Origin of the sequence: Hyphomonas sp. L-53-1-40 (assembly GCF_000682775.1) — a bacterium.
Classification (GTDB): domain Bacteria; phylum Pseudomonadota; class Alphaproteobacteria; order Caulobacterales; family Hyphomonadaceae; genus Hyphomonas.
The window spans coordinates 112,307-153,410 of record NZ_AWFI01000019.1 but is presented as its reverse complement, the minus strand read 5'-3'; the positions used below and the strand labels follow the sequence as shown (position 1 = coordinate 153,410).

49 protein-coding genes and 1 pseudogene (1 of these 50 only partly in view) are annotated in these 41,104 nt (G+C 58.8%); 17 read left to right on the top strand and 33 right to left on the bottom strand.

Features of this window, described 5'->3' with window-relative positions:
* The coding region (locus L53_RS14890) for a caspase family protein (RefSeq protein ID WP_156947947.1) at positions 1-1,924 on the top strand (1,924 nt) is incomplete at its 5' end.
* 72 nt (positions 1,925-1,996) lie between these two features.
* Here the strand turns inward: L53_RS14890 and L53_RS14885 are convergent.
* Positions 1,997-2,611, bottom strand: coding sequence for a hypothetical protein (locus tag L53_RS14885; protein WP_034817129.1), 615 nt, complete (start codon positions 2,609-2,611; stop codon positions 1,997-1,999).
* Positions 2,612-2,702: 91 nt separating this feature from the next.
* The gene (locus L53_RS14880; protein ID WP_034817128.1) at positions 2,703-3,539 is read right to left on the bottom strand and encodes an ABC transporter permease; all 837 of its coding nucleotides are present in this window, start codon (positions 3,537-3,539) and stop codon (positions 2,703-2,705) included.
* 275 nt (positions 3,540-3,814) lie between these two features.
* On the opposite strand from L53_RS14880, the gene L53_RS14875 reads away from it, so the two are divergent.
* From L53_RS14875 to L53_RS17060, 3 genes are all read left to right on the top strand, one after another.
* Positions 3,815-4,339, top strand: coding sequence for a GcrA family cell cycle regulator (locus L53_RS14875; protein ID WP_034817126.1), 525 nt, complete (start codon positions 3,815-3,817; stop codon positions 4,337-4,339).
* Positions 4,340-4,455: 116 nt separating this feature from the next.
* On the top strand, positions 4,456-5,796 hold the full coding sequence (locus L53_RS14870) for an ATP-dependent RecD-like DNA helicase (RefSeq protein WP_034817124.1): 1,341 nt from the start codon (positions 4,456-4,458) through the stop codon (positions 5,794-5,796).
* Between the two features lie 85 nt (positions 5,797-5,881).
* On the top strand, positions 5,882-6,019 hold the full coding sequence (locus L53_RS17060) for a hypothetical protein (protein WP_156947946.1): 138 nt from the start codon (positions 5,882-5,884) through the stop codon (positions 6,017-6,019).
* Here the strand turns inward: L53_RS17060 and L53_RS14865 are convergent.
* From L53_RS14865 to L53_RS14845, 5 genes are all read right to left on the bottom strand, one after another.
* A complete protein-coding gene (locus L53_RS14865) occupies positions 6,016-6,246 on the bottom strand; it encodes a hypothetical protein (protein WP_034817122.1) in 231 nt (76 codons plus the stop codon). The two genes, L53_RS17060 and L53_RS14865, sit on opposite strands and share 4 nt — an antisense overlap.
* 98 nt (positions 6,247-6,344) lie before the next feature.
* On the bottom strand, positions 6,345-6,536 hold the full coding sequence (locus L53_RS14860) for a hypothetical protein (RefSeq protein WP_034817120.1): 192 nt from the start codon (positions 6,534-6,536) through the stop codon (positions 6,345-6,347).
* A 162-nt stretch (positions 6,537-6,698) separates the two neighbouring features.
* Entirely contained in the window at positions 6,699-7,154 is a 456-nt protein-coding gene (gene dut, locus L53_RS14855) for a dUTP diphosphatase (RefSeq protein ID WP_034817119.1), read from the bottom strand.
* Between the two features lie 56 nt (positions 7,155-7,210).
* Entirely contained in the window at positions 7,211-8,746 is a 1,536-nt protein-coding gene (locus tag L53_RS17175; RefSeq protein ID WP_051608021.1) for a hypothetical protein, read from the bottom strand.
* 68 nt (positions 8,747-8,814) lie between these two features.
* Positions 8,815-9,693 (bottom strand): branched-chain amino acid aminotransferase, encoded by an 879-nt coding sequence (locus L53_RS14845; protein WP_034817117.1) that lies wholly within the window; start codon positions 9,691-9,693, stop codon positions 8,815-8,817.
* A 163-nt stretch (positions 9,694-9,856) separates the two neighbouring features.
* Between L53_RS14845 and L53_RS14840 the strand changes: the two genes are divergently transcribed.
* Genes L53_RS14840 through L53_RS14825 form a run of 4 tightly spaced genes read left to right on the top strand, consistent with a single transcriptional unit; the run spans position 9,857 to position 13,774 of the window.
* Positions 9,857-10,216 carry a MarR family winged helix-turn-helix transcriptional regulator gene (locus L53_RS14840; RefSeq protein ID WP_198019827.1) on the top strand — a complete coding sequence of 120 codons (360 nt, stop codon included), beginning with the start codon at positions 9,857-9,859 and terminating at the stop codon, positions 10,214-10,216.
* Entirely contained in the window at positions 10,213-10,896 is a 684-nt protein-coding gene (locus L53_RS14835) for a response regulator (RefSeq protein ID WP_034817113.1), read from the top strand. Before L53_RS14840 ends, L53_RS14835 begins: the two co-directional genes overlap by 4 nt.
* A gap of 4 nt (positions 10,897-10,900) precedes the next feature.
* Positions 10,901-12,196: an ATP-binding protein gene (locus L53_RS14830; protein ID WP_051608020.1), complete on the top strand. Its 1,296-nt coding sequence runs from the start codon at positions 10,901-10,903 to the stop codon at positions 12,194-12,196.
* Between the two features lie 30 nt (positions 12,197-12,226).
* On the top strand, positions 12,227-13,774 hold the full coding sequence (locus L53_RS14825) for a bifunctional GNAT family N-acetyltransferase/carbon-nitrogen hydrolase family protein (RefSeq protein WP_034817111.1): 1,548 nt from the start codon (positions 12,227-12,229) through the stop codon (positions 13,772-13,774).
* On the opposite strand, the gene L53_RS14820 is transcribed toward L53_RS14825, so the two are convergent.
* Both L53_RS14820 and L53_RS14815 read right to left on the bottom strand, forming a co-directional pair.
* A complete protein-coding gene (locus L53_RS14820; protein ID WP_034817109.1) occupies positions 13,771-14,460 on the bottom strand; it encodes an SOS response-associated peptidase in 690 nt (229 codons plus the stop codon). The two genes, L53_RS14825 and L53_RS14820, sit on opposite strands and share 4 nt — an antisense overlap.
* 43 nt (positions 14,461-14,503) lie before the next feature.
* Entirely contained in the window at positions 14,504-15,406 is a 903-nt protein-coding gene (locus L53_RS14815; protein WP_034817106.1) for a GNAT family N-acetyltransferase, read from the bottom strand.
* Between the two features lie 241 nt (positions 15,407-15,647).
* On the opposite strand from L53_RS14815, the gene L53_RS14810 reads away from it, so the two are divergent.
* From L53_RS14810 to zapE, 3 genes are all read left to right on the top strand, one after another.
* Positions 15,648-16,082, top strand: coding sequence for a response regulator transcription factor (locus L53_RS14810; protein ID WP_034817104.1), 435 nt, complete (start codon positions 15,648-15,650; stop codon positions 16,080-16,082).
* 104 nt (positions 16,083-16,186) lie between these two features.
* The gene (locus L53_RS14805; protein WP_034817102.1) at positions 16,187-16,792 is read left to right on the top strand and encodes a rhomboid family intramembrane serine protease; all 606 of its coding nucleotides are present in this window, start codon (positions 16,187-16,189) and stop codon (positions 16,790-16,792) included.
* 5 nt (positions 16,793-16,797) lie between these two features.
* The gene (gene zapE / locus L53_RS14800) at positions 16,798-17,925 is read left to right on the top strand and encodes a cell division protein ZapE (protein WP_034817101.1); all 1,128 of its coding nucleotides are present in this window, start codon (positions 16,798-16,800) and stop codon (positions 17,923-17,925) included.
* On the opposite strand, the gene L53_RS14795 is transcribed toward zapE, so the two are convergent.
* From L53_RS14795 to gntA, 6 genes are all read right to left on the bottom strand, one after another.
* Positions 17,879-19,021, bottom strand: coding sequence for an acyltransferase (locus tag L53_RS14795; RefSeq protein ID WP_156947945.1), 1,143 nt, complete (start codon positions 19,019-19,021; stop codon positions 17,879-17,881). The two genes, zapE and L53_RS14795, sit on opposite strands and share 47 nt — an antisense overlap.
* A gap of 186 nt (positions 19,022-19,207) precedes the next feature.
* Entirely contained in the window at positions 19,208-19,573 is a 366-nt protein-coding gene (locus tag L53_RS14790) for a hypothetical protein (protein WP_034817099.1), read from the bottom strand.
* A gap of 124 nt (positions 19,574-19,697) precedes the next feature.
* Positions 19,698-21,419 carry an EAL domain-containing protein gene (locus L53_RS14785; RefSeq protein ID WP_084333511.1) on the bottom strand — a complete coding sequence of 574 codons (1,722 nt, stop codon included), beginning with the start codon at positions 21,417-21,419 and terminating at the stop codon, positions 19,698-19,700.
* 133 nt (positions 21,420-21,552) lie between these two features.
* A complete protein-coding gene (locus L53_RS14780; RefSeq protein ID WP_034817097.1) occupies positions 21,553-22,095 on the bottom strand; it encodes a DUF421 domain-containing protein in 543 nt (180 codons plus the stop codon).
* Positions 22,095-22,688, bottom strand: a complete 594-nt coding sequence (locus L53_RS14775) for a DUF1989 domain-containing protein (protein ID WP_034817096.1) — start codon at positions 22,686-22,688, stop codon at positions 22,095-22,097. Before L53_RS14775 ends, L53_RS14780 begins: the two co-directional genes overlap by 1 nt.
* Positions 22,685-23,359, bottom strand: coding sequence for a guanitoxin biosynthesis heme-dependent pre-guanitoxin N-hydroxylase GntA (gene gntA, locus L53_RS14770; protein ID WP_034817095.1), 675 nt, complete (start codon positions 23,357-23,359; stop codon positions 22,685-22,687). The genes L53_RS14775 and gntA overlap by 4 nt, the downstream gene beginning before the upstream one ends.
* Before the next feature lie 318 nt (positions 23,360-23,677).
* Between gntA and rpoH the strand changes: the two genes are divergently transcribed.
* Entirely contained in the window at positions 23,678-24,586 is a 909-nt protein-coding gene (gene rpoH / locus L53_RS14765; protein ID WP_034817094.1) for an RNA polymerase sigma factor RpoH, read from the top strand.
* On the opposite strand, the gene L53_RS14760 is transcribed toward rpoH, so the two are convergent.
* Entirely contained in the window at positions 24,583-25,176 is a 594-nt protein-coding gene (locus tag L53_RS14760; RefSeq protein WP_034817093.1) for a hypothetical protein, read from the bottom strand. The two genes, rpoH and L53_RS14760, sit on opposite strands and share 4 nt — an antisense overlap.
* 286 nt (positions 25,177-25,462) lie before the next feature.
* Between L53_RS14760 and L53_RS14755 the strand changes: the two genes are divergently transcribed.
* Both L53_RS14755 and L53_RS17425 read left to right on the top strand, forming a co-directional pair.
* The gene (locus tag L53_RS14755) at positions 25,463-26,017 is read left to right on the top strand and encodes an RNA methyltransferase (RefSeq protein WP_233347869.1); all 555 of its coding nucleotides are present in this window, start codon (positions 25,463-25,465) and stop codon (positions 26,015-26,017) included.
* Positions 26,011-26,265 carry a TrmH family RNA methyltransferase gene (locus tag L53_RS17425; protein WP_233347868.1) on the top strand — a complete coding sequence of 85 codons (255 nt, stop codon included), beginning with the start codon at positions 26,011-26,013 and terminating at the stop codon, positions 26,263-26,265. The genes L53_RS14755 and L53_RS17425 overlap by 7 nt, the downstream gene beginning before the upstream one ends.
* Here the strand turns inward: L53_RS17425 and L53_RS14750 are convergent.
* The 6 genes from L53_RS14750 to cysG are packed head-to-tail and all read right to left on the bottom strand — an operon-like array spanning position 26,262 to position 31,481.
* Positions 26,262-27,005: a phosphoadenylyl-sulfate reductase gene (locus L53_RS14750; RefSeq protein ID WP_034817092.1), complete on the bottom strand. Its 744-nt coding sequence runs from the start codon at positions 27,003-27,005 to the stop codon at positions 26,262-26,264. The two genes, L53_RS17425 and L53_RS14750, sit on opposite strands and share 4 nt — an antisense overlap.
* 5 nt (positions 27,006-27,010) lie before the next feature.
* The gene (locus L53_RS14745; protein WP_034817089.1) at positions 27,011-27,499 is read right to left on the bottom strand and encodes a DUF934 domain-containing protein; all 489 of its coding nucleotides are present in this window, start codon (positions 27,497-27,499) and stop codon (positions 27,011-27,013) included.
* Positions 27,486-29,144 (bottom strand): nitrite/sulfite reductase, encoded by a 1,659-nt coding sequence (locus L53_RS14740; RefSeq protein WP_034817087.1) that lies wholly within the window; start codon positions 29,142-29,144, stop codon positions 27,486-27,488. The genes L53_RS14745 and L53_RS14740 overlap by 14 nt, the downstream gene beginning before the upstream one ends.
* Positions 29,144-29,773, bottom strand: coding sequence for a glutathione S-transferase family protein (locus L53_RS14735; protein ID WP_034817085.1), 630 nt, complete (start codon positions 29,771-29,773; stop codon positions 29,144-29,146). Before L53_RS14735 ends, L53_RS14740 begins: the two co-directional genes overlap by 1 nt.
* Complete coding sequence (locus L53_RS14730) at positions 29,773-30,078, bottom strand: DUF2849 domain-containing protein (protein ID WP_034817083.1); 306 nt, start codon at positions 30,076-30,078, stop codon at positions 29,773-29,775. Before L53_RS14730 ends, L53_RS14735 begins: the two co-directional genes overlap by 1 nt.
* A complete protein-coding gene (cysG, locus tag L53_RS14725) occupies positions 30,075-31,481 on the bottom strand; it encodes a siroheme synthase CysG (RefSeq protein WP_034817081.1) in 1,407 nt (468 codons plus the stop codon). The genes L53_RS14730 and cysG overlap by 4 nt, the downstream gene beginning before the upstream one ends.
* 108 nt (positions 31,482-31,589) lie before the next feature.
* On the opposite strand from cysG, the pseudogene gcvA reads away from it, so the two are divergent.
* Positions 31,590-32,496 (top strand): annotated as a pseudogene (gene gcvA / locus L53_RS14720) (transcriptional regulator GcvA).
* On the opposite strand, the gene L53_RS14715 reads toward gcvA, so the two are convergent.
* The 4 genes from L53_RS14715 to L53_RS14700 form a co-directional block, all read right to left on the bottom strand.
* Complete coding sequence (locus L53_RS14715; protein ID WP_034817079.1) at positions 32,493-32,942, bottom strand: YcgN family cysteine cluster protein; 450 nt, start codon at positions 32,940-32,942, stop codon at positions 32,493-32,495. The pseudogene gcvA and the gene L53_RS14715 sit on opposite strands and share 4 nt — an antisense overlap.
* The gene (locus tag L53_RS14710) at positions 32,939-33,220 is read right to left on the bottom strand and encodes a GNAT family N-acetyltransferase (protein WP_034817077.1); all 282 of its coding nucleotides are present in this window, start codon (positions 33,218-33,220) and stop codon (positions 32,939-32,941) included. The genes L53_RS14715 and L53_RS14710 overlap by 4 nt, the downstream gene beginning before the upstream one ends.
* Positions 33,217-33,504: a GNAT family N-acetyltransferase gene (locus tag L53_RS14705; RefSeq protein WP_034817075.1), complete on the bottom strand. Its 288-nt coding sequence runs from the start codon at positions 33,502-33,504 to the stop codon at positions 33,217-33,219. The genes L53_RS14710 and L53_RS14705 overlap by 4 nt, the downstream gene beginning before the upstream one ends.
* A 106-nt stretch (positions 33,505-33,610) precedes the next feature.
* Positions 33,611-33,781 carry a CsbD family protein gene (locus tag L53_RS14700; protein WP_084333513.1) on the bottom strand — a complete coding sequence of 57 codons (171 nt, stop codon included), beginning with the start codon at positions 33,779-33,781 and terminating at the stop codon, positions 33,611-33,613.
* A 153-nt stretch (positions 33,782-33,934) separates the two neighbouring features.
* On the opposite strand from L53_RS14700, the gene mnmC reads away from it, so the two are divergent.
* The gene (mnmC, locus tag L53_RS14695; protein ID WP_034817063.1) at positions 33,935-35,785 is read left to right on the top strand and encodes an FAD-dependent 5-carboxymethylaminomethyl-2-thiouridine(34) oxidoreductase MnmC; all 1,851 of its coding nucleotides are present in this window, start codon (positions 33,935-33,937) and stop codon (positions 35,783-35,785) included.
* On the opposite strand, the gene L53_RS14690 is transcribed toward mnmC, so the two are convergent.
* The 5 genes from L53_RS14690 to L53_RS17625 all read right to left on the bottom strand — a co-directional run bounded on the left by L53_RS14690 (position 35,765) and on the right by L53_RS17625 (position 37,701).
* The gene (locus L53_RS14690; protein ID WP_034817061.1) at positions 35,765-35,974 is read right to left on the bottom strand and encodes a hypothetical protein; all 210 of its coding nucleotides are present in this window, start codon (positions 35,972-35,974) and stop codon (positions 35,765-35,767) included. The two genes, mnmC and L53_RS14690, sit on opposite strands and share 21 nt — an antisense overlap.
* A 45-nt stretch (positions 35,975-36,019) precedes the next feature.
* Positions 36,020-36,466 (bottom strand): envelope stress response membrane protein PspC, encoded by a 447-nt coding sequence (gene pspC, locus L53_RS14685; RefSeq protein WP_034817059.1) that lies wholly within the window; start codon positions 36,464-36,466, stop codon positions 36,020-36,022.
* 12 nt (positions 36,467-36,478) lie between these two features.
* Complete coding sequence (gene pspB / locus L53_RS14680) at positions 36,479-36,733, bottom strand: envelope stress response membrane protein PspB (RefSeq protein ID WP_034817057.1); 255 nt, start codon at positions 36,731-36,733, stop codon at positions 36,479-36,481.
* A 113-nt stretch (positions 36,734-36,846) separates the two neighbouring features.
* Positions 36,847-37,539, bottom strand: a complete 693-nt coding sequence (gene pspA, locus L53_RS14675; protein WP_034817055.1) for a phage shock protein PspA — start codon at positions 37,537-37,539, stop codon at positions 36,847-36,849.
* Positions 37,540-37,569: 30 nt separating this feature from the next.
* Positions 37,570-37,701, bottom strand: coding sequence for a hypothetical protein (locus L53_RS17625; RefSeq protein ID WP_255342029.1), 132 nt, complete (start codon positions 37,699-37,701; stop codon positions 37,570-37,572).
* Positions 37,702-37,912: 211 nt separating this feature from the next.
* Here L53_RS17625 and pspF point away from each other — a divergent pair, with 211 nt between their 5' ends.
* Positions 37,913-39,001 carry a phage shock protein operon transcriptional activator gene (gene pspF, locus L53_RS14670; RefSeq protein WP_034817054.1) on the top strand — a complete coding sequence of 363 codons (1,089 nt, stop codon included), beginning with the start codon at positions 37,913-37,915 and terminating at the stop codon, positions 38,999-39,001.
* 8 nt (positions 39,002-39,009) lie between these two features.
* Here the strand turns inward: pspF and L53_RS14665 are convergent, their stop codons facing one another.
* Together L53_RS14665 and L53_RS14660 are read right to left on the bottom strand one after the other, a co-directional pair.
* Entirely contained in the window at positions 39,010-39,360 is a 351-nt protein-coding gene (locus L53_RS14665) for a response regulator (RefSeq protein WP_034817052.1), read from the bottom strand.
* A 7-nt stretch (positions 39,361-39,367) separates the two neighbouring features.
* Positions 39,368-41,104: the 3' portion of a PAS domain S-box protein gene (locus L53_RS14660; protein WP_034817050.1), read on the bottom strand. The gene runs 48 nt beyond the window's last position; only the last 1,737 of its 1,785 coding nucleotides appear in the window; its start codon lies off the right edge, out of view; the stop codon is at positions 39,368-39,370.

Here is a 41,104-nt window from a genome sequence, read left to right as displayed (position 1 = left end):
TCCGCCACCTCCGCCACCTCCGCCACCGGCGATGGTCGAAGACGAGCCCGACTGGTCAACAGGATATGGCGAATATGGAGATGCCGGATCCGAGTGGGGCTATTCCGACGAAGAAGACGCCTACGAAAATGAAGCCTCGGCACCGGCTGATGAAATCGACGATATGCGAGAGCTTTACGCAGATGATCCCCCCATACTTGAGTTGCTCGCAGCCCTTGAGGAAGGAGATTTCTCGGATCTTGAAGCCACCGCGGCGGGTCCGGGCTATTCCGAAACCTGCCAAGCGGAGATTTCCGCACCCCGGACCTTGCTCGTTACCTGTACGGATATGAATGCCGAGACGTTTACGCAGGCCACCCATCGCATCGATGGCGACCTCGTTACCACGCTGGATGCGCTCGCCATTGATCTTGCAGGAGACGGTTATGAAGTCGGCATCGTCGAAAAGCCGCTTTGTTTCTGGAGCGAGACCGTGACGCTGGACGACGCCCAACTCATACGGCCGTGCCCGGAATGGGACTATCGATATTCAGAACTCGCAGCCGAAGCGGCGAACGATTTCGACAGTGGCCGCATCGCCCACCATGCGCCGGAACAGATGGTGCTCGGCCAGCCCTATTTCCTCGAAGTTGCCATCCAGCCTCTTCAGCGCAACACGAGTGAAGCCGAAGTGGATGAATCGCTACGTGGCATTCTGGGCACGGGCCTTGCGCCAGGCAGCTCAGAAAGTGCCATGTCGCTCCGCTTTGACACCGTCCGCGCAAGCCAGGTGATGACGGCCTCGGCTTCCGGCGAGGGTTACGACTTCGTCGCCACCACACCTTCTGAGCAGCCTGTCTTGCCTGGGTCGCCAACGCTCTGGCAGTGGCAGGTCACGCCACGCCAGGCTGGAACGCCCAATCTGACCTTCACCGTGTCGGAAACTGTCGACGTGAATGGCGAACGGTTTGCCCGCGCCGTGAAAACCATACCACTCTCAATCAAGGTCACATCGATTGAAGAATTGCTGGTCGATCCGGGGCTGGTTGCTGAAGCAACCTCGGTCGCAAGTCGCTCCCCTGCGCCTGAAGCTGACATGGCCTCCACCCTCAGCGGCGCAAATACACTGTTGGCGCCCACCAACGCATCAAACCCGTCAACGCTTTCCAGCCCCGCCGATATTGCCAACGCGGCGACCGGCCTGTTGCCCGACACCGAGATCGCAGGCTGCACATGGGTCGCCGGCCCGAATGCGGACCGTCAGGCAATGGTGCTCAGCAATCTGGCCTATACGCCCCCTGTCAGTCGCCTGACTGTGACCCATGACGATGGCGACCGGATCACCGCGGCACTGACTGGCGTCGGCTTCTCGGTCCTGCAATGCGAAGATCTCGGCCAACGCCAGACGGTTCGCGCGTTGAGTCTGCTCGGCCGCATGGCCAAGGCACGCAAGGATGCAGGAGCCTATCCGGTCACCTTCTTCTATTATTCGGGTCATGGCGTGAACGTCGACGGTACGAACTTCATCTTGCCGACCGATATTCCCGGCGCGTCACCGGACGACATTCGCGACTTTGGCGTCAGTTTTGAACAGATCTTCAACCGTGTCTCGACCACAGTCGCACCGACTTCGTTCATCGTCTTTGACGCCTGCCGAACGGTAATGGATGATCAGAGCCGTGGCCTCATGCGAGCCTACAGCCCGGTCGGCTGGGCGTCCGGCGTGTTCCAGGCCTTTGCAACGGAACCCGGCAAGACAGCCGCTGATGACGGAGTCTATTCTGAAGAACTCTCCGCCCTCATCAGCACACTCGATGATCCGGCCAATGTCGTGTTCAAGCGTGTCCAGGATGCCGTCGCTGCACGCACCGGACAGAAACAGCGCCCCATCTACACCGATGGTACAACGGGTGGCGACTTCTACTTCGTTCAGGACAGCAACTGAGCAATGGAGCGCAAGAAAGAAGCCGCCGAAACACGGTTCCGGCGGCTCTGAAGTTCAATCTGACAGTCTGCGTTACGGGCTGACCGGCACCGGCTCTTTCGGAGCTTCCGGCTGAGGCGGCTGCGGTGGGACCTCATTCTCGATCAGCGTGTCTTCCGGCTGCGGCGCCGACCCGGACACTGCGCAGCAGCGAACCTGCATTTCCAGCACGCGGCTGTTGAAGCGGCACTGCTCGTCATTGATCTCTCGCAGGATAGACATGCCCCCTGCCCGATAGGTGTAGCGGGTTTGCGTGCAGCTGGTCAGCGCATAGCCGGGCCGGCAGGAACCCGTGTCGGAATTCTGTATGGTGCGGGTTTCGCACTGGACTTCCTTGCTATTAGCCTCTTCGGCCAGCGCCATCGCCGCGTCCGCGCGCGCTCTCGCCGCATCTGCGCTTGCCTGGGCTCGCGCAGCCGCCTCCGTGGCGCTATCCGCCATGTTCCGAGCCTGTGACAGACGCATATCAGTATCGGCCAGCGCGGTGCTGTTGCCGTCGATTTCCATTTTCAGTTTGCAAACAGCCTCGTCGGCCTTGTCCGGATTGGCGCAATATTCGCCGACTGTCTGTTCAGCCGGCATCATCTGGCACCCAGCCAGAAGTGCCGTTGCAGCAATCGCACCTGCGAGGAATTTCCCACTACCCATGATTTTCTCCAGTTCTTTCCCCTGCCGGGATTTCCGGCATTCAAGGGGGACGGAACTGGAGCGTCAATGCTGCTCCCGCCTGAGGGGAGTCTTAGGCTTTCAGCTTGTAGCCCGACCGAAACATGAGCCAGACAGCGAATATGCCTGCAACAGACAGCAATCCCGTTACCCAGACCCCGACAATCACGGAGCTGTTTGCAACACCCAGGAAACCATACCGAAACCCGTCAATCATGTAGAAGAACGGGTCCAGCAGGGCCATCGTATAGAAGGGCTCCGACATGACCTTGATGTCATAAAATGTGCCTGACAGGAATGTGAGCGGCACGATCACGAAATTGGTGACTGCGGACAAATGGTCGAATTTATCGGCCCAGATCCCGCCGATAGCACCAAGCGCGCCGAGCGCGATCGCAGATGTGATGCTGAACCACAGAATTGGCCAGACATGGGCCACGCTGAGATCAGCAAGGCCGCTGAGCTGGATGCCGATGGCGGAAATAAAGGCGACGAGCAGACCGCGCACAACCGATCCGCCGATAAAGCCAATCGTCAGCTCCATGGGGGAAAGCGGTGGCATCAGGAAGTCGACATAGGTGGAATTGAACTTCGCCTGCACGAGGCTGGAACTGGTATTCTGAAACGCGTTCTGCAGGACCGCCATGACGATCAGGCCAGGTGCGAGAAACTCGATATAACTCAGCCCCTCGAAATCACCCGTCAACCGACCGCGCTCGCCGAAGGCCAGCTTGAAAACCGTCATGAAAAGAAGTGTCGTAACGACCGGCGCAAACACGGTTTGCATCCACACTTTCAGGAAGCGGCCGATCTCGCGCTTGAACAGGGTCCAGAGTCCCAACCCGTTCATTTTGCCATACTGGCGGACAAGGCGATGGGCGGAGGTCTGGTCAACAGCTGTATCGGTCATGCGCAGTATCTAGGCGTCTTTACCTGAGTCTGCGAGGGGCAAGACGCGGAAAAACTTCGGAAATTTGGCTGCCTCGTTTTTGTCCACAGGCTGATGCAGTTAACCACAATATGTAGAAAGCCTGTGGAAAGCCTGCGCTGCATGTTGTGTTTCGTTTCGCTGCTGATACGATATCTAGGTGCTGAGCGGATGACGTGTATCAAGTCATCTCAATATATAGGGGCTGATGGATCGTAAGTGTTAACGATCTTGAACCGAGCTGGGAGACATCAACCATGTCCTGGACCGAAGAACGGGTAAGCGTGCTGAAGAAACTCTGGGCGGAAGGCCATTCGGCTTCCCAGATTGCCAAACAGCTGGGCGGGGTCACTCGCAATGCTGTTATCGGCAAAGTCCATCGCCTGGGCCTGTCGGGTCGCGCGACACCATCCCGCCCGGTAAAGCGCCCCCCACGGCTGGCCCGTCCGAAGCCGCGCGTGTTGCCTGATGGCAGCGTCAAGGTGGCAACACCGGCAACTCCGGAGACCGCTGCTCCGCGCCCGGTGGAGCGCACCGAAGTGATGGCGCCGCTGCCGCCGCTGCAACAGGCTGACGGGGAACCCGCATCGATCCTCACGCTGCGCGACTCCATGTGCAAATGGCCGATTGGGGATCCAGCCGATCCGAAATTCGCTTTCTGCGGACGCAAATCTGATTGCGGTCCATACTGTTCCGAACATGCGAAAGTGGCGTTCCAGCCCGCACGCAAACGGGACAGCCGCAAAGGCGCCTATGATTATGTCCGCCGTATTGCCGGCTAAACCCGGCACGCATTCTTATGGCTGACTGGAAGCCCCCGAAGTGTTTCTTCGGGGGCTTTTCCACTCCCGGCAGGGCCACCCTCGCCTTCCGCGCAAAACGCCGTTAAGCCAGACACGTGACCACCGAAACCACCCCCGACACCATCTATGCCACGCCCGCAAACTGGGTCGCCACCGGCACCGGCGCACAGGGCAATCTGTTCCTCACTGGCCGCGCAGGCACTGGCAAGACCACGATGTTGCGCAAGTTCCTGGCAGGCGCGGGCGAGAAGGCCATCGTGCTGGCTCCCACGGGTGTGGCGGCCATGAATGCCGGCGGGCAGACGATCCATTCCTTCTTCAAATTCCCACCACGCCTGATCGAGCCCACGGACATCAAGCGGCTGCGCTCGACACGGCTGGTCAAGGCCATCGACACGATGATCATCGATGAAATCTCGATGGTCAGGTCTGACATGCTGGATGCCATCGACAAAAGCCTGAAGCTAAACCGCGCCTCCAAACGGCCCTTTGGCGGCGTGCGCATGATCCTGTCAGGCGACCTGCATCAGTTGCCACCCGTTGTGTCAGGTCAGGAAGCACCAATCCTACGCGACCGTTATGGCGGCAGCTATTTCTTCAACGCGCCCGCCTTCAAGGATGCCGAATTTTCCCTGCTGGCCCTCAAACATGTGTTTCGGCAGGCCGAACCTCGCTTCCTCGCCTTGTTGGGCGCGCTGCGCACCGGACGGGTCACGCCAAATGACGAGGCCGTGTTGCGCGGACTGGTCAGCACGAGATCTGCTGTCGAAGCCTCTGAAACCCATGTTGTCCTGACACCCAACAATGCCAATGCCTACCGTATCAACCAGGCCCGGCTCGAAGGCTTGAATACACGGTCGCAAACATTTGAGGCTGACGTGCAGGGCCAGTTCGATGAGAAGGCCTATCCGACCGAAGCCGACCTCGAACTAAAGGAAGGCGCGCGGGTGATGCTGATCAAGAATGACCCCGAAGGGCGCTGGGTGAATGGGACTTTGGCCACAGTCGCCGGGTTTTCCGGAACCCGTGTAATTGTCGAGATCGACGATCATGTCTACGAAATCGAACCGACGGCCTGGGAAAAATACCGCTACGAATTGGACCCCGAAACCAAAAAAGTGAAGCGCGAAGTGGTCGGCACATTCAAACAGATGCCGCTGCGCCTTGCCTATGCCGTGACCATCCACAAGGCACAGGGCCTGACGCTCGACAAGGTCTTCATCGATTTCGATTCCGGTATGTTCGCCCACGGACAAGCCTATGTCGCCTTTTCGCGTGCGCGATCTCTGGATGGCTTGTCGATCAGTCGCGAGCTGCGTCCGCGAGACCTCGTGCTGGACCGGGAGGCTTTCGCTTTCGGCAAGCTCGACACGATCGAAGATACAGATGCCTATCTGCTCGCACGCTTCGCTAAGGCCGATGGCGCCCTGATTTAGGCCATTCCGAGGCATTAACCTTTCACACACAATGACGCCGCATTCTGATCATCTCTTATACTCCGCAACAAGAGAAAGACACGTCATGAATGCCATCATTGAACGCCGTCAGCGTCGCTGCCTGCTCAGGCGCGACATGGGCGCAGCAAGCGAACGCAAGACGCTGTCACAAGTGGCTGCACAAAGACGGCGTATGCGCATCCCCGGTGGCGGCGGCAACTAGGCCAGCTTGCGAATTTCGTCGGACAGCTGACGCTCCTGATCGGTCACGATCTTTTCCAGAACACGTACACGTTCCTTCAAGCGGTCGACCTCACCGAGGACACGCTGAATGTCTTCGTCCGCGCCCTTGTCGGATTTGGCGTTAGCTTTCAGCTTCAGATAATTGTTCACCACACCCGCGCCGACTGAGATCAGCACAATGAGGACGACCATGACGATCGGGTCCATTCGGTAACTCCCCTTTGTATCGTTTTTCGATATATACAATTCAGGCAAATCTTACAAGAAAATTTGCCACCTATCGCGGACTGGAACTTGGCCAGGTCTTAGCGGAGGCCGTCGATCTCGCGACGCAAACGACGATCCCGGTCGAGAATGATGGCTTCCAGCGTGCGCACACGCTCGGCCAGATTGGCGATCTGATCGGCATCTGGTGACGCTTCAGGCGGGCGGGACTTCCCGGACCGCGCGAGTGAGACGATCACCAGAACAAAGACAAGAAAGACTAGGAAAGACAATGAGAGGCTCCTTTTCTGACAAGACGTTGGTACGAAAGTCAGTCGTTTGGAGCTCCCCGTCTGTTAGATGGATCCGCAATTCGGCGAATGCACCGCTCTCCTGAACTTATCGATATTCAATATGTAAGGAGGGGTGAACACATGTTCAAGAAGAAACCCGGATTATCTTCCGGTTGAGCCAAATCCGCCGGCGCCGCGGTCCGTCTCGTCCAGCGCGTCCACTTCTATCCATGCCAGTTGAGTGACCGGCGCAAGAACCAGTTGGGCAATGCGTTCGCCGCGCTGGATGGTAAAGGCATCCTGTCCGAGATTGATCAGGATCACCTTGATCTCACCGCGATAATCGCTGTCGATCGTGCCGGGCGTGTTCAAACAGGTCAGGCCATGCTTGGCTGCGAGGCCGGAGCGCGGGCGCACCTGAATTTCATAGCCTTGCGGAATGGCCACTGACAGGCCGGTCGGGATCATCGCCCGCTCACCCGCCTGCAGCAGAATTGGGTCTTCCTGCGAAACAGCCGCGCGGACATCCATGCCGGCTGAACCGATGGTTTCATAAGCTGGCAGGTCTAGCCCCTCGAAATGGGGCAGCGGGCAGACGGAGACAGTAACCTTGTTCATACTCTGAGCCGTTGGCGGAGTCGCATATTCGAGTCAAGCAGATAGGGCTGCGGGCGCTAGTCTTCGTTCTGATGGGCCTCAAAGACCTCGTCTTCCCACTCCATCGTGTCGCCGCGCATCAGCTGATCGTGCTGGCGCTCGGACTCCGGCTTGCGGTCCATGAAGATCGTGTTGTCGATCCCGTCCAATGTGGTTTTCGAAATGCCGTCATTGCGTTTCAGGAAGTTCTCAAACGCGGAATCATCCGGCAGGGTTGAGCGCAGCTGGCCGTCATAGGTGCCGTCGAGCCGGTTCTGCTCGTCCCGGTCGAGGCCGGCATTGGCGGCGTCCTTATAGGCTTGTTTGGTGGCATCGAGATCGCAATTGGCCTTGAGTCGCTGTTCTTCGGTGAGCTTGTGGCAGAGTAGCGCGCCAAGCGCGCCGCCCCCTCCCCCGGCCGTAGCTGGCGGCAGGGAAAACTCGATGCCCGGCACGCGCACGGGGGGCGGGCGTCCAAAAGGTTGGGGCCTGGCAAAGGGCTGCGCTGTGGTGGCAGGCTGTTGCACGGGTGGCGCAAGGGTTTGCAGCGGCGCGTCAGACGGTTCCGGCAGGATGATCGCTTCGTCCGGGTCGGGTTCTGGCTCCGTGACATCGGGCAGGTCCACCTCAGGCACTTGTTCGGGCTGAGGCTCCAGTTCGAGCGGCGCTTCCGCGGCAGGCTCCATTTCGGGGTCAGGCTCGACCACCGGGTCAGGTACAGGTGGCAGCGTTTCCTCAACCGGCTCTATTTCAGGCTCAATCTCCTCGACGAGGTCTTCCGGAATCTCGTCAGGCTCTTCATCAGGCATACTTTCCGGCAGATCCTCAACCGATTCATCGGGGGTCGGTTCGGGCAATTCCTCAGGCAGGACTTCGGTCTCAAGGTCCGGCTCGGTGTCTTCAAGGGGAGCTTCCAGCGTGTCCGGAAGCTCTTCTGGCACATCCTCCGGATCTTCCATGGCCGGTTCTTCGGGAATGACTTCGACCGGCAGGCCCGGCTGAGGATCCGGCAGCACCTCCTCCTCTACGGCAAGCGGCAAGGGCTCCGGCTCAGGAATGGGGTCGTCGATGACGAGGTCCACCGGCGCTTCGGGCGGAGGCAGAGCCTCTTCCATGACCAATTCCGATTCCGGGATCGGCTCAGGATCCGGCTGGGGCAACGGTTCCGGATCCGGTTCGGGGAGAGGTTCGGGCTCGATGTCCGGCAGCGGCTCCGGCGGCAATTCCGCCTCTGGCTCTGGCTCTGGCTCTGGCTCTGGCTCTGGCTCTGGCTCTGGCTCTGGCTCTGGCTCTGGCTCTGGCTCTGGCTCTGGCTCTGGCTCTGGCTCTGGCTCTGGCTCTGGCTCTGGCTCTGGCTCTGGCTCTGGCTCTGGCTCTGGCTCTGGCTCTGGCTCTGGCGGGAGTATCGGTGGAAGCTCGACGATGTCCACCTCCAAAACCACGGGCTCAGGAGGCGGGGGAAGCTTATGTCCGAAGGCGATGGCAAAGAGAAACAGGATCAGGCCATTGAGGCCCAATGATCCCGCCACGAAGGGAAGGCGCTCGCGCGCGAACTCTTTCCAGGCTCCACCCATGGGCCAAAGCCCTAGCAGCCAGCCCTTAACGGCCTCAGTTACTTTTCGTACAGCTTGCGCCGTGCCGCCTATAGCGCCAACTCCAGCCGGCCGTTGACCAGTGCGGTATAGTCATTGACTAGCGTTTCGGAGATATGGCCCGGCTTGTAGACATGCTCGCCAATCTCGGCGACAGGCGTGATTTCAGCTGCGCTGCCTGTGATGAAGCATTCCGAGAAGGTCGACAGCTCATCCGGGAAGATCGCCCGTTCGATCACTTCGATGCCGCGCTCCCTGGCCAGCTTGATCGCCGTCTGGCGGGTCAGGCCATTGAGGAAGCAATCCGGGGTCGGTGTATGCAACGCGCCGTCGCGCACAAAGAAGATGTTCGCGCCGGTCGCCTCAGCCACCTGACCGCGATAGTCGAGCATCAGGGCGTCGGCGTAGCCGTCGCGCTCGGCAGCATGCTTGGACAGGGTGCAGATCATGTAGAGGCCAGCGGCCTTGGCATGGCAGGGCGCGGTGTCCGGGGCCGGACGGCGCCACTTGGCGTGTGTCAAACGGATGCCCTTCATCTTGTCGGCGAAATAGTCGCCCCAATGCCAGACCGCGACCGCGAGATGGATCGTGTTGTTCTGGGCTGAAACGCCCATCATCTCAGACCCGCGCCAAGCCAGTGCGCGCACGTAGGCGCTCTCGAGACCCGATTTCGCCAGTGCCTCGGTCTTGGCCTGTTCGACCTGATCAACAGAAAACGGGATTTTGAACCCCATGATCTCCGCTGAATTGTGCAGGCGCTTGGAATGGTCCAGCGAACGGAAGATCTTGCCGCTATATGCCCGCTCACCTTCAAAGACGGAGGACGCATAGTGAAGCGCATGCGTCAGGACGTGGACTTTGCTGTCCCGCCACGGCACGAATTCCCCATCCATCCAGATATAACCGTCACGGTCGTCATAAGCAGACATAATAGTTCAGCGCTCCTCGCTTGCACTTATAGCATTTTCGCGTTCATTTCAGAACATGGCCCCTGACGTCAACCTGAATAGACCTTTCGATCCGCGCCTTTTCCTTATGGATCAGGAGCTTGATAGAGGTGTCGGACTCCTGCTGGCAGGAAGCGCCGAACTGATGAGAGCCGCAGAAGAGGCGCGGCACAAGGCAGGGCTGAGCAAGCCAGAACTGCAAATACTCATGGCTGTCCGCTACTCACCCGGTCAAACCGTGGGCGAGCTGCGCGATGCGTTGAGCATGACAGTACCAACTTTCGCCCGCATCATTGGCGAACTGGACAAGCGCGGCCTGATCGAGCGCGAGCGTGAACAGGCAAGTGACAAGCGTCGGCGCACGCTGAACCTGTCGGATGCGGGCACCACGCTGACCACCCAGATCACGATCGTATTGCGCGAGCGGCTGCGCCTGGCCTATCGCGCCGCTGGCCCGGATGCGGTTGAAGGGGCGCGCAAAGTGATGGATGCGCTCGTCAAATGAACCAGGACACCGCTCATATTCTCGTCGTCGATGACGATGACCGCATTCGCGACCTGCTGAAGCGATATCTCACACGTGAAGGGTATCGCGTAACCTCGGCGTCCGGAGCGGACGGCGCGCGCAAGATGATGTCATCAATGGAGTTTGATCTCGCCATTCTGGACATAATGATGCCGGGTGAAGATGGTCTGTCGCTGCTGAAATCCATGCGGGAGGGGCGCAATCGGGAAACGCCCGTCATGCTGCTGACCGCCAAAGGTGAAGCGTCCAACCGGATCGAAGGGCTGAAGCATGGCGCAGACGACTATCTCGCCAAGCCGTTCGAGCCGGAGGAGCTATCCTTGCGCTGCGCCGCCATCCTGCGCCGATCGCACAAGGCAGAGCCGCCCGAAGAAGTCGAAATGTCCGGCATGGTATTCAATGCAGAACGCGGCGAGTTGAAAGAGGGCGATACGCGCATCCGTCTCACCGAGGCCGAATTGCAATTGCTGACGGTATTGGCCTCAAATCCGGGCGAGCCGGTGAGCCGTGAGGAGCTGGCCTCCCTGACTTCAGCCGGGATGGAGCGCTCTGTCGATGTGCAGGTGACGCGCCTGCGCCGCAAGATCGAACCCAATCCGAAAGAGCCGATCCATATCCAGACCGTGCGAGGCGTCGGATATCGCCTCATGCCGGACTGAGCCGATGCTGCGCCTGAGAGATATCACACCGCGCGGGCTTTATGCTCGCAGCATGTTGATGGTAATCGCGCCGGTCGTTCTGATCCTGTCGCTCATGTCGTGGTATTATTACGACAGCCATATTGCGGAGGTGAACCGCAAGCTCGCCCAATCCATCGCGCGCGATGCGAGCCTCGTCCAGGCTTATTGCGACCGCCGCGAGGAGTCCGTGCTGGACCGCAAGACCATAGATGAGCGCCTAGACCTGACCTTCACTTGCGACAGCGATTTCGCCAGCCTCGATCGCCGAAGCTATGCTGAAGTCTTCTCCTATAGCGGCACGCTGGACAAGGAGTTGGAGACCCGGCTTGGCGTACCGGTGGAGACGGCGTTGAACCCCCAGGACTCAATGCTGCACCTCCGCTTCGCGTCGGGGCCCCGCACAGTTGAAATCATTGTCGAGCGTAAACGTGTGCTCGCCGCCAATACCCACATCTTTATTGTCTGGGTGATCCTGTTCTCCCTGTTCATGGTTGCCCTGGCCATCGGCTTCCTGAACCAGCAGGTGCGCTCGATCCTGAGCTTGTCAAAGGCCGCGCGAGCGTTCGGCCGTGGCCGGGATGTGCCGGACTTCCGCCCGTCTGGCGCCAACGAAGTGCGCGAGGCGGCCCGGGCGGTAATCGACATGAAGAACCGGCTGACCGCCTTTGCGGAACAGCGCACCGCCATGCTAGCCGGGGTCAGCCATGATCTGCGCACGCCCCTCACCCGACTAAAGCTGGCGCTGGCCATGATGGACGAGACCGATGACATCAAAGCCGCGCGGGCCGATCTTGATGACATGTCCATGATGCTGGACGAATATCTCACCTTTGCGCGCGGCGAAGAAGGCGATGAGCCGAGCGATTTTGACCTTGCCGAACTCTTGCGCGACGCCGCCGCGGGCTTTGGCCCGCACATTATGGTAACCGGGCCTGATCATGTTCAGGTCAATGGCCGTCGGCTGGCACTCAAGCGCGCTATGACAAATTTGATCTCCAATGCGACAAAATTCGCGACGGACACACAAATCACTCTTGTGAACGGTCCGCATGCGGCCGATATACACGTCGATGACAATGGACCGGGCATTAACCCGGAGCTGCGCGAGGATGCTTTCCGCCCTTTCATGCGGCTGGATGAGGCCCGCACCCAGAATACACCGGGCACAGGGCTCGGACTCACCCTCGCCCGGGATACGGCGCGCGCGCATGGCGGAGACCTTCGCCTCAGCGACAGCCCTCTCGGCGGCCTGCGGGCCAGCCTGCGCCTGCCCCATTGAACCTTATCCCTCCAGAGACATTTCTTCGCCATGAGCAATAGCAAAGCAAAACTGATCATCCGCAACGCAACGCCGGACGATATTCCCGGCCTTCAGGGCCTCTCGGCGCGCGTTTATGGCGAGGGCGAAGAGTATTCCCGCGACCACCTCATGGCGCAAATCAACCGGTTTCCGGATGGGCAGTTCATCGCTGAATATGAAGGCCAGATTGTTGGCCATTGCGCCACCTTCATGATCGCGTCCGAACATGCCTTTGGTCCGCACACATGGATGCAGATTACCGGCGGCGGGTATGCCGCCCGTCACGACCCCGAAGGGGATGTGCTCTACGGCATGGATGTCGCGGTCGACCCGGCGTTCCGTCGCTTGCGCATTGGCCAGCGTTTCTACAAGGCACGGCGCGAACTATGCCAGTGGCTGGAGCTGAAAGGTATCGTATTTGCCGGTCGGATGCCTGGCTATGCTCGCCGCGCCAAACAATATCCCAACCCGGAAGACTATGTGAAGGCGGTCCGCGAATCCAAGCTCCGCGATCCGGTTATCACGTTCCAACTGAATCAGGGGTATGAGCCGCTCGGCGTACTGCGCCATTACCTGCCGGAAGATATCGACTCCATGGGACATGCCACGCACATGTTCTGGGAGAACCCACTGGCGCAGGAGAAGATCCAGACCAATACGAGCTTTGGCGACACGTCCCTGCCCGAACGGGTGCGGATCGCCACGGTCCAGTTCCAGATGCGCCGGATCACTTCCATCGACGAGTTTGAAGGACAGGTCGAATACTGGGTCGATATTGCGTCAGACTATCAATCCGACTTCGTAGTCTTCCCGGAAATGCTGACGCTGCAATTGCTGTCGCTGTCTGAACGCCCGCTCGGCCCTGTCGATGCGATCTCTCAGATATCTGACTATACGCCGCGCTTTGTTGAGTTCATGGAAAAGCTGGCAGTTTCCTACAACATCAACATCATCGGCGGAACGCATCCGAGCCAGATGGCGAATGGCGAGATTCTCAATGTCTGCCACGTCTTCCTGCGAGATGGCTCCGTCCACACGCAGCAGAAGTTGCACCCGACCCCATCTGAACGCCATTGGTGGAACATTCAGGGCGGACGCGGCAATTCAGTGATCCAGACCGATTGCGGCCCGATTGGCGTGATGATCTGCTATGATAGCGAGTTCCCGGAAATCGCGCGCCACCTTGTCGATCAAGGCGCGCTGATGCTGTTCGTGCCCTTCTGTACCGACGAGCGGCGGGGCTATTTGCGGGTGCGATATTGCTGTCAGGCCCGTGCGGTCGAGAACCAGTGCTATGTCACCATGTCCGGGGTTGTGGGCAATTTGCCGAATGTCGAGAATATGGACATTCACTATGCGGAGAGCTGTATCCTGACGCCATCCGACTTCCCCTTCTCGCGCGATGGCGTGGCGGCGGATACTGCCCCGAATACGGAAACGATCGCACTCGCGGACTTGTCCATTTCAGACCTGCTGACAGCTCGCCAATCCGGCGCAGTGCAGAACCTCAAGGACCGCCGGCTGGACCTCTATCAGGTAGCCTGGAAGAAGAACTAGGCCTTCACGATCAGGTCGGCCCCCTGGTTGCGGACATTTCCGACCGCCGAACCGACTGGCCACGCCTGCATCTCCGCAGCTGGGTAAGGTGCATAAAGGTCAGACATCTTGCGGTTATCCGCGTCCAACCAGCGAAGATGATCGGACGCCTTCAGAATGACCGGCATCCGGCTGGAGATGTCCGAGATCATTCGATTCGGCCGGGTAGATAGTATGGTGAAAGTGTCGATCTCGGAGCCGTCGATCATCGCCCGATTCCACAGTCCGGCCAGGCAGAACCAAGGCCGGTCCCTCAAGCCAACAGCGTAAGCCTTGCGATGGCCCTGCGGACCATTCCACACATAGTATCCGCTGACCGGGACCAGGCAGCGATGGTGACGGAATGGCCCGCGAAATGTGTTCGAGAATTCGAGGTCCTCGCACCTTGCCGTAAAGGTGGAGAAGTTCTTCTCGCTGAGGGGCTTGTTCCACCAGCTGGGGATCAACCCCCAATAGGCTGGGGCCAACTGGACAGTACCGCGCGGCACATATTCGCCTTCGGGGGCCATGCGGATGATCGGCACGAATTGGCTTGGCGCATTATTGTAGGCCGGCTCTGGCGGGTCGATGCCCGGCGGGGGCACCAAGCCGGTTGCCTCGCGGTAGTCATCCCATGAAATGTCTTGTCTGAAAAAACGGCCCGGCATAGCTTCCCCTTAACTGGCGTTGCTGGCACTGCCCAGCCCCACGTCAGGGTTTGAACAAGGCCTTGCTGTCACGGCCCAGATCATAAGCGACGTGGTGCTTCAGTTTCTCCGTGAGTTCGGTGGCGTCGCCTGCCAGCTGGTCTGGATGAATCATCTGGCCGAACGTCATACGCACTTGCGCGCCGCGCTTGTTCAGCAGCTCGTGAAACAGGGTGATGTCACGCAATTCCGGGTTCAGCTCGCTGAGAAAGTAAAAGAGCCTCGAATTCCACGCATCGAGATTGAGCGGCAGGACGGGTGTCTTCTGTTTCCGCGCGAGGCCGACCACGGTAGAGAACCAGTCCTTCTCGACCAGCCGCCCGTCTTCCTTCTTTGCAAGCCGCCCCGACGGGAAGATGACAACGCATTTTTCCTCGGCAAAGGCCTGCCCTGCCCGCTTCAGGGTTTCGCGCGTCTTGGCCGGGGTGCGCTTCTCGGCCACCCATTCGACCGGGATGATGACATCCTGAAAGTTCGGATTGACGCGAATGGCATCGGCATTGGCAAAGAATACGATATCCTGCCGAACCTGCTTGAGCAGATCCCAGACCGCCACACCATCTGCCAAACCGGTTGGATGGTTGGCCGCAATGATAACCCGCCCAGCACTTGGTAGTCTCTCGAGACCGTCGACCTTCAGAGAGAAGTTCAGTTGGCGTGAAAGATGATCGAACGAGTCCCGCCCATTCAGCTGCATGATCGTGTCGGCCATTTCCCGCGCCCGCCGATACCCAAGCGTCTTGTAGAGAACCGGACGGACAAGCGGCCACGACCAGCTCTCGCGCAGTTTCGGGCAGCGTTCCTCAATCAGCGTATCGACGATATGCTGGTCATTATTTTTTTCTGCATCAAGAAATGCCGATCCTCTCAAAGTAGAGGATTTTGCGATCAGGCTCTCGTCGCTCATGGTGCGTGGGCCACTCCGTTCTCCCTTTATATACATAGGGGTTGGGGCGAATCCCTCAAAGCGGGAACTACAGGGGAATGGCCGTTCGCGCAGGCCACCGGAACGCTGCATTGTGTTGAAATATAAACACTTCGGAAAGTTTCGCTTTACCAAGACGTAAGAGCCACGTGCCATTGTGAACGCCACAGGGGGGTTGGCTTAAGGCTTTCCTTCGCGGGCAAATAAATCGGGAATAGTGTAGATGAAAGTTCTTTGGGTTGAAGATCACGAGCCAGTCAGAGACATGCTGGCGATTGCCGCGGACAAGGCTGCGCGCTCCCGCGTGCAGGTTGACCTGGTCATGGCGCCGACCCTGATGATGGCGGAAGCCCGGTTGCGCCTCGAAAGATTTGATCTCGTCGTGCTCGACCTCGGCCTGCCAGACTCTTTTGATCCGGACATGACCATCGCGCGGGTTGCCAATATGGGCAAATACCGGATTGCGGTTGTCTCTTCCATGGATGTGCGCGACCAGGCTGTTGAGTCTGCCCTGCGCTGCGGCGCGAACATTCATCCGCAAGCTATTTTCAAGGCCACTCTGCCATTCAATCGCTTCATCCAGCGCCCCGATGCGTTTGAAGACTTCCTGATGGACCTGATGCCAGCCGCTGAAACCACGGCCGTCCGCGCGGCCTAATCCATGCGGGCGCTTGCGAAGCGCCCCTTCCCCTTGCTAAGCCGCCTAGGATACGTCCGGGCGGCTTTTTGCTGGGCGACACAGGAAAAAAGGCGGCACCCCCGATGATGGAATATCCCGTGACGATCAGCCTGATCGCGGCCAATGTCCTCGTCAGTCTGATTGGCCTGTCAAACCGCGCTTTCTTCGAGGACAACAATTTCTGGATCGCGCCGATCCGGGAGGGCCGCCAATGGTGGCGCTTCGTGACATCGGCCTTTCTCCATGTGAACGGCACACATTTGCTCATCAACATGTTCGTCCTGTGGCAATTTGGCGGAGTGCTGGAACGCGAACTTGGCGCATCAACGTTCCTGATCATCTATTTTGGATCGCTGTTTGCCGGAAATGCGTGGGAATATGTCGACAAACGCGACCAACCTGATTACCGCGCCGTAGGCGCGTCGGGCGCGACGTCCGGTATCGTGCTGGCGTTCAGTGTGCTGGCGCCGTTTGCGGTATTGTACCTGCTTTTCATCTTGCCGATGTGGGCGATTGTTGCGGCAGTTCTGTTTATCTCGGTCAGCTTCTTCCTGTCGCAACGTCCTAACACGATGATCGCACATGGCGCCCATCTTGGTGGCGCCTTGGCGGGTGCGGCGTTGACCTTCCTGCTGGTGCCGGGGGCCTGGAGCGGACTGCTGGCCCAGATCGCCGAACGGCTGGGCTGACCCGGATGACCACCGTCCTTGAGAAATACAAAGCCCGCATCGAGAGCGGCCAGTTGACGCCGGACCCGGTTCAGGCAACCGCCGCTGCGGCGCTGAACGATCTGGAACACCGGCTTGCCAATCGGAAGACTGGCGGCTGGTTTTCCAAGGCCGAGACGGTGACGGGCCTCTACATGTGGGGCGGTGTTGGGCGGGGCAAATCCATGCTGATGGATCTGTTCTTCGAAAGCGCACCCGTTGAAGCGCGGCGCCGGGTGCACTTTCATGAATTCATGGCAGAAGTGCATGACCGGCTGGATGCCTGGCGCAAGCTCTCCCAGGACGAGCGCAAGCGATCCGAATGGCGCGTGAAGGGAGCGGGCGACGACCCGATCGCGCCAGTGGCGAAACAGATCGCCTCGCAGGCGAGCCTCCTCTGCTTTGATGAATTCCAAGTCACCCAGATTGCCGATGCCATGGTGCTGGCGCGCTTGTTCGAAGCGCTGTTCGACATGGCGGTAACAGTGGTGGCAACCTCCAATCGTCACCCCAATGATCTCTACAAGGATGGGATCAATCGCCCCCTCTTCCTACCCTTCATAGAGCATCTGAAGGCGCATTGCGAAATTCTGGAACTGGCCTCGGAACGGGATTACCGCCTCGACCGCCTCATCGAAGCGCCAGTCTGGTATGCGCCGCTGAATGCGGAGTCCGAAGCCGCCCTGGACCGCGCATGGGACCGGCTGACCCTTGGCGCAGAGCCACAGCATTGCGTCCTGACCGTCAAGGGACGGAAGCTGGAAGTGCAGCGGGAAGCGGCCGGTGTGGCACGCTTTACCTTTGAGGAATTGTGCGCCCGTCCACTCGGCTCGCGGGACTATCTGGCCATCGCCGCAAATTTCAACACGGTGATCCTGTCAGGCATTCCGACGCTGGGACCAGAAAACCGCAACGAGGCGGCGCGCTTCGTGGCACTGATCGACGCGCTCTATGAAGCGAAGATCAAGCTGGTGGCAAGCGCAGCCGCCGAACCGGAGAGCCTTTATCCCGAAGGCGATGGCAGTTTCGAGTTCGAACGCACGGCCAGCCGCCTGCATGAAATGCGGTCTACGGATTATTTGTCCGAGGCCCGTGTTGAACTGGAAGCCGACTAGACGCCGCCTGACGCAAGGCGTCTGCAAGGCTGAGTTGGCCAGACAGGTTTTTCGGCGCGCCGAACTTACGCGAGATGTAGCGAACCAGAGGGCGTTCCAAGCATAGGTGCGCGACAACGGATGCAATTGTGCACCCGATCACGAATAGCAGCGCCATGATCCAGGGCGGCAAAAGTTCCGGCAGGTGCAGGAATTTCGCAACCGGCACACCGGCGGTCATCATTGGCATGTGTACGAGATAGAGCATGTAGGACGCGTCGCCGACCAAACGAAGGCTGCGCGGAATGCTCAGGCGGCCAGCGGTTTCCATTGCGGCGAGCGCGGCAATGATCGCGCTGGCAGAGGCACCGAACAGGACCGTGCGCACACCAAACCCGATCTCGACGGGGCGATAGATATCGTTGAGCCCCGTCATCAGGAAGACCAGCAAACCGCCGACCAACAGGCCGCGCGCTGCATTCCGTCCCAGATGCTGGAAGGACACCGCCGCCAGACCGCCAAACAGGAAGATCAAATTATAGGGTGAGAACAGGAAGTCCGCCGGGAACAGTACGTCCTGGCCAAATACGGTGAGCGCGCAGGCGGTAAACCACATGCTGAGGATGCCGAGACCGATCCAGCGATGCAGGATAGCGAGGCCGAATATGGCGTAAAACAACATTTCATGTTGCAGGGTCCATGAAACCTGAAGAATCGGAGTGTCTTCCATTGGCACAAGGAAGAGGTTCGGCAGCAATCGCCCAAGACCCGGCATATAGCCAAGTCCGACGGCTGGGATCAGGGCACCGGCCAGGACCATCGGGATGAGAACCAGCCAATAGGCCGGATAGATGCGCGAGACCCGTTTGATCGCGTAGCTATAGGCCTTTTGAGGGGCACCAAAATCCCGACGATGGATGTAGAGCATCAGGAATCCCGACAGGGCGAAGAAGAATTCAACACCCGAATAGCCCATATTCGCTACAGGATGCAGCGCTTCGCCCGTTTCCGCATAAAGCCGCTTTGGCAAGATGAAGATATTGAGGTGATAGAAGACCACCATGAGCGCAGCGATGGCGCGCCCGCCCTGGAGTGATGTCAGATGAGGAAGACGCATGCGCGTGTCCTTTTCGGTATGGCACCCGGGATTTCGGAGCCGCCAGACCAGATTCAGGACCAGCAGCGACAATGCCGTTCGTCCTGTGACAGGCAAATCGTGTACCAGCCCGCCGGAGCGACCTGCGCCTGCAACGCCCGTGAAGGCGCTCGGTGGACAAGATCAGGAATTTCACAGGCGGCTGGGTCAGGTATCGGGGGGAGGCAGGCGCAACTCGGCATCATGCGGGCGAATCATCGGAAATAGCGTTGTTCCGACGCGATGGTCGCCCGCATCATGCGCAGGCGCGGGTTCGGATGCGCTGCCCATCGCGACCTGACAGGCCTTTGAGAGGGTGAACGCCAAAGGGTCAGGCCGCGCGACTGTTGGCATATCCCCGATTGCCGCGATCCAGACATTCCCTTGCGCATCGCACATGGTGAGGAACGGCGTGCCGCGACCTCTCGTTCGGCGCACATACAGGCGCAGAAGGATGAGCTGCAGCCATATCCAGAAACGGAATGGCTGAAGATGCGGCTTCAATACCGGTGGGGGCGCAAACAGGCTGTCCATCCGCGCAAGTATATGTCCGGCGCGTAGAGGCGACGGATACGTTCTCGCGGGCACCCATACTGGCGACAGGCGCAACGAGTTCCTTGCGGGACAAGGACGCGATTATGCCCTGAAGAAGGCTGCTTCAGCCCGCCCGCACATTGATATCGGACGCGGTCATCTCCTTGCAAAGCACGGCCCGACCAATGAGGTAGCCCTGTATGAGATCACAATTGTGCGCGGCCAGCTGTTCGAGCTGCCAGCTGGTTTCCACACCTTCTGCACAACTGATCAAATTCATCTCGCAGCACATCTTCAGACTGCCGGTCAGCACTTTCGGCAGGACACCGGAATCACTCTTCTTGCCAAGCAGGCTCTTATCGAGCTTGACCTTATTGAAGGGCAATTCTTCCAACAGGGAGAGCGAGGAATAGCCGGTGCCAAAGTCATCCAGAGCGAGCGAGACCCCTGCCCCAACAATCTTGCCAAGCACCTGTTTGCTCGTATCGATATTCCGGAACAGGACGTTTTCTGTGATTTCGAGTTCGATCCGTTCAGGCGCTATGCCATGGCGACGGAGCGCGTTCAGGAAATGGTCAGCAAATTCCAGAGACGTCAATTGAGAGGGAGAGACGTTGAATGACAGGAAGCTGGTACCCCCGGGCAACCAGCGCAAAGCCTGGTTCAGCATGGACCAGAAGAAACTGTCGATCAGGCCAAGGCGCTCCACTGCCGGCATGAATTGCTTGGGCGAGGGCTGCCGGCTGAGGCCGCTATGCGGCCAGCGCGCAAGCACTTCATAACCGGCAATTGAGTGACTGCGCAAATCTAGAATCGGCTGAACTGCGGGCTGGAAGCAATTGTCCTTGACCGCCCCGATAATGGTCTTGTCGAACTCTTCGGCGTCCATGTCCGCCATGTCTTCACGGCGATCGAATACCGCAATCCCTCCGCCCTCCGACTTTATCCGGATCATGGCCTTGTCGGCTGCGTACATCAGATTGGCCTTGTCAGCCGCGTCATCCGGAAACGCAGCGACCCCGATGGAGGCGCCGACCGTGACGAGCCCGAGATCGGTTTCTATCGGAGAAACCAGAGCACTTTGGACAAGCGCAGCCAATGCCAGTGCGTTATCGCCAACCGATGGAATGATAAACGCAAACTCATCTCCACCAAGGCGACAAGCATGCTGACAGCCGTCCATCTCCGACAGGCGCGTGGCGAGAACCTTCAGGACATGGTCCCCTATCGCATGACCATAGCGATCATTCAGGGGCTTGAACCTGTCCAGGTCGATCAAGGCGCACATGAAGGGCTGGCCCTGTGCCACCAGAGCCTCCATTTCCCGCACAAAGGCGCGGCGATTCAGGATTCGGGTCAATGGGTCTGTGTCGGCAAGCTGGCGGATCTTGCGCTCGGCGCGCTCACGCTCCTCGATCTCGGCCTTGAGTTCAGTCAGCATACTGGCATGAATTTCGGTAAGGGCATGGAACACACCAAGCGCGTTGAGACATCCGGCATAGATGCCGTCTTCATGCGCAAGGATCAGACCGTTGGTGAGCAGGTCTGATTTGTCCCGGATACTGCCGAATACGGTCGCGGCATCCTCCGATAGCTCCATCACCAGCACGTTTCGATCCATTATGCCGGACACACCCTTTTTCTGATTCAGGGCATAGCCGAACGGATTTGAGATCAGGCGCTGGAAAGCCTGAAGGGACACAAACCCTGTCGGCTTGCCGTTAAAATCGACAACCGGGCAGAGTGTCGCTTCAGGGTTCTTGACGAAAAACGCGGATACCGCATCAAAGCTGTCTCCGAGAGAGAGCGGCTCAAAATGCATCCATGACGTGGAGCGAAATCTCATAATAAACCCATCTGCCCCACCCAAAAGGCCTTATGGGTTCTCGCTATCATCACAGTCTGAAAACTTTGTAACCAGTAATAGCCACAACAGCGTACAAGACTTTGACTTTCATGAATTTATTGTGACGCACACTTCAGGAGTGGCCTGGAACTCCGACGACAGATTGGGCAAGATGTTCGGGCGATACATCCGCATTGTCACGCGCAATCACGCTGAAAGAAGCATCCGTTTCGAGCACGACCAACTCAGCTTCGGCAACGCGTGTCAGGCCATTCTCACGCAACGCGGCGAGCACTTCGGACTTGGTCAGACGCTCATCGCGAATATTCTGCATAAGGTACTGCCCCCGATACACCAGAAGTCGTGGACTGGATTTCACAAGCCATTCCACAGAGTCGCTGCGCGCCAGAACGAATGTCAGCCCCCATTGAATAAACAGGAGGACTGCAATGGCGAACAGGGCTTCGACAGCCGTGACGGAATTCGAGGTGATGCCCGCTCCAGCGATTGAGCCCAGCGCCACGGTCACCACCCAGTCAAAATTGTTCATCTGAGACGTGGACCGCTTTCCAGCGAGCCGGATGAAAGCGATGATGGTGAAATATAAGACTGGGGCGGCAAGCGCGATACGGACAAGGTCTTTCCATCCGTCATAATAGATTGCTGAAATATCCATCAGGCGACTGCCTTCACGATCTCATAATCTATCGGCTTGTAGCGAAAATTATTGGACTCTCCTGCGGAGCAGCTGGTCATGCCGATCAGAAGGTCCATGCAGGCTTCGAACGTAATCGACTGCCCCGCTTTACTCAGGGGTGGCAAAACCTTGATCTCGCCCGTCTGAGGATCTGTCGCGACGTGCATGAAGATGTTGAACGCGATCGGAATATCATCGGGGCCTATGCCGTATTCGGCCAGGGCTGCTTCGAGGTTTTCCTGACAACCACCTTCGGGATCAGCCTCATTGTACAGCTTGCGGAACGTATCCTTCGAGCAGGGCGTCAGCGTGAAATCATGACGGCCGACCTCATCCTCGACAATTTTCAACATGTCACGGCTGCGATTGGAGTAGAGCATGTCTCCCCTGGTCAGGAACATGCGCCCGGCATAATCGAGGGAGCGCCCGGATGAAATCACTTCCTTCCGGTCGTCCAGATTGTAGGCGACCATGTCGCTGACTTGTTCGCCTTCGGGATCTGTCACGGTCAGGCGTTCGCCCTTGCGCAGGATGAAAGCCGTGCCGGATTTCGGGGGGATACGGTGACTCATTTCGCAGGCTCCTGCGGGGTGAACGGACATTTCCACTCAGGCCCGACTTCGCGGCCTGAATACTGCGCGGCTTCAGACCCCCGGCCGAAATCTGCCAGCATCGGATTAACCGAACCGGCGAGCGCCTTGTCGCGCTCTCGAATGATCTGCTTCATTTTCTCGAACCGGCCATCCTGGCGCAGGCGTTCAAATTGCTCATGCGAATTGAAGACGAGCGCAGGAAACTCGAAACGACGGGCTGGTCGGGATGCGTTCGGGTGCAGGCCGATGACGAAGAAGGCCTCGCCCAGCAAGCCCATCGAGAAATGTGCCGATTCCGGATCACGCTCCGCGCTCTCGGCCCACCCCCTGCCCTCGACCACATCGAGATTGTGCAAGGATTGAAGCCGGTTCCAGAGCGCACGCTCGAATTCAGTCTCTGACAGCTCGGTCGGCCCCGTGAAGATGGCGACGAAGGACTGAACCACAGGGGAGCTGAAATCGAGCTCCTCGATAAACTCTTCCAGTGCGCGCCTGAGATTGATGTCACCTGCAGCGGAATCGATGTCGCCGAATTCCGCAATGACCAGCTGATCGCGAACCATTGCCGATTTTGCCCCAATACAGGGAAAGGAATCTGATTGCACGAATTGCCGGAAGGCGTCCGTGCGGGTGAGAGTGGTGCTGCCCATTTGGTTGTTTCCTGTCATGTATGGGCAATCAACCGCGCAACCTTCAAACCGGTTCCGCAACTTCTGACAGCAAGGTGTGGCAGCCTTCTGGATCACTTTGCCGCCACGAGATATACTGCCTCCGAAGCGCAAATTCAGACGCTTGGAACCCCTTCAAAAGCAGGGGGCGAATACTTATTTATGTTAAACCGCGATGACATTCATGCGGTTTGTACGGGGCGACGCCGCCGCTATGCGGGGCTAAACGTCAGGAAGAAGATCTGATTGCCGGAACGATCGCCGCAACGCGGGGTTGGTCTGCAAAGGAGGAGATTAGATATGGCGAACAAAACCGCCAGTGCGAGTGTGGCACTCAGCCCGGAGCAGGGTCTGAGCCGTTATCTCACCGAAATTCGTAAGTTTCCCATGCTCGAGAAGAATGAGGAATTCATGCTCGCCCGTCAGTGGCGCGAGCAGGAAGATACCCAGTCTGCCGAGAAGATGGTGACATCCCATCTGCGTCTCGTTGCGAAGATCGCAATGGGCTATCGCGGCTATGGCCTGCCGATGGCCGAAGTGATCTCCGAGGGCAATGTCGGTCTTATGCAGGCCGTGAAGAAATTCGACCCGGACAAGGGTTTCCGGCTTGCTACCTATGCCATGTGGTGGATTCGTGCCGCCATTCAGGAATACATCCTGCGCAGCTGGAGCCTCGTGAAACTCGGCACCACGGCCGCGCAGAAGAAGCTGTTCTTCAACCTTCGCCGCCTGAAAGGCGAAATGAAGGCTCTGGACGAAGGCGACCTTCGCCCGGAACAGGCCCAATTGATCGCCGAAAAGCTGAACGTGACAGAAGCTGAAGTGTATTCGATGAACGGGCGCATGTCCGGCTCTGACGCGTCGCTGAACGTGCCGATGGGTACTGATGGCGACATGGAGTGGCAGGACTGGCTGGCCGACGACGATCAGGGCCAGGCTGAGGAGTTTGCCGACAAGCAGGAATTCAATGCGCGGATGGAATTGCTGACCGCTGCCATGGAAGACCTCAACGAGCGTGAACGCCACATCCTGACCGAGCGCCGCCTGTCGGAAGAGCCGAAAACACTTGAAGAACTGTCCGAGGTTTACAGTGTTTCGCGTGAGCGTATTCGCCAGATCGAAGTGCGCGCGTTCGAAAAGCTCCAGAAAGCCATGAAACGTATGGCCAAGGATCAGGGCCTGCCGAACATGGCCCCCAACCCGGCTTAGCGACCGGTCAGGCTCGAATACGCACCTTCATCCAACTCAGACGACCCGCTTAATACCGGGTCGTCTTTCATTGGACCTACCGCGGCAGAATTCAGCGACCATTCTCCCTGCTCTCTTGACCAAAGTGTCATCAGACATGCCGAATAGGCTCCGCGAATGAACCTGCCCGCAGCCACATAGGGATGAGAACCGATTTCAGACTCACAAATTATGTCTGACGGCTTTCTTGGAGGAATCTGGACTTCACAGATCAAGGGATCAGGCTGAGGGCCAACAATTGATCTGGCTGGAGCGCGGCGACACTCGGGAAACCCCAAATGTACCCGCTCGTGCGATTCCCGCAGTCTATGGACAAGTCCTATATCATCTTCGCTCAGCGAGCTGAGGAGAATTGGTGGAGCCTCTGCCCCGCTATAGCGGGTCATTTCCAAATTTAACTGAAACTGTTTGTCCGTAACGTATTCCAACATCGCCTTGCGGTGCATGCGGTTTCCTACAGAGATCGCGACCACGCAAAACGCGACCAGCAACAATACAAGGATGAGCCTATGGTGCCAAAGCACCACAATGGTTTTCATCATGATATTCATGCGTCCCCCCGGCCCGCCTGCAAATCCTTCGCAATCTCCCTCTATCTATTTATGATTGCGATAACAATACCAAACAGTAGAATTTTTCTCCTATTGGGAGAATTTTTTGAGCTGAAGTGCGGGGGGATCCCCTGTAGGAGAATGTTCGGCCTGGATCGTCTGTGCCGGACGTCGATTTGTCCGTATGGGTGAAGTATGCTCGTAGTCGGCCGAGCCGGATTCGTTCCACGTCATGGACGCCCCGCCAATTGGACAACGTCTTGCGCCTCAGCATAGAGAAATTGAAATGGGATTTGCGATAGAAGTTGATAGCGCGACAGATGCGAGGCTGGAGGCTTACACATCCATTCGCGAGAAGGACCTGACTTCAGGTCATGGCGCGCGCTTCATCGTCGAAGGCAAAGTAGCGCTGGAGACAGCGCTGCGTCGGGGACGTTTTACGCTGGAAAGTGTGTTCCTTGCAGAGAACCGGGTCGCACCGCTGGCCGAATTGATGGCCCTCGTACCGGAGAACGTGCCGGTCTATGTCGCGCCCCAGTCGGTGATGGATGCGGTCGCAGGGTTTCCGATGCATCGCGGCGTGCTTGCCTGTGGGCTGAAAGGCGACATCGCCGAACCGGCCGCGTTTCTCGCCGCCATAGAGGCCAGTCCCTCTACCCTGCTCCTGATGTCAGACCTGTCCAATCACGACAATGTCGGCGCGTGCTTTCGCAATGCCGCTGCCTTTGGCGCAGATGCGGTGCTGATGGATGTTCAATGCTGTGACCCCCTCTATCGCAAGGCCATCCGCGCAGCCTATGGCTGCCCTATGCCCATGGCGGGACGGGCCTGGACATGGTGAACGCGGCCAAGGCGGCGGACTATGAGGTCTGGGCGATGACGCCGCGTGCAGAAGCCCCGCCGATCACCGAAATGGTTGTGCCGGACCGACTCGCCATCCTGCTCGGTGCCGAAGGACCGGGGCTGCCGGACGAGTTGATCGCGGCTTGTACGCCCGTGCGAATCCCAATGACGGAAGGCTTTGACAGTGTGAACGTGGCGACCGCCGGAGCGATCGCCATGGCTCACATATTCGGGGCGAAGGCCTAGAAGACGCGCGGGCGTTCCGTCTTGTCGATGTGGAGGCCGCATTCGGACTTCTCCTGTCCGGCCCAGCGACCCGCGCGGGGATCGTCCGGATTGTCGGACGGCTTTGTGCACGGCCAGCAGCCGATGGACGGATAGCCCTGAGCAACCAGCGGATGGCGCGGCAGATTGCGTTGCTTGATCAGCAGTTCCACATCGTCCGGTGTCCAGTTGGCCAGCGGGTTCACCTTGTAGCGGCCATTGGCGAACTCAAACACCGGCAAGCTCATCCGGGCACCACCATGAAAGCGTTTGCGACCGGTGATCCAGGCATCAAAGCCTTCCAGAGCCGGCTCCAGCGGGCGTACTTTACGCAGTGCGCAACAGGCGTCCGGATCGGTTTTCCAGAGATTGTTCTTCGGATCGAGCACTTTGCGCTCGGTCTCACTCGGCGGAATTTCGCGCACACCGGTCAGGCCGAGCTTTTCGATCAGCTCGTCCTTGTAGTCCAGCGTCTGCGGGAAATGCATGCCGGTTTCGAGAAAAACGATGGGCAGGTCCGGCTTCACGTCAGCAATCAGGGCCAGCATCGCGACGCTTTCCGCGCCGAAACTGGACACATAGGTCAGGCTGTTGGCCCATTCGCGAACCATGGCGACGCGCAGCACCGTCTGAGCGGAGGCGTCGCGCAACTCACCATTCAGGCGAGCAAGGCGGACGTCCGCAGCTTCGGACTTGCGGGTAAGACTGTCGCCATAAGGCATAAGGATCAGCTTTCGTGTCTCTTGCGATACACCGGCGTCCGATCACCCGCTGCGGGCTGGTAGACGTCGGAATACTCTTCCAGTGCGTTCACCACTTCATGTAGGTCAGCACGGGCGGTCTCGTAAGCGTCAAAGCCTGAACGGTTCATATAGAATATCTGATCCCGCAGGACGTGGCCCACGGCGCGAAGCTCTCCGGTATAGCCGAAGCGACGGCGCAAAAGCTGGGCTTGGGAGTATCCACGACCATCGGTATATTTAGGGAAACTGATCTCGATCAGTTGCAAACGGTCGAGATATTCCTCCAGTTCGTGCGGGTCATCACCCGGTTCCAGCCGTACGCCGATATCGGTGTTGCGGGCCAGAAGAATGTCTCGCTCACTGCGGAACCGTCCGAGCGAAACTGTAATACATCCACCAGGAGACAGGTCACCTTCATCCGGGACAAAGGCCCAGATATTGTCGATCTCCGTGCCGTTCTTAACCAGCGGCATAAAGCGCCTCCTTGAAGGGATCATGGCCAAGGCGGGCCAGCGTCTCGATGAACAATTCGCCCTTGTCGGCGCGCAGCTCGCGATAGGTGTCCACGACGCGTTTGAGAGCGCCGGGCACGTCGTCAGCCTTCAGGCCGGGGCCGGCAATATCGCCGATCGCGGCCTTCTCATCGGCGCGGCCACCAAAGGTGATTTGATAGAATTCCTCACCCTTCTTGTCGACGCCAAGGATGCCGATATGGCCGACATGGTGGTGACCACAGGCATTGATACAGCCTGAAATATTGATGTGCAGCCTGCCGATGTCTTCCTGATAGTCAGGATCGGCGAACACTTCCTGCACCGCCTGCCCGACCGGAATGGAACGGGCATTGGCAAGGTTGCAGTAATCGAGACCGGGACACACAATCATGTCGGTGATCAGGCTTTCGTTCGCGGTATGCAACCCGGCAGCCTTCAACTCGCGATAAACATCCGGCAGATCATCCAGCGCAACATGTGGCAGGACCAGATTCTGGGCGTGGCTGACGCGGATATCGTCATAGGCATAGGTCTCGGCCAGATGCGCGACGGTCATCATCTGAGCGTCGGTGGCGTCTCCGGCGAGACCGCCAATCGGCTTCAGGCTGACCGTAATGGACGTATAGCCAGGGGTCTTGTGCGGATGGAGGTTGATCCGTGCCCAACGCGCAAACTCGGTGTCTTCGGCCTTCAGCGCTTCAAACGCCGAAGATTTGTCCGGCTTCGCGGCCAGTTCCGGCGGCGCAAAATAGGCATGGATACGATCAATTTCGGCCTGTGGCAGGTCGATCTTTTCGTTCTCGCGTTGGGCGGCATATTCCTCTTCCACGAGGCGACGGAACTCGGCTTCGCCCAGTTCGCTGACGAGGATCTTGATACGAGCCTTGTACTTGTTGTCCCGGCGCCCGAAGCGATTGTAGACGCGCATGATGGCTTCGAGATAGTCCAGCAGTTGGGCTTCCGGCACGAACTCGTTGACCAGTGTAGCAAGGTGCGGTGTACGCCCCTGCCCGCCACCGACATGCACCTCGAACCCGACCACGTCCCCGCGCTTGCGAATGTGCAGGCCAATATCGTGCACGCGGATTGCCGCGCGATCATGCTCGGCCGCAGTGACGGCGATCTTGAACTTGCGCGGCAGGAAGGCGAACTCCGGGTGGAACGTGCTCCACTGGCGGATGATCTCGCACCAGGGCCGCGGATCCATCAGTTCGTCTTTCGTCGCACCGGCATAATGATCGGATGTCACGTTGCGGATACAGTTTCCGGAGGTCTGGATGGCATGCATCTCGACCTCGGCAAGCTTGGCCAGCACATCCGGGATGTCTTTCAACGCGACCCAGTTGAACTGGATGTTCTGGCGTGTAGTGAAATGGCCGTAATTCCGGTCATAGTCACGCGCGACGATGGCCAATTGGCGCAACTGGCGGCCGCTGAGCTGACCATATGGAATAGCCACACGCAGCATATAGGCGTGCAGTTGGAGATACACGCCGTTCTGCAGGCGCAGCGGCTTGAACTCGTCTTCCAGCAAGGTGCCCGCCATACGGCGTTTCACTTGTCCCCGGAATTGGGAAACCCGCTCGGAGACGATCCGGGCGTCGAACTCATCATATCTGTACATTACGCAGCCTCTTTTGCGTGCGGTATATTGAGGGCCGCCTCGGTGCGGCTGACCCATCTCTCCACGGAGGGAAAGTCAGACAGGTCAAAGCCGCCCTCATGGGCGACCCGTGTGTAGGCAACCAGCGCGATGTCGGCGAGCGTCATCGCATCACCGACGATCCAGTCCGTATAGGTCAGCTGCAGCTCCATCACACCCAGTGCGCGGCGGCCCTTGGCCATCAGCTGCGGATCGATCTGGTCGTCCGGCGTATTGAGATAGTGCTTCTGGAAACGCCGGACAGCGATGGCGGTCTCGTGAGAATATTGTTCCCAGAACAGCCAGCTCATCATCTGGGCACGCCGGAACGTGTCAGAAGGGACCAGGTCACTGCCTGCCTCTTCGGCGAGATACAACATGATAGCGTTGGACTGTGGCAACGCACGGCCATCCGGCCAGCGCGCCAGCGGCACCTGACCCGCCGGGTTCAGCGACAGGAAGTCTTCGGTCTGGGTGCCGCCCTGAAGGATATCGACCTCTACCCAATCATATGGGATGCCGAGCAGGTCAGCGGTCCATTTCGGTTTCATGCAATTGCCGGAAATGGAGTCACCGTAAAGTGTGAGACGCTGGATCTCGCGATGGGGCATTACACGCCCTCTCCATAGGAAACGGTCGGACCTTTTGCGCGGATCGTTTCGCGCAGGGTCTCGCGGCCCGTGATCTCCCCGGTCTCGGTAACTTCCATGAAGTAGGGATCGGTAACGATGCCCTCCTGCGTCTGGGCATCTGCAAGGCGTGCTTCGGCCTCATCGCCGGTAAAGGCGGCAACTTTTGAAACGTCCTGGGTCCAGCTGCCGTCGGCGGCCATCCAGACATTCTGGCCGGTCGCGGTTTCCCATGCGGTGACGGCCTTTGGCGTATCCGGCTTAAGTTTCGGGCGAACGGATGTCATACGAAAGTCTCCTGGCTGACGCAGCCTGAAAGGCCGATTGCGCCACTCGCGAAAGGCAGGCCCGCCACTTTGCCGATGATGAGCAATGCTGGACCCTCGATACCATTGTCTGTGATCAGGTCAGGCAGTTCAGCAAGAATACCGAAAACCTGAATTTCGTTCGGCCGCGTGCCGTTCTCGATCACTGCGACCGGCGTGTCTGGCGCGCGCCCGGCTTCGATCAACTTGTCAGTAATGGCGGCCGCTGTGCCGACGCCCATGAAGACGGTGACGGTCTGGTTCGGCTTGGCCAGAGACTCCCAATCGAGATCGGGCACGCCGCCCGCCTTGGCATGGCCGGTGACGAAGGTCAGGCTCTGGGCGTGATCGCGATGGGTCAGCGGTACACCTGCCTGCGCCGCGCATCCCAGCGCCGACGAAATACCCGGCACCACGAAGGCTTCGACGCCTGCGGCCAGCACCGCTTCCATCTCTTCACCGCCACGCCCGAAGATAAACGGGTCGCCGCCCTTCAGGCGTACAACGCGCTTGCCATCGCGGGCCGAGCGGATCAGCATTTCGTGAATTTCATCCTGCGGGACGGAATGGTCGCCCTTGCTCTTGCCGACAGACACGCGGTCGGCATCCCGGCGAATGAGCGTCAGGATATCGTTGCTGACCAGACGGTCATAATAGACAATGTCGGCTTCCTGCAGCAGGCGCAGCGCCTTCAGGGTCAGCAGCTCCGGATCACCCGGACCCGCGCCAACCAGATGAACCACGCCTTGCGTCCGGCCGCCGGACAGTGCGTCGCGCATCGCCTGTTCAGCAGCTTCCAACTCGCCCGCATAGGCAAGTTCGGCAGCCTTGCCATTGAGCACGCTCTCCCAGAACTTCCGACGCGCGCCAGAATCCGGCAATTTGGACTTCACCTCTTCTCGCATGCGTCCGGCCAGTTCCGCCAGATCGCCGATGCGTGCGGGTGTAAGCGCTTCAAGTTTGGCTCGCACCGATTTGGCAAGTACAGGCGCAGAGCCGCCCGAGGCCACGGCAGCAACAATCTCGCCGCGGTCCATGATGGATGGAACCGTAAAATCGCAGAGATCTGGCCGATCGACGACATTCAAAGGCACGCCATATTGGCGCGCCCAAGTGATCGCGCGATCTGTGTTTTCATCAATTCGGCAGGCCACAATTGCAAAACGGGCAACATCGAGCGCGGCGCCAGCCTGGTCCTGCGGCGCAATCGTGATGCGCCCAGCAAACTCCTGAGCGAAGCCGGAATCGATGTCTTTTCCGATGATTACAGTGATATGCGCCGGTGTTTTGGCGAGCAGGCGCACCTTGCGGCGCGCTTCCTCACCACCGCCGAACACGACGACGCGCGCGTCATCCATGTTGAAGAAAGCCGGGAATTGGCGCATGCGGGCGGACCTCTTTTTAGGCAAGCTGATCAGTCAGGTGTCAAAATGGCTCTTGACGCGGCGGACGCAAGCATGAACCCCTACAGCGATCCTTTAGAGAAACTATCCATGTCAGACTCATCCGACCGACTTCCCCCATTGAACGCGCTGAGAGCTTTTGAGGCCGCCGCGCGGCGGCTGTCTTTTACACAGGCTGCCGAAGAGCTGAATGTCACGCCCGGCGCGATTTCACAACAGATAAGGCAGCTGGAAGAATATGCTGGCACGCCCCTGTTCAAGCGCACAGGCCGTTCAGTTTTGCTGACAGATGCCGCCCAGGCCAGCCTGCCGCTGGTGCGCGATGCATTCGAGAGAATTTCTGAAGCCGGGCGGATCATGCAGGCTCCAGCGCGCAAAGGCCGGGTCATGGTGTCATCTGCGCCGTCCTTCGCCGCGAAATGGCTGGCGCCCCGCCTTGATGGCTTCCACCGGGAACATGAGGAGACCGAGGCCTGGATCTCGGCCGATATGGGCCTGACCGATTTCACCACGGCCGATGCCGATTTCGCAATCCGCTATGGCCGGGGCAATTATGACGGCCTGAAATCTGAAAAGCTGATGGACGAGACTGTCTTGCCGGTCTGTTCCCCTGCCCTGCTGGAAGGAACCGACGCGATCCGTAAGCCTTCGGATTTGCGGCATCACACACTGATCCATGATGAGAGCAACGAGAATGACCCGTCCTGCCCCGACTGGGCCAGCTGGCTGCGTGCGCGGAATGTGAAAGATGTTGATGGCTCACGCGGCCCACGTTTCAGCTGCCGCCGGGCGCGGCGTGGCGCTTGCCAAACGCGCGATTGCAGCAGCGGATCTCGCCTCTGGTCGGCTGGTCGCGCCCTTCGCGGATGGCTCCCACCTGATCGATTTCGGGTACTGGATCGTCTACCCGAAAGGCCGTCACCTGACGCCAGATGTGCGCAACTTCATCAAATGGCTGAAGACCGAGGCGACCAATAGTGAAGTGGTCGGCGTCTAGGGTTCATTGCCTTCCCAGTCGACGACCCAGTCTTCTGTGTCCTCATCGAAGACCGTGTCCTCGGAAACGGTGCGTCCCCGGATCGAATGCCCCTCTTCGTGGATGCGGCTGCGGTCACCACATACGAGATAGTGCCAGTCCGGCAGCTCCTTGCCCTCATGGATCAGGCGATAGGCGCAGGTCTTTGGCATCCAGCGGATTTCCTCGACCTTCTTCGGAGTAAGAATCACGCAGTCTTCGACGATCTTCTTGCGATTTTTGTAATCGGCACACTGACAGCTATCCCCGTCAAACAGGCGGCAATGGAGTCGCGTGTAAGCGATCTCACCGGTGTCTTCGTCTTCCAGTTTGAGCAGGCAGCATTTGCCACAGCCGTCGCAGAGGGATTCCCATTCCTGCGATGACATCTGAGCCAGTGGTGTGGTTTTCCAGAAAGGCTTGGTCATCCCCTCAGGGCAGCCCATTCCGGCGTCTTTTCAATAAGTGCCGTTGCAAACCAGCAAGACGAAGAGACCGTCTCACCCGCAGCAATGATGTCATTCATCACACGCGTCACCAGATTTTTGCCAAGGCCGCGTCCACCCAGTTCTCCCGGCACGATCGTGTGCGTGATATGGCGTAGCCCGGTACGCGGACGCTCATAGGTCAGATACGCTTCCAGCCCGTTCTCGAAATAGCTGTAACGCATATGATTTTCATCATGGGTGATGGGTATCGTGGTCATGCCAGTACATCCTGCCATTCTGCATGTTTTTGAATTTGCGCCTTCGCGAAAGGGCACAGCGGAATGATCTTGATTCCGTCCCGGCGCGCATCCTCAACCGCGCGTTTGACCAGGGCTACGCCGACACCCATGCCGCCGAGCGCTTTCGGAACGCCGGTATGGTCGATGATGATCCGCTCCGTACCCGCCTTCGAATAGGTCATCTCGGCCTCGTGGCCGTTGACCAAGGTGACATAGCGCCCGCCGGTCTCTCCGTCTTCGCGCTTGATCTCAAACTCACTCATGATTGCATGCCTTCTGCTGAGAGGCTCTATGTGGCGCGCCATCAAGCAGCACGCAAGGAAAAGCCGCCCCGGGTGGAGCGGCTTTCACAGTGGTTCAGGGGGTCGCCTATTTGTTGACGGCGTCCTTTACGTCACCCGCTGTCTTGCGGGCTTCGCCTTCGGCCTTGTCCATTTTGCCTTCGGCTTGCATCTTCTTGTTGTCTGTCATTTCACCGACAGTTTCCTTGACTTCGCCTTCAGCTTCCTTGGCACCGCCCTTGAGATGTTCCTTGTCCATTTGGGTCTCCTTCAGTTTGTTTGTGTCGGCCGCATGATCGCGGTCATTCAATCAACGCGCGACGGACAAGAGCGATCCGATTAATTCGGTGTCAGAAAGCATGCAGCCGCAGAGGACTGTTCAAAACGGTACTGCCCGGCTAACCCGTCTCGCATGGCCCGCTTGCTCACGCATCCCATGATTGACTGGAAGGACGACGGCACGCCCGTCGCCCGCGAGGCGGGGGACGTGTACTTCACGGCGGGGGATGGACTGGCCGAAACCCGCGCGGTTTTCCTGCAGGGCTGCGGCCTTCCGGAAGCCTGGGCCGGCAAGACCGAATTCACGGTAGCCGAAACCGGATTTGGCACAGGATTGAACTTCCTCGCCTTGTGCGAACTGTGGCAAGCGCACCGGCCAGCCCCGGATGCATGGCTCCATTTTGTCAGCTTCGAAGGCTATCCCCTGACTGAGGCTGATGCGGCGCGCGCGTTGGGCGCGTGGCCGGAACTGGCATGCTTGGCAGCGCGACTGCTCGCCGATTGGCCAGGGCCTGTGCGCTGTGTTCACCACCTTGTCTGGCCTGATATCGGCGTGACTCTCACGCTTCATCTCGGCGATATTCATGACACGCTGCCACAGAGCCAGTTCATGGCCGATGCCTGGTTTCTCGACGGATTCAGCCCGGCAAAGAATGAAGCCATGTGGTCAGCTGATCTTTACGGACTGATTGCAGAGCGCTCCAAGCCCGGCGCAAGCATCGGCACGTTCACCGTGGCAGGCGCAGTTCGGCGCGGACTGACAGAGGTCGGCTTCGATGTCGCCAAAGCACCGGGACACGGACGCAAGCGGCAGCGACTGGAAGCAAGGTTGGCACTTGCCTCTCCCGCCAAGCCGGACATCTACTGCCTGCGCGCGCATAGTGGCCCGAGCCAAAAGGTCGCCATTCTGGGCGCAGGGATCGCCGGGGCGAGCGCGGCTTACACATTGGCGCAGCGCGGCGCAGATGTGACTGTGTTTGACCCCACCGGTCCCGCAAGCGGCGCAAGTGGCAATCCGCTGGCCCTTGTGATGCCTCGGCTCGATGCGGGCGACACGGCGCAAGCCCGCTTGCTGATCGACGCTTATCTTGCCGCCCGCCGCGCCTATTCAGGCATGGAAGGCGCACACGAAACCACCGTACGCCAAATGCCAAAGGACAAGGCCGAGCAGACCCGGTTCGCGAAATTGCTCGCGGACCCGCCTCTGCCTTTGGAAGACCTTGAAGCCATTTCGGGCGGCGGCCTGCTCCACAAGCGCGCACTGATCCTTGAGCCTGCGCGGATCATTTCCGGATTGCTTGACAATGTTCAGGTTCGGACCGGAGCGGTCGAGGTTTCGCTTCAGAATCGCTTGGTGAATGCCGAGGTGTTCGACATCATCGTCCTCGCCACCGCCATGGAGACGAACCGGCAACTTGGCTGGGTCGGGCTGGAAGGCCGATTGGGTCAGGTCGAGAGCGTCGCGGACGCCACACCCGTTCAAGCAGAGGCAATGGCGAGCGGGCACTACGCACTGGCATTGGAAGATCAGAGGCTCTGGGGCGCTACGTTTGAAAAAATCGAAGATGGTGTACCGGCTGCAACGTCCGCCGCTGCCCGCGCCACCAATGCCGACGCATTGCGACAATTGTCTCCATGGTGGCAACGAAGCGCAACGTCGCTGCCCGTTCAGTCTCGCGCTGCCATTCGTGCGACCACCGCTGATCGATTGCCCCTGGTCGGCGCCGTGCCCGATTATCCTGCAGCGCTGGAGACATTTTCCGGCATGCGAAAAGGGCGCCCTGTCGATGCGGACGCCCCCGTGTTGCCGGGCATATTCATGGTGAACGGTTTTGGCGCGCGCGGCTTTACCTGGGGCCCCTGGGCCGGCCGGGTGCTGGCGGCCATGTGCCTTGGCGGGCCGTCCCCCGCCGAAGTGGCGGCGCTTGAGGCGGTCAGCCCCATGCGCCTGATTGTTCGTGCCTTAAAGCGCGGTGAAGTCTGAATCGCCGAAAGAGCGGGCGATGCTGAGGCGAACGCCCCCCTCTTCGTGCGGCGCAAACGTCATCTGAAGCCCGCCGAACTCCAGTGCTGTCTGTCCTTGGAGGCTAGAGAGAAAGAGTACCATCATCAGGATGAGGATGGAAATCCCTCCGAGCAGCCAGTTATTCGTCAGTAGCGTCCCCTTACGCATTTTTCCGGTCCTTCTTGTCGGATGGTTAGGGTGAATGGGCGCGGTCTAGTTGCCACGCTCCAGGTCGCGGAATTCCTTGCGCAGGCGCCACTCGTCAGACGTGACCTTGCGTTCGATATCCCTGAGGCGTTCATCGAGATCCATGAAAGTGTATTTCAGGTTCCCGAAAGTGGCTCTGGGGCGATCGTTCACATTGCGCCAGAAGACATCTTCTTCCGGTGATATGGTACGACCGCCCAAAGGTGTCCGCGGTGTGATCATCCAGACAACGATATAGGCGATCAGGGCGATCGGCCCGGCGACAAAGAAAAAGGCGAGCACGGCCAGCAGGCGCACCAGGATGGGTTCCCAACCAAAGCGTTCGGCAAGGCCGCCACAGACACCGGCAATGACCTTGTCATGGCGCGAGCGGTAGTAGCGCTTCGGATTCGGGGAGCCGTACTGGTCGCCTTCTGGGGCTGTATCACGGTAGGCACGGGATTGGCGGGACATATGTCTGGGTCCTTAGTCGTCAAAAGTGGGGCGGGAAGAACGAGGCGGCCTGCGGGGGCTGTCCGCTTCGCTCTGCTCAAGGAGAGATTCGAGCGTCTCGATCCGGCGTTCCATCGCCTTGGCCGAGCGCCAGAGATCCTCCATCATGCGCTCATCGTCGGGCATCAGGGTTTTCTGCTTCCGCCACAGGGTGATGTAGTGGAAGATCATGCCCGGGAGGACGATGAACAGCGAGACGATCGCTATGATTGGAATAAACTCATCCATCAGGCGGCCTCGTCAGCAGATTGCTGCCGGTTGGCGCGCGCCTGGGCGATAAGGCCCGGAGCGCAAACCAGCGTCATGAAGCCGGTGAGGCAAGCGAGTGAAAACAACATCGATTAGTCCTCCGATTTCTTGCTGGAAGACTTCGCCGATGACTTGGCGCGCTTCGCTTTCAGGGCTTCGAGTTCCTTCTCGACGCTCTCGTCACGCTCCAGCGCGGCGAATTCGGCTTCGAGGGTCGGTTCACGGCCCTTGATCGTGTCAGCATAGGCTTCCATTTCATCGACCTTGCGCTCGATATTGCCGTAACGAGCCAGCGCGTCATCCACTTTGCCGTCATAGACCTGGCTGCGGATGCGAATGCGCTGTTCAGCAGCTTCACGACGCATCATCAGTGCCCGATGCTTTGCCTTCGCTTCATCGAGCTTGGCTTGAAGCTTGGCCAGATCGTCCTGACGCTTCTCAAAGGCTTCTTCAGCCGCGTCCATTGCCAGCTTGCGGCGTTCGATTTCGCCATCAGCTTTTTGCTTGGCTGTCAGAGCGCCACGAGCAAGGTCTTCACGACCCTTGTCGATGGCCAATTCAGCCTTTGCAGCCCACTCGTCGCGGGTCTGCGTGAAATGGACGATTTCGCGTTCCATTTCCTTTTTGTCTGCCATGGCGCGGGCCGCGGCGGTGCGAACCTCAACCAGCGTATCTTCCATTTCCTGGATGATGAGCCGGGCAATCTTTTCAGGATTTTCGGCGCTGTCGAGCATCGCGTTGATGTTGGAATTGATGATGTCACCGAGTCGGGAGAACAAGCCCATTTTGGTGTCCTTTCGTGAGTGGGGGGAGGATTAGAAGAACAGACCGCCGAAGAAGATGCCGACGACGAAGAACATCCAGCTTTCCGCCGGGCGCGTCGCGAGCCACCGACCGAAACGGCCAGCATCCGAGCGGGCTTCCGAAGTGTTGTAGCGATCTTCCATTTTCAGTTTGTCCTTCTTGTGTTTGTGAGCAACGCCCTGTCGCTCCGAGCCCTTCTGTCATTTCAAGGACCGTGCCAGTTCAAAATTAATTTTATAGATCTTTGTTTTATTTGGTATTTTTAGGTATTTCGGACTATTTGATTTTTATAATTTGGTGTATTTAGCCAATTTTTTTATATGTTTTGCCTCTAATTTTTGCTATTTTGACTAAATGGTTGATCAAAGTACGCAATTATTGGGGCAGGCGCCCGCCTGGCTGAGCGCGCAGGAGCATGTATCCCGTGTCGCCCCGCTGGATCGCTCCATTCTTGTCATCGGGGAGCGAGGCACAGGCAAAGAGCTGATCGGCGAACGCCTTCATTTCCTGTCGAAGCGCTGGGATGGTCCATTCATAAAGGTCAATTGCGCCGCACTGTCGGAGACCCTGCTGGATTCTGAGCTGTTCGGGCATGAGCGCGGGGCCTTTACCGGCGCGACTGAAATGCGGCGGGGCCGGTTTGAACTGGCTGATGGCGGTACGATCTTCCTCGACGAAATAGCGACCGCCAGCGCACAGGTTCAGGAAAAATTGCTGCGTGTTGTCGAGTATGGCGAATTTCAGCGGGTGGGCGGATCAAAAGTACTCTCAACGGATGTTCGCATCGTGGCCGCCACAAACGCCGACCTGCCGGGCATGGTGGAGGCAGGCGAATTCCGCGCCGACCTTCTGGACCGGCTTGCTTTTGATGTCATTACCCTACCTCCGCTCAGGGCCCGACCTGGTGATGCCAGCCTGCTGGCCGACCATTTCGCTCGGCGTATGGCGATCGAAATGGCGCAGGATTTCCCCGGTTTTGCCCCCTCGACCATCGCCGCTATCGAAGCTCATGACTGGCCCGGCAATGTACGTGAACTGCGCAATTTCGCGCAAAGGCTCGCACATCGCGCCATGCTGATGGCACCGGACGAACCGGTCTTGTTCGATCCGGCCGTACTCGACCCATTCGATTCTCCCTGGCGCCCGATCGGGGCCGGCAAGACCGGTCACTCCGAGACGCTTCGGGCCGACCCGGTACGCATTCGCGACAATCCAGAGATCGCCGCCGATTTCAGCGCGCAGGTCGCTGCCTTCGAGATGCAATTGATTGATGAAGCGCTCAGCCTGTCACAAGGCCATCAGGGCCGCGCCGCAGACCTGCTAGGACTCTCCTATCATCAATTCCGGGGCCTGCTGAAGAAGCATGACTATGGGCGCAATGCCGGTAAGCCGGCCGATCCTGAGGCTGGCACCCCCATCAAAGGCCCCGTGAGGGCCATGTAGACCACGCTTCAGTCAGGGTTTGCGAAACCCTTCAACTGTTCGATCAGGCGCGGAAAATGTACTGGCTTTGTATGGATTGGACTATCGGCAAGCCCATCTTGCAAATCTGCCTCATTATTGCCGGTAACAAACACGAACGGAATTCCGAATTCCTTCAGTCGATGCGCCGTCGGAAAAGAGGCGACCCCTCCGAGATCCATATCGAGCACAGCCGCCTGGATGGATCCCGGCTCAATGAGCGCTTTGGCGTCCTCATTGTTCGCGACCGGCCCCACCACTTCCATGCCAGCATCTTCCAGTTGCGCCTTCATATCGAAAGCAATCAGGAAGTCGTCTTCCAAAAGCAATATCTTCAGCATAGTCCCCCTACCTTCTAGCTGGAAAGCGAAATTGAGCTTTTAATCCTTTCGGGTCAAAGGTTAAGTTCGATTTCCCGCCAAGAGAGTGTGACAGGCTCTGCTCGATAAGCACACTACCGAAGCCTTTCCGGCTGGGAGGCACCACCGGCGGACCGCCCATTTCGATCCAGTCGATGACCACGTCTGGATCATCGCCAGCCTCTTCTATGAACCAGCGGATGCTGAGCCGTCCGCTATCGTTCGAAAACGCACCATATTTGGACGCGTTCGTGGCCAGTTCGTGCAGGATCAATCCGAAAGCGTGTGACCCTTGCGGCCCTAAGACAAGCGGCGGCCCCGTCATTTCCAGCCGCGTGCCATCAGCGGGCGCATAGCCGAGAACCTGATCCCGGATGAGCCGAGAAATATCCGATGAGTCCTGCGTCGTGGATACAAGCAGGTCATGGCTGGCCGCGATGGCGCGCAGGCGCCCGGTGAATGATTGGCGAAAGCCTTCAAAGTCTGTCGCCTCCCGCAGCGTGTGGGCGGCGATGGCCTGAACGGTCGCCAGCGAATTCTTGACCCGGTGATTCAGTTCACTGAGCAACATTTCGCGATGTGCTTCGGCCCGCTTGCGTTCCGAGATATCCACTGCGGACATGACAATGTCTGTCACCTGGTCGGATTCGTCGAAGATGGGTGCCAATTGTACGTCGACCGGGATCAGCGAGCCTTGAGAATCCCGAATTTCAGCATCGAACCGCATGCGTTGTCCCGCTTCTGCCTTGGCAAAGGCCGAGATCAGGCGATCCTGCATCGCGCGCGTGTGAGACCATGCCGGATGCTGCCAGATAGGCTTCCCGACAAGGTCCTGGCTCGCTGCTCCGGTAAGTCGAAGGGACGCTTCGTTGATTTCCAGCAGGATCCCACTGGGTGTGGTAAGACCAATCATCGAAACAATGCCATCGAGAATGGTGCGCTGGCGTTGCTGGCTTGCATGCAACTGGAGTTCGGCCTGCTTGCGCGCGGTGACATCCTGAAATGACACAGCGAAGCCGTCCCCGACCCGAGCGACCGTGAAGCGGAACCAGCGCGGAACGCCATTGTCTGGATAGTAAAGCTCTCGCCGCCAAGGCGTTCCGGTCTCTACCGTGTTGCAAAAGACGTTGAACAGACCTCTTGCAAAGGCCTCGGGCATGACTTTCGATAGCCGCTTGCCGATCAGGACATTCGCCGAGCGCGCCGTCAGCTGTTCTGCTGCGGGATTGACGAACTCCCAGACGAAATCCTCGATCTCACCGGAAACGGCGCGCAGGCTTCGCAGGATCATGAATCCGTCCGGATTGGTTTCCTGCACGACGCGGAACCGGGTTTCGCTGTCTGCCAGCGCCTGGCTGATGCGCTTCTTTTCGGTGATGTCCTGAAGGATCGAAATGAAGTAGGCGACCGTGCCATCCGGATTGCGCAAGCAACTGACCGAAAGCAAGACCCAGACAATCCGGCCAGACTTGTGGTAATAGCGTTTTTCGATCCGATAGGTCTCGCGCCTGCCCTCAAGCACCTCGTTGAGGAGACCGACATCCAGATTCAGATCATCCGGGTGAGTGATGTCCTGAAACGTGATCTTGAGCAATTCGTCGCGCGGATAGCCCACAATTTCGGAGACGCGCTGGTTGACGTTCAGCCATTGTCCCTGAGGGCCCACATGCGCGATCCCCACGCTGGCGTGCTCGAACGTGGCCCGGAACATGGCATCACTTTCAAC

What these genes read in the sequence shown, in the direction of transcription:
- L53_RS14885 (WP_034817129.1), bottom strand. Translation starts at nt 2,611, where the DNA reads ATGGGTAGTGGGAAATTCCTCGCAGGTGCGATTGCTGCAACGGCACTT.
- L53_RS14880 (WP_034817128.1), bottom strand. Translation starts at nt 3,539, where the DNA reads ATGACCGATACAGCTGTTGACCAGACCTCCGCCCATCGCCTTGTCCGC.
- L53_RS14875 (WP_034817126.1), top strand. Translation starts at nt 3,815, where the DNA reads ATGTCCTGGACCGAAGAACGGGTAAGCGTGCTGAAGAAACTCTGGGCG.
- L53_RS17060 (WP_156947946.1), top strand. Translation starts at nt 5,882, where the DNA reads ATGAATGCCATCATTGAACGCCGTCAGCGTCGCTGCCTGCTCAGGCGC.
- L53_RS14865 (WP_034817122.1), bottom strand. Translation starts at nt 6,246, where the DNA reads ATGGACCCGATCGTCATGGTCGTCCTCATTGTGCTGATCTCAGTCGGC.
- dut (WP_034817119.1), bottom strand. Translation starts at nt 7,154, where the DNA reads ATGAACAAGGTTACTGTCTCCGTCTGCCCGCTGCCCCATTTCGAGGGG.
- L53_RS17175 (WP_051608021.1), bottom strand. Translation starts at nt 8,746, where the DNA reads ATGGGTGGAGCCTGGAAAGAGTTCGCGCGCGAGCGCCTTCCCTTCGTG.
- L53_RS14845 (WP_034817117.1), bottom strand. Translation starts at nt 9,693, where the DNA reads ATGTCTGCTTATGACGACCGTGACGGTTATATCTGGATGGATGGGGAA.
- L53_RS14840 (WP_198019827.1), top strand. Translation starts at nt 9,857, where the DNA reads ATGAGAGCCGCAGAAGAGGCGCGGCACAAGGCAGGGCTGAGCAAGCCA.
- L53_RS14835 (WP_034817113.1), top strand. Translation starts at nt 10,213, where the DNA reads ATGAACCAGGACACCGCTCATATTCTCGTCGTCGATGACGATGACCGC.
- L53_RS14830 (WP_051608020.1), top strand. Translation starts at nt 10,901, where the DNA reads ATGCTGCGCCTGAGAGATATCACACCGCGCGGGCTTTATGCTCGCAGC.
- L53_RS14825 (WP_034817111.1), top strand. Translation starts at nt 12,227, where the DNA reads ATGAGCAATAGCAAAGCAAAACTGATCATCCGCAACGCAACGCCGGAC.
- L53_RS14820 (WP_034817109.1), bottom strand. Translation starts at nt 14,460, where the DNA reads ATGCCGGGCCGTTTTTTCAGACAAGACATTTCATGGGATGACTACCGC.
- L53_RS14815 (WP_034817106.1), bottom strand. Translation starts at nt 15,406, where the DNA reads ATGAGCGACGAGAGCCTGATCGCAAAATCCTCTACTTTGAGAGGATCG.
- L53_RS14810 (WP_034817104.1), top strand. Translation starts at nt 15,648, where the DNA reads ATGAAAGTTCTTTGGGTTGAAGATCACGAGCCAGTCAGAGACATGCTG.
- L53_RS14805 (WP_034817102.1), top strand. Translation starts at nt 16,187, where the DNA reads ATGATGGAATATCCCGTGACGATCAGCCTGATCGCGGCCAATGTCCTC.
- zapE (WP_034817101.1), top strand. Translation starts at nt 16,798, where the DNA reads ATGACCACCGTCCTTGAGAAATACAAAGCCCGCATCGAGAGCGGCCAG.
- L53_RS14795 (WP_156947945.1), bottom strand. Translation starts at nt 19,021, where the DNA reads ATGCGTCTTCCTCATCTGACATCACTCCAGGGCGGGCGCGCCATCGCT.
- L53_RS14790 (WP_034817099.1), bottom strand. Translation starts at nt 19,573, where the DNA reads ATGGACAGCCTGTTTGCGCCCCCACCGGTATTGAAGCCGCATCTTCAG.
- L53_RS14785 (WP_084333511.1), bottom strand. Translation starts at nt 21,419, where the DNA reads ATGAGATTTCGCTCCACGTCATGGATGCATTTTGAGCCGCTCTCTCTC.
- L53_RS14780 (WP_034817097.1), bottom strand. Translation starts at nt 22,095, where the DNA reads ATGGATATTTCAGCAATCTATTATGACGGATGGAAAGACCTTGTCCGT.
- L53_RS14775 (WP_034817096.1), bottom strand. Translation starts at nt 22,688, where the DNA reads ATGAGTCACCGTATCCCCCCGAAATCCGGCACGGCTTTCATCCTGCGC.
- gntA (WP_034817095.1), bottom strand. Translation starts at nt 23,359, where the DNA reads ATGGGCAGCACCACTCTCACCCGCACGGACGCCTTCCGGCAATTCGTG.
- rpoH (WP_034817094.1), top strand. Translation starts at nt 23,678, where the DNA reads ATGGCGAACAAAACCGCCAGTGCGAGTGTGGCACTCAGCCCGGAGCAG.
- L53_RS14760 (WP_034817093.1), bottom strand. Translation starts at nt 25,176, where the DNA reads ATGAATATCATGATGAAAACCATTGTGGTGCTTTGGCACCATAGGCTC.
- L53_RS14755 (WP_233347869.1), top strand. Translation starts at nt 25,463, where the DNA reads ATGGGATTTGCGATAGAAGTTGATAGCGCGACAGATGCGAGGCTGGAG.
- L53_RS17425 (WP_233347868.1), top strand. Translation starts at nt 26,011, where the DNA reads ATGGTGAACGCGGCCAAGGCGGCGGACTATGAGGTCTGGGCGATGACG.
- L53_RS14750 (WP_034817092.1), bottom strand. Translation starts at nt 27,005, where the DNA reads ATGCCTTATGGCGACAGTCTTACCCGCAAGTCCGAAGCTGCGGACGTC.
- L53_RS14745 (WP_034817089.1), bottom strand. Translation starts at nt 27,499, where the DNA reads ATGCCGCTGGTTAAGAACGGCACGGAGATCGACAATATCTGGGCCTTT.
- L53_RS14740 (WP_034817087.1), bottom strand. Translation starts at nt 29,144, where the DNA reads ATGTACAGATATGATGAGTTCGACGCCCGGATCGTCTCCGAGCGGGTT.
- L53_RS14735 (WP_034817085.1), bottom strand. Translation starts at nt 29,773, where the DNA reads ATGCCCCATCGCGAGATCCAGCGTCTCACACTTTACGGTGACTCCATT.
- L53_RS14730 (WP_034817083.1), bottom strand. Translation starts at nt 30,078, where the DNA reads ATGACATCCGTTCGCCCGAAACTTAAGCCGGATACGCCAAAGGCCGTC.
- cysG (WP_034817081.1), bottom strand. Translation starts at nt 31,481, where the DNA reads ATGCGCCAATTCCCGGCTTTCTTCAACATGGATGACGCGCGCGTCGTC.
- L53_RS14715 (WP_034817079.1), bottom strand. Translation starts at nt 32,942, where the DNA reads ATGACCAAGCCTTTCTGGAAAACCACACCACTGGCTCAGATGTCATCG.
- L53_RS14710 (WP_034817077.1), bottom strand. Translation starts at nt 33,220, where the DNA reads ATGACCACGATACCCATCACCCATGATGAAAATCATATGCGTTACAGC.
- L53_RS14705 (WP_034817075.1), bottom strand. Translation starts at nt 33,504, where the DNA reads ATGAGTGAGTTTGAGATCAAGCGCGAAGACGGAGAGACCGGCGGGCGC.
- L53_RS14700 (WP_084333513.1), bottom strand. Translation starts at nt 33,781, where the DNA reads ATGGACAAGGAACATCTCAAGGGCGGTGCCAAGGAAGCTGAAGGCGAA.
- mnmC (WP_034817063.1), top strand. Translation starts at nt 33,935, where the DNA reads ATGGCCCGCTTGCTCACGCATCCCATGATTGACTGGAAGGACGACGGC.
- L53_RS14690 (WP_034817061.1), bottom strand. Translation starts at nt 35,974, where the DNA reads ATGCGTAAGGGGACGCTACTGACGAATAACTGGCTGCTCGGAGGGATT.
- pspC (WP_034817059.1), bottom strand. Translation starts at nt 36,466, where the DNA reads ATGTCCCGCCAATCCCGTGCCTACCGTGATACAGCCCCAGAAGGCGAC.
- pspB (WP_034817057.1), bottom strand. Translation starts at nt 36,733, where the DNA reads ATGGATGAGTTTATTCCAATCATAGCGATCGTCTCGCTGTTCATCGTC.
- pspA (WP_034817055.1), bottom strand. Translation starts at nt 37,539, where the DNA reads ATGGGCTTGTTCTCCCGACTCGGTGACATCATCAATTCCAACATCAAC.
- L53_RS17625 (WP_255342029.1), bottom strand. Translation starts at nt 37,701, where the DNA reads ATGGAAGATCGCTACAACACTTCGGAAGCCCGCTCGGATGCTGGCCGT.
- pspF (WP_034817054.1), top strand. Translation starts at nt 37,913, where the DNA reads ATGGTTGATCAAAGTACGCAATTATTGGGGCAGGCGCCCGCCTGGCTG.
- L53_RS14665 (WP_034817052.1), bottom strand. Translation starts at nt 39,360, where the DNA reads ATGCTGAAGATATTGCTTTTGGAAGACGACTTCCTGATTGCTTTCGAT.